We start from the raw sequence: 57,671 nt of genomic DNA, 5'->3' as shown, positions 1-57,671 counted from the left end.
AGGTAGGAGTTCTGTGGGGAGGCCATCAACATGCGCACAAAGAGAGAGTGCGAGTTGATCGGAGCTGAAAATCTTCCCGTGTTTTAGGATGGTTCCCTGCCATTGTTGAAGAGTGTTCCAATGAGGGGCGTGGCGTGAGAGCGCAAAAATCCCACCATTCAATGTAGGACGCACGGCAACATGACGTCGAATGCGTCGTGAAAGGCGCGCTAATGTTGCGTTCTTATAGAGAATGGAGCGTATTTGCGCGAGATTGAACGGAGTCCAGCGAAGGCGGAATGGCTTATGGGCAAAAAGCTCAGGAATCATGGCGAGGGCCGGCGTGGTTCCCTCAGCTGCACTAAAGAGCAATTCTAGTGCAGAACTTTCTTGCACCCAGGCGTCCGCATCAAGCCAGAGCAGCGTGTCATAGTCGGGGAAAAGGCGATTAAGCCAAAGTTTGGAGAGGCCAATCACGAGGCTTGGTCGTTTCTTGAGGGCGCGTGCGGATATGCCTTTGGGAATATGCGGCGCTCGGACCGGGATCCCTTGTGCTTCAAGAGTGTGAATTTGGGTGGGGGTGAGGCCGCCATCAATACAGCCGATAGCGATTTGGTGCGCTTCGGGGAAACAGCGAATAGAGGCGATGAGCTCTTCCATGACAGGGAAGTAGCGGGCATCGCTTCCTGTAATGATGAGACGACGTGTGGGAGGAGATGGATTAAGTTGTTGGGGAGGGTGAGACATAAACATAGTCGTTGCACTGTATATGAAGTGCGAGGATGGCAAAAGATAAAGTGGATTGATGCTGAAGAGAGCCTCTCGTTTTCTCTCTCTATTGACGCACACGCAAAGACACCCCACATTTTGGAGATAGGGAGATTATAATGCCGGGAGCAGAACCATATTCCGCCAGAGATTTTCTGGAGCCAAGGCTGCAGACGCTTTTACAGCAGGGGGTTGAGACTGGGTTTTCACGTGGTGAGCTGCTTGCCGTGCTGATTGACCTGCTTGATGATGGTAATCTGAAGGATATGGATAAGAAATGAGCGATCCTTATAAGACCCTTGGTGTAAGCAAGACGGCATCCGAGAAAGATATTCGCAGCGCTTATCGGAAGCTGGTGAAACAGTACCACCCAGACCGTAACCCAGATAACCCGAAGGCAGAGGAACGCTTCAAGGCTGTTAGTAAGGCCTACGAGATTGTTGGGGATAAGGAAAAGCGTGCTCGTTTTGACCGGGGTGAGATTGACGCTGATGGCAATGAGCGTGCTCCCTTTGGTCATGCTGGTGGTGGGTTTGGTGGTGGCCCTGGCGCTGGTTTTGGTGGGCAAGGAGGCTTTAACCAAGAAGATCTCGGCGATATTTTTTCAAGCATGTTCGGTGGTGGCTTTGGAGGCGGCGGGGGCCCGCAACGCGGTGGAGACCTGCAAGGCGAGTTGCGCATTTCCTTTACCGATGCAGCGTTAGGAACGCAGCGTGAGTTGAGTATCGGCGAGGGACGACAGGTGACCGTGAGGATCCCTGCTGGGATTGAAGACGGTCAGACATTGCGTCTGCGTGGCAAAGGCGCTCCCGGCCGTCCAGGCCGTGATGGCCAGCCAGGTCCTGCCGGTGATGTGCTCTTGAAAGTGTTTGTGGCCCCTGATTCTTATTATACGCGGGAAGGGCGCAATCTTCGTGTTACGGTTGATGTGGATCTGAAAACGGCCGTCCTGGGCGGGAAAGTGCATGTAAGAACACCAAAAGGCACGGTGGCAATTACAGTTAAGCCGCATTCAGACAGTGGCACAGTCTTGCGTTTGCGCGGGCGCGGAATCGCTGAAACGAGTCGTCAGGCCGCTGGTGATTTGTTTGCGACGCTGCGTGTTGTTATTGGTGAGCCAAGCCCCGAGCTTGAAGCGCTTTTGCGACAGGATAGTCATGGAGATGATGCAGCGTAAGAAAGGGGCGCAGACGTGGTGAAGCTGTCTGTTCGGTGGGGGGCGTGGGTGAGATGGCTGCGCCGCCAAGATCTTATCGGGGCCTTTCTTGCTACCCTCTTTGTCGTCGTTTTTGTTGTGGTTGGCTTCCACGCTATCGTGACCTTGCACGGATTACGTCTCGCCGGCGGATAAAATTTACGCTAGGAAGGGATTTTCGTTTCTAACCTGTTACAAAATGGCCTTCTTTATGTCTGAGCCTTATCCCCTTCCTTTGCGACCTGCTCGGCGGCGTGCCTTCTCTGTCGTATTAGCCATCGAGCTTTGGGAGCGCTTTGGTTATTATGGCATGCAGGCGGTGCTGACCATTTTTATGGTTCAGCATCTGCGCATGAGCGATACGCACGTAAACCTCATGCAGGGGGCCTTAGGGCTTCTTATGTACTCCCTGCCTGTGCTTGGTGGTGTGGTTGGGGATCAATGGTTGGGAACACGGCCCACTCTTGTGGGTGGGGCGATTGGCCTCACATTGGGCTATGGTCTACTGGCTATTTCTCTACACCACCCGGTTCTTTTCCTCCCAGCGTTGACGCTTATTGCGCTGGCGAGTGGCCTGTTTAAGCCTAATGCTGGAGCGTTGGTGAAGCAGATCTATGCAGGGGATGGAACGGCGCTTGATGCAGCATTCACGCTGTACTACATGGCGGTCAATGTCGGCTCAACCATCTCTATGTTGTTGGTTCCTTGGCTGCAGCAATTTTATGGTTCTGCCGTTGCGTTTGGTCTGTGTTCTTTGGGGCTGTTGATTGGGCTGACCTATTATGCCTTGTGCTCGCGGTGGATTGGACGATTTTTCACGTTGAGAAAGCAAAGCCTGCCGAGTTTGGCTGCGGAGATATCGCGTCCTGCGCCTACGAAGCGTGCTTTAGCAGCCGGTGCCCTAGGGTTTTTAGCGCTTTGGGCCGGTTCTGTGTGGTTGATGGCGAGTCCGTCGGTCATCCGTTTTTGCGTCATCATCCTGAGTGTAGCGCTTATCTTGCTGTGGGGATGGCTTTATAAGCAGGTGCAACCTCACGAGAAAGCCGGGTTATTTTTGAGCTATGTGTTGAGCGTGGAAACCATGGCGTATTTGGTCTTTTACCAACAACAGCAAAGCTCTCTGACGTTGTTTGCGCTTCGTGCCGTGTCTGGCACCTATACGCTGGGGGCATGGCCGATCTTCACAATGTCGGCAGGTCAGTTCCAAGCATTGAACCCGCTTTGGGTCATGGCGTTGAGCCCGATCTTGGCATGGCTGTACCAGCGAAGCGCTCGAACAGGACGTGATGTCTCGTTCCCTGCTAAGATTATTTTAGGGTATGTCTGTGTCGGGATAGCATGCTGTGTTTTGTGGTGGGAAGCTTCTACAGCACAGGGGCAGGTTTCACCGTGGGTGATGGTGTTCGCTTATGGAGCAATGTCCCTTGGGGAACTGCTGACGATGGGGCTAGGCCTTGCGATTATCGCGCGCTATGCACCGGCTCGTATCAGTGCTTTGCTTATGGGAGCGCTCTACCTGCTTTGGGGAGTAGGGATGTATGGAGGTGGTTTGGTGGCCAATCTTGCTGCTCTTCCTGAGGGTGCCGAGCAGCATGTGATTAGTGCGACGTTCTACGCACCGCTATTTGCAAAATTAAGTGTCGGTGCCGGGATTATGTGTCTTGTGTTGTTAGGAATTTTCCCATTTGTGAAACGTCTAGAAGGCTACCATGAAAAGAATTTTAAATGTTGTAAATAAAAGATTTCAGATGGTACTGAATTATAGAAATTTCAAGACTTTTTTATGAGGGGCTGGTGTTTGTGGCTGTAAATGAAGTATCTGGGTGGGGAAGTTAGAACGAGAAGTAAGAACGGCGTGTTTATGAACGGTGATTGCTGGAAGATGATTGGGCGAGCGCTGCTCGTCTCCCTAGCGTTCTGTACGACGGCGAATGCTCAAAACGCTTCTTCGCCCGATAGCGCGCACCAGGATGCTGCCTCGTCAGGGCGTACGTATAAGGCGAGACCGACACAGCTGCGCCGTTCTACTTTGCTTCAGCCTTATCATCCAGCAGATGAAGCCGATTTTAATAGTGGTTTTTTGCCGGAAAGCAGCTATCCGATGCCAAGCATTCTGATGGCTCCCTATTTTGGGAAGGGGGGGCGCCCTGCGTCAAAGCGTCAAACCACCTTGCTTCCACCAAGTTTTGATAATTGGCTTGAGCAAGATGGTGTCTTTGGGGATCCCATGGGATGGCGTTCTTACCTTCAAGATCATGGGGTCTCAATGGGTGGGCGCTATTTTGAGGATACATCAGCCAATGCCACAGGGGGGCGTGCACGTGCTGGACGTTATGCCGATGAATTTGCGTTTAATGTTGATATTGATTTTAAGAAAATGACGGGTCTTTCCCTTGGGATGATCCATTTTATGATGACTGATCGACGAGGGGCGGGGTTAGGTAATGCTCTTCCTGTGGTGAATAGTCCTCAGGAAATTTACGGAGCGGGTGAGTATAGCCATTTAACACAGCTTTCATGGGAAATGGTTTGGAATAAGTACGTTGATACCGAAGTTGGTGAGATCAATACAGAAAATGACTTTGAGCAGTCATCTACTTATTGGGGCGGGAATTTATACTGCCAATTCCAAAATAATGGTCTTTGCGGTATGCCGCAATCGATTGCGATGAACTCGGGGTATGGATTTTATCCAAGTGCTTATCCTGGTGCTTGGGTAAAATTTTATCCAGCCGGGAATGATCATTATCTCATACAGTTTGGGGCATATAGTGTTGACCCGAGGATTACAGAGCGCAGACGCGCATGGAATCTTGGCCTTGGTGGTGCGACGGGTATGTTCTTGCCGTTTCAACTTGGTTGGCATCAGGGCGGTAAAGACGATTACAGTGGCCCCCTTCAAACAAATGTGAAGATTGGTGGCTATTGGGACACAACCGAAGTTCATGATGTCTATTCTCAGTTGAAGTCGTATGGAGTGCCAGCACAGCTCGCGCAGAATGTGCAGTCTCCTAAAGTGAGAGGGCGCTTTGGTGGGTGGTTTCAGTTTGACCGCATGCTGGAGCGTGACGAAAATGACCCTCGGCGTTCAACGGCCTTTTTTGGCTCCTTTACGTGGGGCGATCCACGCACGGCGGTCGCACCCTATCTGATGACGCTTGGTTTAGTGCGGAAAGGGACCTTTCCGGGGCGGCCTGATGATACGATCAGCTTGGGCGGTAAGATTATCTGGATCAACCCTAAGTTGAGTCACTGGGTTAGAGGGATGCAAAATAGTGGCTATAAAGACCTGTACAGGCCTGGCACTGAAAGTGCTCTTGAGCTGAACTATGGCTATCGTCCAGCACGTTGGCTTTTGATCCGTCCAGGCTTTCAGTATTACTGGCGACCAGGGGCGACAAGCCGCTACAAAGATGTGCTTCTCTTTGACATGGAAGCTGGTATAACTTTCTGATAACGTAACGTTATCGAAAGGTTATATGGCGTGCATGCTCTCTCGACATCGTCCTTTATGTTTTATTGTCGAGGGGGAGCTCTCCTCTTGATTGTTGGCTGTACCTTTTTAGGCGTGCCTGAGGCAAGAGGAGAGGGCGTATCTTCGTCATCGTCTAAAAGTTGGTTGTCAGATATTGATGTGGGGTTGCAAGCTGAAGGTGGTGCCATGGGGAATTCTGGGCACCCCAAGAATGGCCAGAATTTTGGCCAGCTTCTTCCCTCCTATAGCGGTCAGCCTCTTCTTAATCAGATTGCTTTGACAGTGACAAAGCCTGTGGATCCTATCGGAGATGGATATGGGCTGGGCGTGAATCTGCAAATTATTTACGGGGCGGATGCGCGCTCTTATATCATCTCTGGCATTTCTGACCGTTGGATGAATAATAGAAACCAGCTTACGCCAACAGTGGCGAATGTTGCTGTGCATATGCCGTGGCTCACTAAAAATGGGCTAGATGGGCAGATCGGAATTTTATCATCCCCTATGGGGGTGGAGGTCTTAAACCCGGCGAGTCGTGCTTTTTACTCCATGTCTTATACTGCCCAATATTCAAACCCATTTGAACATGTAGGGGGATATTTCCAATGGCATGTGACAGATCAATATGCCGTCTTGTTCGGTATTGATGCGGGCAATCAGATGTCTTTTGGAAAGGGCAATAATAATGGGGAGCCGGCTGGTTATGTAGGGTTTAGCGGCTCTTCTTTGGCGGGTGGTGCGGTGTCGTTTACCTATCTTTTGCGTGTCGGGCCGGAGGATGCGCGACGTCTTTTGGGGACAGAGCGGGCTCATTCAGCGCAGCGTTTCTGGAATGATCTTAATGCGACATGGCAAATCTCCCCCAAATGGAGCCTGACAGGGGAGGTCAATCAGCTTCACGACGAAGGGCTGCATGCGAATACGTGGAGCGGTGTTGTGTGGGGCGCTTACGCGGCAACCTCTACGTTGACGTTCAATGCACGTGGGGAAGTGTATCGCGATAGTACAGGGTTGCTCGTTGCTCAATATCCTGATGACCAAGGATATGCGCATGCTCTTTTAGGCCTTCCTGCACGTGTGTATAATGCACCACCCACCACGTATGGGGATTTTTCTCTCAATGCTGTTTGGCGTCCCCATGTAGGCCATCATGTAAAGTTGCTTCAGATTCGCCCTGAGATTCGCTTTGACCGTTCGTTGAACAATACGCGTCCTTTTGCAGATTTTTCACGCAGGGGACGGATTCTCTTTGGTGGAGATATAACGGTTGGTTTCTAAGAAGGGGGGTGGGGAGGCATAAAGGCTTCCCCACCGGGTGCAGTCTTAGCCGCGTCCACGATAACCGGGTACGTCTTGAGAGGGAATCCACACATCTTCAGGTGGAGCGCCGGTTTGCCAAAAGACATCAATAGGGATGCCACCGCGTGGATACCAATAGGCACCGATTCGCAGCCATTCAGGGTCAAGAAGTTCCACAAGGCGTGAGGCGATCGCGACGGAGCAATCTTCATGGAAAGCGCCGTGATTGCGAAAGCTGGTGAGATAGAGCTTGAGGGATTTGCTCTCTACAATCCATTGGCGCGGAATATAGTCGATGACGATATGAGCGAAGTCTGGTTGCCCCGTGACAGGGCAGAGTGAGGTAAATTCCGGCGCAGTAAAGCGCACGACATAGCGTTTCCCTTGATGGGGAGAGGGGACACGTTCTAGAGTCGCTTCTTCTGGACTGGTCGGGTTCGTTGTTGGTTGGCCAAGCTGGCTTAGTGCGTCTGTGCCGGGGGCTTTAGGGCCCTGAGGCGTGCGTTTAGTCATGATGATGATACCACAAAATATAAGAAAAATGATGAACCGGTTTGCAAAATAAGCAAATTCGGTGCAGAAGACGCTACATTCTGTCTCAATTTGTCGCTCTCTGGAAGATCGCATGGACATTCGTAACATTGCCATTATTGCCCATGTCGATCATGGGAAAACTACGCTGGTTGACCAGCTCCTCCAGCAGTCGGGGTCGTTTCGCGAAAATCAGCACGTTGATGAACGTGCGATGGATAGCAACGACTTAGAACGTGAACGCGGGATTACCATCCTTGCGAAGTGCACGTCCGTTGTGTGGGATAATACCCGCCTAAACATTATTGATACCCCAGGCCACGCTGACTTCGGTGGTGAGGTTGAGCGTATCCTTAGCATGGTGGACGGGGCTGTGATCCTCGTGGACGCTGCTGAAGGGGCTCTGCCACAGACGAAGTTCGTGCTGGGCAAAGCGCTTGCACGTGGGATTCGTCCGATCGTTGTTGTGAACAAGGTGGATCGCGGTGATGCGCGGCCTGACGAAGTTCATAATGAAATCTTCGATCTGTTTGCTTCCCTTGGTGCTGATGATGAGCAGCTGGACTTCCCGATGCTCTACGCGTCTGGTCGTCAAGGTTGGGCTGATGAAGAGCTCGACGGGCCGAAGAAAGATCTTAAGCCTCTGTTCGACTTGGTTCTGCGCCATGTGCCGGGCCCGGGTTTGGATGAGAATAAGCCTTTCGCGATGGTATCTACCATTTTGGAAAGTGATAACTTCCTAGGGCGTATTCTCACCGGTCGTATCGAGCAGGGTAAGCTGAAGGTGAATGACCCAATCCGGGCTATTCGCCGTGATGGAACCATTGTTGAAAGCGGCCGCGTTACTAAGCTTCTTTCCTTCCGTGGCCTAGAACGTGTGGCTGTGGACGAAGCGAAGGCTGGTGACATTGTCGCGATTGCTGGTCTGTCTGAGGCTACCATTCCTGATACGTTGGCTGAGCCATCGGTTAATGAACCGTTGCCATCCACACCGGTTGATCCGCCAACCTTGTCGATGACCTTCCGCATCAATGATGGCCCTCTGGGCGGTCGTGAAGGCAAGAAGGTGACATCACGTCAAATTCGCGATCGTCTCTTTAAAGAGATTGAAGGCAACGTGGCCATTAAGGTGACGGAAAGCCCTGAGAGCGAAGCGTTTGAAGTGGCTGGGCGTGGTGAGCTTCAGCTGGGCGTGTTGATTGAAACGATGCGTCGTGAAGGCTTTGAGCTGACCATTGGTCGCCCACGCGTCCTGTTCCGTGAAAACGAAGAAACAGGCGAGCGTGAGGAGCCTTATGAAGAGGTGATCGTCGATGTGGACGAGCCTTATTCTGGCGTGGTTGTGGAGAAGATGTCTCTGCGTAAGGGTGTGATGCAGGATATGCGTCCATCTGGTGGTGACAAAGTTCGTCTGAGCTTCTTGATCCCATCACGCGGGCTGATTGGTTATCACGGTGAGTTCCTGACCGATACGCGTGGCTCTGGTTTGATGAACCGTTTGTTCCATTCTTACCAAGCTTATGCTGGACATATCGAGGGACGCCGCAATGGGTCGCTGATTTCTGCGGAAGATGGCACAACGACGACCTACGCTCTGTTCTCACTGCAAGATCGTGGTTCGCTCTTCGTTGATGCTGGTGAGAAAGTCTATACCGGCATGATTATCGGGGAACATTCCCGTGAGAATGACCTTGAAGTGAACGGTGTGCGTGAGAAGAAACTCACCAACATGCGTGCTTCTGGTAAAGATGAGTCTCTTCAGCTGGTTCCACCACGTAAGATGAGCTTGGAACAAGCGATTTCTTACATTGAAGATGATGAGCTTGTGGAGGTTACACCTTCTGCTATTCGTCTGCGTAAACGCTATCTTGATCCCCATGAGCGCAAACGCGTCGCTCGCGGGAAGAAAGCGTAAAAGACGTTTGGGGAAAGGCCGGTTTATCCGGCCTTTTTCTTTGCCTTTACGCCAAAGACATGCACCCTATAGTAAACGAGTAAATGCCCTCTGACAGTCGTAGGCTGCGGATAGGTTCGTAGAAGGAATGCTGTGATGTCTAAAAATCTTTATGCCACGATGAGAGCTCTGCCAGAATGTCGTGAAAAAGTGGCAAGCTTGCTCACGGCCTTGGCCGATAATGTGCGGGCTGAGCCGGGCTGTGTGCGCTTTGTGGTCTATAGCCGCGAGGACGACCCGCAGTCTTTCCATGTGGAAGAAAGCTACCGAGACGAAGACGCTTTTAAGGCCCATATGAGCACAGAACACGGGAAGCTGTTTAACAAAGCGATTGAAACGCTTGTTGAAGGTGGGGCGTCACAGGTTGTGTTTTTAGATACCGTCGGGTGAGTGATTGACGCACCAATAAGAAAACGGGCCGCCTTCTTACTAGAAGCAGCCCGTTTTCTTATAAACCTGTTCTCAGAAGAGAGAGGGTTATGGCGTGCCGGGTTTGCCTAAGCTTGTGGAATGTTCAAAACGAAGAGCTGTGTCAGGCCGTGCAATGGGGTGAGCGGCGTGCATAGCCATAGCGGCCTCTGAGAAACCCTGTAAAATGAGCTTCATCTTTCCCGGATAACTGGCCACATCACCAATAGCAAAAATACCGGGAATGCTCGTCTCTAACGTCGCGTGATGAACGGGAATTGTGCTGCGATGGGTCTGAATGCCCCATTGAGCAATGGGGCCGAGGTCGGTTGAAAGACCGTAGAAGGGGAGAAGCGCATCGGCTTCAAGGTGACGATTCTCACCTTTCATTGTGGCAACTTCAACATGATGGAGGGTGCCTTGCTCGCCATGGAGGGCATGGAGCTGATAGGGCACTACTTTCTCAATCTTCCCGTTACGTACTTTTGCCTCGACTTGAGCTAATGTTTCTGGGGCCCCACGAAAGCGGTCGCGCCGGTGGAGCAGATAAATATGGTCTGCCACATCGGAGAGCGATAAGGCCCAATCAAGTGCGGAGTCGCCTCCGCCAGCAATGACGACTTTCTTCCCGCTAAAGTCAGAGCGTTTTTTGACATAATATTGCACAGCTTGGCTCTGCTCGTACGTCTCTAACCCGTCGAGAGGGGGGCGATTAGGCCCGAACGCTCCTGCACCGGCTGCGATAATAACGGCTTTGGCGTGAACCGTATCGCCACGGTCATTTTTTAAGATGAAAGCGCCGCTTTCCCCTTGAAGACTACTGACGCGGCTGCCGAGCAAACGCGGAATATCAAAGGGAGAGATTTGTGCTTCTAATGCCGTAATCAGATCCCCCCCCGTGATGGAAGGATGGGCGGGGATGTCGTAGATGGGTTTCTCGGGGTAGAGCGCGGCACATTGGCCGCCGACACTTTCCAGAACATCCATCAGCACACAATCAAGGCGCAACATACGGGCTTCAAAAGCAGCGAAGAGAGCGGTTGGTCCAGCGCCAATAATGGCGATATCTGTCGTGAGGGAAGAAGCTGTATAGGTCATGATGTTCCCTCATAAGCATTTTTTGGTCATGGGAGTAGTATTTTTACACATCATAAACATACATCATTTGTTTATGAACTCCGTTAGTTGGATTGAGAATTGACAGAAGGGCTTTCCACCCTTCACAGTTTAACACCTCGTAATGAGAATGGAGGAGATGTCTCATGACCAAAAAAATCCCAGCAACACTTATTCCTGGTGATGGCATTGGTCCTGAGATCACCCAAGCGACCATTGAGGTGCTAGACGCGCTTGGCACTCCTTTTGTGTGGGATCCACAGCATGCCGGAGTTGGTGCCTACGAGGCCACCGGTGAGGTTTTGCCCCCAAAAACGCTCGAGAGTTTGCGTCGCACGGGCCTAGCGCTCAAAGGGCCGTTGACGACGCCGATTGGGGAAGGGTTTCGCTCCATTAATGTGACATTGCGTCAGATGTTTGGCTTGTATGCTAATATCCGCCCGACAAAGACCCGCCTTCCCGGGGAGCGCTATGAAGGGGTCGATCTCGTCGTGGTGCGGGAAAATATTGAGGGGCTTTATGCGGCGATGGAGCATTATATGCCTGTCGCAGATGACCCAGAAGCCGTGGCATATGGGGCGGGGTTTAATACGCGCGCGGAGTGTCGCCGTATTGTGCGCCATGCTTTTGAATATGCGTTGCAGCATGGGCGCAAAAAAGTAACCTTAGTACATAAAGCCAATATCCTAAAGAAACTCAGCGGACTTTTCCTTCATGAAGGGCGGCGCGTTGCGGCTGAATACGCAGGGCGTGTGGCGTGTGATGAGCGTATCGTTGATGCGTGCGCGATGGAGCTTGTCATTCGCCCAGAAGCCTATGATGTGATTGTGACGACCAATTTGTTCGGCGATATTCTGTCTGACCTCACGGCGGGCCTAGTCGGTGGTCTTGGTATGGCACCGGGGGCGAATATTGGTGAGAAGATGGCTATTTTTGAAGCCGTTCATGGGTCAGCCCCTGATATTGCTGGTCAGGATAAGGCGAATCCCGTTGCGTTGCTGAGCGCGGCATCGTTGATGTTGGTGCATGTGGGCCGAGCAGACCTCGCGCAAACGTTGGATCGTGCGATAGAAGAGGTGTTGGTTCAACAGGGCGTGCGAACGGTGGATCTTGGCGGCCAAGCGGGCACGAAAGCTTTCACAGAGGCGTTACTGTCTGCACTGAAAAACTAAGGAGATCGCCCATGGTAGCTTCAACGACGCGTCCTTATTGGGGTGAACTTTCGGTCAATGGCGCGCGTTATCGCACGCTCAGTATTCCCGCTCTTCTTCAAAGTTCCAAAGGTTTGGAACGTTTGCCGACATCGCTGAAGATTTTGTTGGAAAACAGCGTTCGCCATGGCGGAGTAGCAGCGCTGCATGGATTTGAAGACTGGGTGAAACGGGGCAAAACAGAGTATGATGTGCCGTTTTGTCCATCACGGATTTTAATGCAAGATTTCACTGGTGTTCCAGCAGTTGTGGATCTTGCGGCGATGCGTGACGGTATGGTGGCGTTAGGGGCAGAACCACAAAAGGTGAATCCGCGTGTGCCGGTTGATCTCGTGATTGATCATTCTGTGCAAGTAGATGTGTCGGGTGAAGAAGACGCTTTAGCGCAGAATATGACGCGTGAATTTGAGCGGAACCGAGAGCGTTACGCTTTTTTGCGATGGGGGCAGGAAGCCTTTGACCGTTTTCGTGTTGTGCCACCGGGAGCGGGCATCTGCCATCAGGTTAATTTGGAATATCTAGCGCCCGTTGTGTGTGAGGCAGCAGACGCCGAGGGACACCATCTTCTTTACCCCGATAGCGTGTTTGGCACGGATTCTCATACCACCATGATTAATGGTCTTGGCGTGCTCGGCTGGGGTGTTGGGGGCATTGAGGCTGAAGCGGCGATGCTGGGTCAAACGGGGACGATGGTGATCCCTGAGGTGATCGGTGTGCGTTTAGAAGGGCATTTGCCTGAGGGCACAACCGCAACGGATCTCGTGCTGACCATCACTCAAAAATTGCGGGCTAAAGGTGTCGTTGGGCGTTTTGTTGAGTTCTTTGGGCCTGCTTTAGCGGCATTACCGGTTGCTGATCGTGCAACGATCGCGAATATGGCACCGGAATATGGTGCCACGGTAGGTTTCTTCCCCGTTGATCGTAAAACGGTGGAGTATTTGTATCAGACGGGTCGTTCCCAAGAGCATGTTGCATTGGTGGAAGCCTATCAGCGCCAACAAGGGTTGTGGCATGAGCCAGAGGCACCAGAACCGACCTTTACCGATACGTTGTCCATTAATTTGTCAGAGATTGTGTCCTCTATCGCTGGGCCACGCCGTCCACAAGACAGGATAGCGCTGACAGAAGCAGGGACGGCCTTTGAACGCTTCTTACAAGAAGGGGGGTCCAAGGAAAAAGAGCGGGCTGATGTGGGGGTTCCTGTTGCGGGCGAATCCTACCGTTTGACAGATGGTGCCATCGTCATTGCCGCGATCACGTCCTGCACAAGTACATCCAACCCCGAGCTTTTGCTTGCAGCGGGGCTGGTCGCAAGGAAAGCACGAGCCTTGGGGCTGACGCCTAAACCATGGGTGAAGACGTCATTGGCGCCGGGCTCTCGTGTTGTGACGGATTATCTGAAACGTGCCGGACTGGATGAAGACTTAGACGCGTTGGGGTTTCAGACGGTCGGTTATGGCTGCACAACCTGTATTGGCAATTCCGGGCCTTTGGCGGAGGAGGTTTGTCAGGCCATTACAGAGCATGACCTTGTGGTCGCCTCTGTTCTGTCAGGCAATCGGAACTTTGAGGGTCGGATTTCCCCTTATGTGAAAGCGAATTATCTCGCGTCTCCTCCATTAGTGGTGGCGTATGCCCTGTTGGGGCGTATGGATGAAGACATTACTCAGGCCGTATTGGGGCATGATGGGGAGGGAAGGCCTGTCACGCTTGCAGATTTATGGCCAAGCCGTGCGGAAATCGCGGAACTTCTCGGTTCTGCTTTGCATCGTGAGGATTTTCGTAAGCGTTACCAGACAGTAACGCGTGGTACGAGAGACTGGCAGAATGTCCCGGTGGCAAAAGGGATGGCGACTTATCCGTGGGATGAGCGCTCAACCTATATCCATAACCCGCCTTATTTTACCGATTTGTCTCCTGAGATTGCGCCGCTGCGTGATATAAAGGATGCGCGTATTTTGGCGTTGTTGGGTGATAATATTACGACAGATCATATTTCCCCAGCGGGGGCGATCGCGCCGACCTCTCCAGCAGGACAGTATCTGCGGGAGCAAGGCGTTGCGGAGGTGGATTTCAACTCCTACGGCGCCCGGCGCGGGAATGACCGCGTGATGGTGCGGGGGACTTTTGCCAATATTCGGCTCAAAAATGAAAGTGCTCCCGGCACAGAAGGCGGGGTGACGCGTCTTTTCCCTGATCGGGAGCAGATGAGTATTTTCGAGGCATCTGAGATTTATCGCCAGCGTGCTGTTCCGCTTGTCGTGATTGGCGGGAAAGAATACGGCATGGGCTCGTCACGCGACTGGGCGGCGAAAGGCCCAGCCTTGTTGGGTGTGAAGGCGGTGATTGCCGAGAGCTTTGAGCGTATTCACCGGGCCAACCTCGTCGGAATGGGTGTTATCCCGCTCACTTTCCCTCAAGGTGTGACACGCCGAACGTTGGGCCTGACAGGGGCGGAGTGCGTGACGCTTCAAGGGTTGGAGCGTGTTGTTCCACGTGGAACAATCACGATGACGATCACCTCCGAGGACGGGACACAACAACAGGTAAGCCTGACTTGTTGTGTTGATACAGATGATGAGCTGGCCTATGTCCGCCATGGCGGTATTTTACCGTATGTTTTGCGCGATATGGCTCATAAGCCATGAGAAGAATGGTTGGTCTCTATGCTCATCACGCTGTCTTCCCCAGCTCACACGGCACGCTTGGCACAACAACTCGCTGAGCGGGTGCGTTTAGGGGACTGTTTTGCGTTGTCGGGTGGGTTAGGAGCTGGAAAAAGCACGTTCGCCCGGGCTTTTCTGCAGGCCCTTGCGCAAGACCCCACTTTGGATGTGCCAAGCCCAAGCTTTGCATTGGTGCAGCCTTATGACACCCCTGCTGGGCCCGTATTCCATTATGATTTGTGGCGTTTATCAGGCCCTGAAGGGCTGTATGAGCTGGACTGGGACGAAGCCTGTGACGGCATTATGCTGGTTGAATGGCCTGAACGTGCGGAAGATCATCTTCCTCCCAATGCTCTTCATCTCACCCTTGCTTATGGTGAGGGCGAGGAGGAGCGTCGTTTAATGCTCACCGGGTGGGACGCAGAACGCCTTGAAGGGGTTGGGGTATGAGTATTGCAACGATCCCTGCTTCCTTGCCCTTTTTAGACCATGTAGCGCTGAACTGGCTGGAGCGTATTGGTCTTCAAGGGGAGAAAGACGGCACAGAAAGCGGCAGCGTTGGCACCATCTTAGTGCCAGGGCGCCGCGCCGCGCGGTCTTTGATGGAAGCGTTTTTGCGTGTGTTGGACGGGCGGGCGGCTTTGCTGCCGTCAATTGTGGCGTTAGGGGATGTGGATGGTGAGGCGCTTTTTTCCATGCGGTTGGAAGAAGGGCTAGCCCCCGCAGTAGAGCCAACGCGCCGGTTGGCTATTCTGGCACAGCTTATTGTTAAGGCCCCGCTCTTTCATATGGGGGCTGGGCAAGAGGATGGCGGCACGATTGAGCGTGTCTGGCCCTTAGCGCAAGCCCTCGCAGAGTTGATGGATGAGGCCGAACGCCGCGGTATCTCGTTGAGCGAGACGCTTCCTCATGCGGTCGTGGAAGATTTTGCGGACCATTGGCAAAAGACCCTGCTGTTTTTGCAAATTGTGACGGACTTCTGGCCTCAATGGTTGGCAGAAGAAGGGCTGAGTAACCTGATCGCTCGTCAGGTGGCTTTGCTGGCCGCACAGGCAAAGGCGTGGCAGGAGAACCCGCCGCAGCATCCTGTATGGGCTGTTGGGTTTGTCGATGGGTCTGCTGGGGTCGCTACGGTGCTGGAGGCCGTTGCGGCGTTGCCGCGCGGTGTGGTGGTTTTGCAAGGGGTGGATTGCGCACTCCCTGAAAACCTATGGGAACGTCTAACAGAGACACATCCCCAAGCTTTGTTTCGTGAGTTTTTGGCTCATGTAGGTGTTCGTCGTGCAGAGATTGAACAATGGGGGGTACCGAAGCGTCCGGGGCGAGAGGCACTGATGCGCACGGTATTGCTGCCTGAGCAAGGTATTTCCCGTTGGGGAGAACGCACGGGGGAGGAAGACTGTGCGGGGCTAAGCTTGCTCACTGCTGATGATTCACAGCAAGAGGCGCAAACCATCGCTTTGATTTTGCGTGATGTGGCGTCCCAACCGGGGAAGAGTGCGGCGCTCGTGACGCCGGATCGCGCTTTAGCCCAGCGTGTACGCAGTGAGCTTGTGCGTTTTGGTATCCACGCTGATGATAGTGCGGGTGAGCCGTTGGTCAGAACGCCGGGAGCGGTGTTTTTACGGCTGATCGCGGCTTGTGTCAGCGATGAGCTTTCTCCTGTTGCCTTATTGTCCGTTTTAAAGCACCCGCTTGCAGCCTTGGGGATGACACCGGGGCAATGCCGTATTCTAGCGCGCCTTCTCGAGCGTGCCGTGCTGCGTGGACCTGCTCCCGCACCGGGTATGGCAGGGCTGCGAGCTGCGGTGCAACATTATGGTGCACTGCAGGATAAGATGTCGTCTGAGGAAGATGCATCGCCAGCTGTTGTGCTGATGGCGTTTTTAGACCGACTGGAGAGCGCTCTTACGCCGCTTTTGTCCCTCAACGGCAAGGTTGCCGTACCGGATTTGCTGGAGGCGCTGATTACGAGTGCCCAAACCCTCGCTTCTGTAGAGGGTGAGGGCAGCTCGGAAGAGGCAGACCCACCCGGGGTACGACTGTGGCAAGGTGATGATGGCGCGATGCTTTCTCAGCATCTTGTGGAGCTGCTGACCTACACGAAAGACCTGCCATCTCAGCCGGTTAGGGCGCTTGAGGGCTTCTTAACCGTTTCGATGGCGGGGAAGTCCCTGACAGGGTTGCGAGGCCATCAAGGAGGGGTGGAGCTGGCCCATCCACGGATTTCTATTTACGGGGTGCTGGAGGCGCGCCTCTTGGCCTTTGATACTGTGATCTTGGGTGGCCTGAACGAGACAGTGTGGCCACCCGCGCCGGATTCTGGGCCGTGGATGAGCCGCCCTATGCGCCAGCGTGTCGGGCTATTCTCACCTGAGCGGCAGATTGGCGCGAGTGCGCACGACTTTGCGATGGCGGCGTTAGCTGCAGATAATGTCATCTTGTCACGGTCGCAGCGGCGAGAGGGCGGCCCAGCTGTGCCGGCACGTTGGTTGGTACGGCTTTTGGCGTTCTTAGCGGGGCGGGGCGACGGTTCTGCTCTGCCGGAGCATCCCGCTCTGTTTTGGCAAGAGCAGCTGGATCAGCCTGCAGGAGATGCTTGTCCGGTTTCTCCGCCAGAACCTTGCCCGCCTTTGGCTCTCCGACCACGGCGTTTGAGTATTACGGCGATTGATACCCTCAAAACAGATCCATATGCGATTTATGCACGCTATGTTCTCCGTCTTAAAGCGCTCTCTCCTTTGGAAGAGGGGGTGGAGCATGCTGATTATGGGATGATCGTTCATAGCGCGTTGGAGCGTATGTTTCGTCGTTATCCTGCGGCATGGCCTCAGAAGGCAGCGCCTATTTTGCGCAGTTTGTGCGATGACGTGTTGGAAGAAGCAGCGATTCGTCCGGCGCTTCAGGCGTGGTGGCGTCCGCGCCTAGCCCGTATTGCGGATTGGGTAGCTCAACAAGAAGAAGGGCGTTGTCAGGGGGAGGTGTCTGTCACGTCTCATACTGAAGTGACGACACAGTATCGTTTCCCTGATCTCCCTGGTGGTGCGTTCACGGTTGCTGGACGCGCAGACCGTATTGATCTGGAGCCAGGCGATGAAGGGGAAGAGATGACAGCACGCGTGTATGATTACAAAACCGGCTCTCCTCCAACGGGCACAGATGTTGTTTTAGGCTGGGCTTCCCAAATGGTGCTTGAGGCCGCTTTGTTAGGACGAGGGGCGTTTGAGTCGCTCCCCCCTGCGCAGGTAACGCAACTTCTCTATTGGAAACTAAGCGGCGGGGCAACGCCGGGAGAAGTGAAGGAAGTCCCCTCTTCGAAAAGTAAGGTGAACTTATCAGAGCTTGTTGAGGGGGCCTTAGAGCAGTTACGGGCGTTGTTGACGGACTATGACACACCGTCACGGCCTTATCGCTCTCAGCCTTGGGCTGGGCATGTGCCACGATACACTGATTATGCACAGCTTGCGCGTGTGGATGAATGGCGCTTGTCAGCAACGGAGGATGACGCATGAGCCAAAGCCTGACAGCAACGCAACGCCGCCAACAGGAGGCCATTGCACAGGCCGATAAGGTACAGCGGGAAGCGTCAGACCCGCGTGCGTCTGTTTTTGTGTCAGCCTCAGCAGGGTCTGGGAAGACGAAGCTGCTTATTGACCGGCTTTTGCGTTTGATGTTGCCGCTGGAGGACATTACTCCAGAGGGAGAGCGCGTGCTGCTGGAAGGCTCTGATCCGGCGCGTATTTTGTGCTTAACATACACGAAAGCCGCGGCGGCGGAGATGGCGAACCGCTTGCAAGACCGGCTCGGGCGCTGGGTATCGTTGGAGCCAGAAAAGCTGGGGCAGGAATTACGGGCGCTGGATGTCCCTGATACGGAGCATACACGAGCGCGGGCTCGGAGCTTGTTTCTTAAGGTATTGGATCTTCCCGGTGGGCTGCGCGTGGAGACGATCCATGCGTTCTGTCAGTCTTTGCTCAGGCGCTTCCCGCTAGAAGCAGCATTAGACCCGCATTTTGCGTTGATGGAAGAAACTGACAGCGCCCTTGCTCTCCGCCAGGCGTTGGAGCAAGAGCTTAGCCTTCACCCGGCACATGCGCAGGGCCTTGCGAGTGTCGCAACCTTTAGTGATGTCGTGGAACGTGTCACCGGGTTTAATGAGAAGATCGCGCGTCTTCAGCCACTTGTGACGCTATGGAACCAGCGTCCGCAGCAGGTGATTGCGGCGTATCGTCGTTTGCTCAAGGCTGGGGATGAAGACGCAGAGACGGTCGAGTGCGAGGCTGTGTGCTTGCCTAATGAGGAGGCGATTCGGGAAGGGCTCAAAGCAGCATGGCCCAAAATGTCAGACGCTGGGCGGAAGAAAGGCCAGCAGTTTCTGGACTGGCTGGCCACTCCTGTAGAAGAGCGGGTGCACGGCGTGTTGTTGGGGCTTTTGCTGACTGACAAGGGAACGCCTCGTAAAATGGGTAGTATTGTTGCAAAAGCGGCTCAGCCTTTGGCCCCGGGGTTGGTGGAAGCGTTGGAGCAAGAAGCACAACGTCAGTTAGAGTTGCGAGAGCTGATCCGAGCTCAACAGCTCTTGCAGGTAAATCAGGCTTTGTTGGGCCTCTCTGCTCCTGTCTTGTCGCGGTTTCAGAAGGAAAAGACCCAGCGTGGTTTAGTCGATTATAATGACCTTATTGCCCACACGCGGGATTTGTTGCGTGACCCCGGTGCTGCGTGGGTGATGTATAAGCTTGATGGCGGGATTGACCATCTTCTTCTTGATGAGGTGCAAGATACATCGGCGTTGCAATGGGAGATTGCAGGGGCTCTGACCAGCGATTTTTTCTCTGGTGAAGGGCGGCATGAGGACACACCACGGCCACGCACGATCTTCGCGGTGGGGGACTTTAAGCAGTCCATCTATAGCTTTCAGGGGGCAGAGCCGGAACAATTTCATAAATGGCGGAAGGAGTTTGCGCGACGCGTGACAAGTGCTGGCCTGTTATGGCGTGAACCGACATTGAAAGTCTCCTTCCGGTCGGTCGCTCCTGTTTTGAGCGTCGTGGATGGGGTGTTTCAGCAGGACATAGCAGCATACGGACTGCGCGAAGCTGGTACAAAGACATTGGAAGAGCATGTTTCTGCCCGCCCTGGTCAAGGAGGGCGGGTGGAGCTTTGGCCATGTGTGCCCGCCAAAGATGAGGGAGGAAACCCTAATACAGATGAGGAGAGCAGCCCTTGGCGGGCACCTTTGCGCAATAGTGATAAGCGTAGTGCGCCGCAGCGTTTAGCCGAGTCTCTGGCAGAATGGATCAGCACGCAGATTGGTCGTTCACCTCAGCCGGGGAAGCCGCCATTACGAGCAGGGGATGTTTTGGTGTTGGTGCCCAAGCGCTCAACCTTCTTGCGGGCTTTTATTCGTGCGTTGAAGACCCGCCAGGTTCCCGTCGCAAGCTTTATTCGATCTGGTTTGACCGAGCAGGTTGCCGTGCGGGATTTGATGACGCTTTGTGCCGCTTTGCTGCTTCCTCAAGATGATCTGAGTGTGGCCAGTGTGCTGACATCCCCATTAGGGGGGCTGAGCGATGATTCCCTGATGGATCTGGCGACGCATGACCGAAAGAAAGCAGCGCTGGGCTCAGGGGGAACATCGTTATGGTCGTTGTTGCGTGAGCGTCATTCTGAACGGGCGGAATGGCGTTCCGCTTGGGAGAATCTGTCTGCTCTTTATCGCCGTGTGGATTATGACACGCCCTATCAGATATTGGTTCAAGCACTTGGCGCCCAAGGAGGGCGGGCCCGGCTTTTAGCCCGTTTAGGGCCGGAAGCAGCAGAGCCTGTTGATGAACTTCTGAACGCTGCGCTGAATTATGAGATGCAGCACGCGCCGTCATTGCAAGGGTTTTTGCAATGGTTGGAGGCGAGTGAGACGACCTCACGTCGTGAGCCAGAAAGTGACGTGGATGCGGTGCGGATTATGACCGTGCATGGCTCTAAGGGACTGCAAGCCCGTTTAGTGGTGCTGCCGGATACGACGTCCACGACTGAGAGAGACCGTGACGTGCTCTGGCCCCATGAGGGGGGGATGGATGTTCCCCTCTGGGTACCACGGAAGAAAGAGATGGGCACACAGCGAACCGCACAAATCACTCAAGAGGCAGCAGAAAAGTCACGCGCGGAGAAGAACCGCCTTCTCTATGTCGCGTTAACGCGTGCGAGTGATATGCTGGTTATCTGCGGTTGGGAGCCTGCTCGTGGTGCCGTTGGGGAGACCAGCTGGTATGAACAATGCCGACAAGGCTTCGCTCAGCTTGAGAATGTGCAAGAAACGGCGTTTGAGGGAGGATGGTCAGGTACTCTTTTGTCCCTTGAAGAGCGTTGCACGGAAACGTCGCCTCCCCAAAAAACCTCAACTCCGCATCAGGCACCGATTATAGTGCCGTCATGGATGGGGCAGGCGCCAGATTGGCGGGCAGAGCCTGCACCACAAGAGGATGCGTTAGCGCGACCTCTAACACCGAGTCGCCCGGATGGTGCTGAGTTTGGGCCTTCTCCTGCGGCACGTTCCCCATTGGATGTCGTGCAAGGGAACGCTAAAGAGCGGCCTTTAAAGTCTGATGGGACGGTAAGCCGCCAAAAGGCGATGCAACGGGGGCGGCTGGTGCATCGGTTATTACAGCTTCTCCCAGAGATGCCCGTGCAGGAACGCGCACAGAAGGCGTATCATTGGCTTTCACGCCCAGCATGGAAGTTGGAAAAAGAGGATGTGAGCCAGCTATGCGAGCACATTCTTGCTGTGCTGAATGAACCGCGTTTAGAGCCGCTTTTTGGCCCTCATAGTCGCTCAGAACAGGCGATTTCTGGTGTGATGAAAGGGGCTGTTGGGCAAGAGGGGCAGGTGGTCTTGGGGAAAGTAGACCGTTTCTGCCTTGAAGATGACGCGGTTTGGTTGTGTGATTATAAGACGGGTCGACGGCCTCCACGTGAGGTGACACAAACACCATCGGCTTATCTGCGTCAGATGGCGGCCTATCGTGCGGTTATGGCGCAGGTCTATCCAGATAAAGAGATTCGCTGTTTTCTCGTATGGACAGAAGGGCCGCAGGTGGATGAACTCCCACGTAGTTTGTTAGAGCCGCCGTCTCTGTGAACAGGATAGTGGACTATAGCGGTTGTCTTTTTTACAACTAGCCCAATATCTTTAAGTCTCACCAGATCGTGAGACGCTGAATTGAAAAGGATGGTTGTAATGAGCGAGAATACCGTTGCGGTGACCGATCAGGGTTTTGAAGCAGATGTTTTAAAAGCTGATGGGTATGTTCTGGTGGATTTCTGGGCAGAATGGTGCGGTCCCTGCAAAATGGTAGCACCAGCGCTTGAGGAAATTGGCGCGGATTATAAGGGGCGTGTGCGGGTTGCTAAGGTAGATATCGATGCGAACCCTGAAACGCCAACTAAGTTTGGCGTGCGCAGCATTCCGACAATGATGCTCTTCAAGGATGGTAATTTGGTTGCTCAACAAACTGGAGCTTTGCCAAAAAGCCAGCTTAAAGCATGGATTGATAAAAACTGCGCATAAAAGAGGGAAGACGCACAGCCTATGAGACTAATGGGCACATGCGTTGGGGCTTTTATTCGGGGAGGTAGGAGACTTTCTTCTGCAGGGGCTGTCTTTTTCTCAAGATTCTGTGAGGATCAAAGAGAGGAGAGCGTGGTCAGATGGGCCATGACAGTGTAGAAGAAGAGCTATGTCAAAACGTCCTGCTTTCCCTGCCCCTGTTATGATCACCACATCAGAGGCCGTTGCGTCTTTATGTGAGAAGCTTCGTCATGAACCTTTTGTGACGATTGATACTGAGTTTGTGCGTGAGAAAACCTACTGGCCTAAGCTGTGTTTGGTGCAGCTCGGGGGTGAAGAGGACGTCGCGATTATTGATGCGTGCGCCCCTGGTATCGATCTAGCGCCTTTGGCAGAGCTTTTGGCTGAACCAACGTGCACAAAGGTGTTTCACGCCGCACGGCAGGATCTGGAGATTTTTCTTCATCTTTTTGGGCGTTTGCCGGTCAATGTTTTTGACACGCAAATTGCGGCAATGGTCGCTGGTTTTGGCGAACAAATTGGTTATGACAGTCTCGTTGGGTCGATCACGGGACAATCTATTGATAAAACCCATCGCTTTAGCGATTGGGCGGCCCGGCCTCTTACCCCTGCACAAATAGCTTATGCCAGTGCTGATGTAACGCATTTGCGTGATGTGTATCGTCAGCTGCGTGACCAGCTCAAAGCGCAGGAACGCGTGCATTGGGTGGAAGCTGAGCAAGCTATTTTGGGCGAGGAAAAGACCTTTCGTCCTGATCCACGCCGTTTGTGGGAGAAGCTGAAGGCTCGTACGCATAACCGTCGTGTTCTTGCGATTTTACGTGAGCTGGCCGCGTGGCGTGAGCTAGCCGCCCAGCGCGTGGATCTCCCACGGCAGCGTTTGGTGCGGGACGAAAGTTTGCTGGAAATCGCAGCCGTTAAACCTCGACATGCGAAGGGCTTGGCGCGTATTCGTGGGATCAGTGCAGAGTTTGCTGCTGGTGCGTTAGGCCACGAACTTCTTGAGGCTATTGAGATTGGCGAGGCTGTTCCTGAGGAAGACCTCCCAGCGGTGCCGTATAAAAAACGCTCAGAACGTCCGCGCCCTGCACCGGGTGTTGTGGCGCTTTTGAAGGTGTTACTGAGTGCCCGTTGTGAAACACATCGTGTGGCAGCTCGTTTGGTGGCGACGAGTGATGACTTAGAGCGTTTAGCGCTAGGAGAGACGGAACTGCCTGTTCTCCATGGTTGGCGTCGCGATGTTTTTGGGCAAGAAGCCCTTTCTCTCCTTGCCGGAGAGGTTTCTCTCTCTATCTGTGAGGGGAAGCTTCATGTAGAGGAAGCATCGTAGCGCGTTTTTAAAAGAGCAGGTATCAAAGTGTTAACAGATATAGGGCCTGCTTTGTGGTATTATAGGACGATGTCTTACGATGTGCGATCATTGTGAGATCAATCATTAAGTGGGAGAGGAGCCGAAGGCTATGGAATGGACAGAGGAACTGATCGCCAGACTTCGGGATTTATGGAGTCAGGGGTTATCGACGGCTGAGATTGGCCGTCAGCTTTCCATTACGAAGAATGCTGTTGTTGGGAAGGCGCATCGTCTGGAGCTTCCTCCCCGTCCGTCGCCTATTCGTAATCGCTCTTCTGAGGATGGGAGCACGCCTCCACGCAAGCGGAGCACAACATCACGTAAAAAGAAAACATCGCAAGAAACTGCAAGCTTGCCTTTAGAAGGCGGCAAGAGTGCTCCGTCTTCTGAGGAGAAAAAGGTCTCTGCTGCTAAGGAAGCGCCTTCCTCTCCAGCGGCTGTTTCCGGTGAGAAAGGGGCTGCCCCTACAAAACCAGCTGCATCACGGGCAACGACAGCGTCGACTGAGCCGACACGTCCGGTTGCACCACCACGGAAGATGGCGCCGCCTCGTCGTGTGCGGGAAGCGATGGATCGTGCAACGCGCCGTGGCCCATCGTGCCAATGGCCGCATGGTGATCCGGGCACGCCAGGGTTTCACTTTTGCGGGGCAACGCCTTTACCAGGAAAGCCTTATTGTGCAGAGCATGCGGCTGTTGCGTATGTAAAGATTCGCGATCGACGTCATTAGACGTAAGCTTAGAACGGTACGATGGAAAAGCCGCCCTTTCAAGGGCGGCTTTTTAATTACTCCTGACTTTCGTGCTCGTTGTCAGTCTCATCTTCTTTGGAGATTTTGGTTTGAGGAATGGTTGAGAGCATTTCAATCTTGCCGCTGATCTCACCACCATCTTCGACCTGCAGACGACGACAAGCTGCATTGCCGTTGAGGCGTCCTGTCGCACAGACTTGTAGACTCGCTTTGGCGGTGAGTTCACCGTCAAGAATTCCAGAAATTTCAGCGACTTCAATATCAGCTGTGCCTTGGAAGCGGCCGCCATGGGCGATGACGAGTTCTTTGGCTGTTAAATGGTCGGTTTCCATCGTGCCTTCCACGACTAGTTTTTCAACGTCTTGGACGACCCCTTGAATATGTATGCCACGATGGATGACGAGCGTGCGGGAGAAATTATGTTTAGGGCGCCCATCATGGTGGAGGTCGGACGGACGTTGACGAGCACGTGCCGCTAAGGACGGAGAGCGGGATGTCGAGAGGGACATATTATCTCTAGCATTTCGTAAGGAGCCTGAGCTCCGTGGAGTCGTAGGGTGTTGCGGGGTGGAGTCCCCAGAACTGTGGGACGTAGAGCTATCGTTCTGAGAAGAAGGTGTAAGCAAGGCTACCTCGCTATATGTCCCCCATGCTTATGGGGTAATGGAAAGAAGATGGACGAGATCCAGAGTGATATCCTGATAAGATGATGAATGGATTCACTTATAGACAGGATAGGTGAAGAAAATCTTATACGCGTCTTGTAGGGTGCGACAAGCGACTCTCGTGATAGAAAAGAGTTTTTCCGAGCTTATGGTGATCTTTTCGGCTCATTCGCTCCTTATCCGTTGATTTGACCGATGGGGGCGGTATGGTGCGGCTTATTCCTTATTCTCTCAGATAAAGTGGAACGCTTATGTCTCATCCTGCTCAACCAGCACGTTATGATCTTTTATGTGTGGGTAATGCCATTGTTGATATGCTGGCCTCTGTTGATGCGAATGTTATCACAGAGCTCGGGGCAACAGCTGGCAGTATGACGCTCATTGACACAGAGACGATGGCAAAAATTCAACAACGCGTGTCTATTGAGCATGTATCTGGTGGGGGGTCTGCTGCCAACACGGCCGTTGTTGCCGCACGGATGGGAACTCAGACAGCTTATTTGGGCAAGGTCGCAGATGATCACGCTGGTGATGATTTCACCCGTGATATGCACGCACAGAGCATTGCCTTCCCGTCTTATCCGCTGAAAAAAACGGATGGGCAAGAGGAGATTCCAACAGCGCGTTGTATCGTGTTGGTGACGCCTGATGGGCAACGCACCATGTTTACCTATCTGGGAGCCTGCGTTGAATTCACACCGAGCGATGTGCAGGAAGACATTGTCGCTCAGTCTGCCGTGACGTATCTGGAAGGATATCTCTTTGATCGGCCACATGCACAAGAGGCGTTTTATCGCGCAGCAGAGCTTGCGCATAAAGCAGGGCGTAAAACAGCCTTAACGTTGTCTGATAGTTTTTGCATTCAGCGTCATCACGCAGCATTCCGTCGTTTGGTAAAAGAGTCGATTGATATTCTTTTTGCGAATGAAGCTGAAATTCTAGCCCTTTATGAAACCGAATCTTTTGATGAGGCGCTTAAGCGGGCGGCTCAGGATGTTGCGCTGGTGGTGGTAACACGTGGTGCAGATGGTGCCGTTGTGCAAACGGGGCAGGAGCGCCATGACGTGCCTACACAGCCGGTGAATGTTGTCGATACAACGGGAGCGGGCGATGCGTTTGCGGCGGGTTTCCTTGCGGGTTATAGCCGTGACAAAACGCTGCCAGAATGTGTGGATCTGGGCAATAAAGCAGCAGGAGCGGTGATTACCCGCCTAGGGGCTCGTCCCGATGAATCTTTTGACCTGAGCGTTTAAAGGTCACTCCAGCCGATGGGCTGAATGCTGTGTTGCTCAAGAAGCTCCCGCGTTTGGGGGGCGAGCAATGCGGCAAGTTCCCCTTCCTGATCATAGCCAGGCATGAGTGCTGCCATTGAGGCATTTTGTGCGGTTGCGGGATGAAAGTAAATTTCACTCACTCCGGCAGGAAGGCGGGGAATGAGGCTTTGAATGCGTTGTGGGGTCATATGGCCAGACCAACGCAAGCCAAAGCATGAGTCGTTCGTTTTCATCTTTGCGTGACGAATCTGAGCACGGAGCAAATGCGTCCAGTACCAGAGGGCGCGGTCTCCTATGGAGGTCTGCATCCCCAAAGGTGCGGCGGGTTCAGCAGGGGTGCGTACTGCTTTAAGGCCATGCACCTGTCCTGTTTCAATTAGCATCCGTCCAATAGTGGGGTGGAGGTGCATATGCTTATGAGCATTCGCGTGATCAAGAGGGATTCCCGTACGTGAAAAGGCGCGGAACTGTGCCTCAATCTCGCGTTTCATGGCAGAACGTGCGCGTGGAGAGAAAAAATACTCTACCCCGAGCTTGAGCTGGTCGCGGCCAAACCACCCATCGTCATCCGTAATAGCAGGCAGCTTTAAGACTGAATCCCCTTCAATCGTGACAAGATGCAGGCCGACCTTGAGAGAGGGAAGGCGGCGTGCCCGCCTAAGCGCATCTTCAGCAGCGGGTGCAGCGACCATGAGACTGGTCGTGGTGAGCACACCGTTACGATGAGCGCATTCAATGGCTTCGTTAACCTCATAACTCATACCGAAATCATCGGCTGAAATGATGGCGCGACGGGGGGAAAGCGGGGAAGAAGCCATTGGAGAACTCGTTCATCAAAGCGCTAAAAAAGGGGGAAGGCTGACAGCCATCCCCCCTTTATCATGGTGAGACGTGAGGTAACGCCGCGCCTTTTAGGATGTGTGACGTTGGCGCAGGAATTGGAAGAACTCCACACCTTCACGCAAGCGACGTTTCATCATTTGTGGGTCACGGATCATCTCATTGAGAATGGAGAAGATCTTGGATGGACGGAAATAGAATTCCCGATAGAAGGTCTCAACACTTTTGAAGATTTCTTCATGAGAGAGGTGAGGATAATGCAGTGGTGCGATCTGCACACCGTCATCATCAATCAGCTCAGCTTCAGATTCATTGAACCAACCATTTTCTGTTGCTTGCTTATGCAGCAACGTGCCCGGATAGGGTGCTGCGAGAGAAACCTGAAGGGTATGTGGGTTGATCTCTTTAGCAAAATTGATCGATTCGCGGATTGTCTCCTGTGTTTCCCCCGGAAGGCCAACAATGAAGGTTCCGTGAATCTTGATCCCGAGTTTGCGACAGTTTTCAGTAAACTCACGGGCAACCTCAATGCGCATCCCCTTCTTAATGTTGTGAAGGATTTGCTGATTGCCGCTTTCATACCCAACAAGAAGAAGGCGCAGCCCGTTATCACGTAGAATTTTCAAGGTCTTGTAAGGCACATTGGCCTTTGCGTTACAAGACCATGTGATGTTCATCTTCCCAAGTTCACGGGCAATAGCTTCTGCACGTGGAAGGTCATCGGTGAAGGTGTCATCATCAAAGAAGAATTCTTTGACCTGCGGGAAATATTGCTTCGCGAGGCGAATTTCTGCTGCGACATGCTCTGGGCTGCGCGTGCGGTAACGGTGCCCACCAACCGTTTGCGGCCACAGGCAGAAAGAGCAGCGTGACTTACAACCACGCCCTGTATAGATGGAGATATAGGGGTGCTTGAGATAGCCGATGAAGTAGTCTTCAATCTTGAGGTCACGCTTATAGACTTCTGTCACGAAGGGCAGGCAGTCCATATCTTCAATGATCTCACGATCCTTATTGGTGATGATCTCGCCATCATCATTGCGCCATGTGATCCCGTCCACTTCAGCAAACGGCTTGCCTTCAGCAATGTCCTTAATGGTGAAGTCGAACTCATTACGCGCGACGAAATCAATCGGTTCACCCTGGGCAAGGCTCTCATTGGGTTGCACGGCGACTTTTGCACCGACCATCCCAATTTTAAGCTTCGGATTAACGTCCTTGAGCATGCGTGCAACGCGTACGTCGGAATTAAACGAGGGTGTGGAGGTATGCATGATCACCAGATCACGATTTTTCACATCCTCAAGAATGGGCCCCATGCCCATCTTGGCCGGTGGAGCGTCAATAAGACGAGAACCCGGAACGAGTGCGGCAGGCTGTGCGAGCCATGTTGGATACCAGAAAGAGCGAATTTCACGTTTAGCTTGATAACGTGACCCCGCCCCGCCATCGAATCCATCAAATGACGGGGGCTGAAGGAAAAGAGTTCTCATCATGATCGGACGCTCCTGTTGATGTCTGACCTGTCGACGCCGGGTCCGTTGACGGTCGGAGAGGAAGGGTCGGGTGGTGTGTGTGTATGACGACGCGACGATGTGTGCGTTGTGTTGCGAGTGATATGGACTGTTCGGCCGCGCCATGCAACGCGTGAGCCACATGCACTGGCAAGCATCACGGCGGCAGAAAGCCAATCACGCAAAACGAGATACGGGAAAATGCCGGGAAGAGAGCATTTCGTCAAACGGGCTGTGTGCTGCGTTGTGAAGCTGCGCAAAAGCCATCCCCCGATGAAGAGGCCCCACGATAGAGGGGAGGTTGGGGCAAAGGCGACACAAAGAGTAGCCCAAAAAAGGGGAAGTTGCAGAGAAGAGCAGGCATAACCAACTGGTTCAATGCTGCGCACTGTACGTCCCCAACGAATTTCGTGGCTAATAAGCTCACGAAAATTATTTTCCGCTACGGTGGTGAGACATAAGGTAGGGGCCAGGGCAATGGTCCCTTGTTGGCGGAGAATACGATTTCCCAGTTCTGAATCATCGGCAATATGGGCCACAAGAGATGTAAAACCGCCGACTTCGTCAAGACGTTGGCGGGTGAGGGCCATGGTGGCTCCCAAACAGTCTTGCCGTCCTAAAAGGCGGGACATCATCACACCGGGGAGAAAATTGGCGTTGATACTATGCGCCCCAAAGAGACGTGCCAGTTGTGTGCTTGCAGGTAGGCCCGCGTACAAAGTGGTCACAAGCTGTGTTTCGGACTGGAGCAAGGTTGACGCGATATGGCGCAGATACTGAGGCTCCACATGAATATCTGAGTCTGAAATAACAAAGACATCATGATGGCAGGCCTGCTGCATATTGATGAGATTACCAACCTTACGGTTAGGGCCATGATCGGTCGAATCGCATACAACAAAAACAGGCTGGGCCGGATAACGTGTGCGGAGGCGTTCGATAACGGCAAGTGCTGGGTCGTCAGTGCGCTGAACACCAAATACAAGCTCATATTCTGGATAATCTTGCTTGAAGAAGCTTTCTAGCGCCTCCTCAAGGAGAGGTTCGTCCCCATGAAGGGGTTTGAGAACACTAATTTTGGGCCAAGAGGCTGCGTGATCGTCTGTTTTAAATGGCGCAGAGTGTTCTTCTCTGTTGCGGAGGTGAACAAAGCGGGAAAGCAAAACAGAGCCTAAAAGGCTCTGACATTGCCCAGCAACAGATAAGGCACCACTGATGAACGATACAGACGAAAGAAATGGCAGCATGGCGCAACGCTATCCTGATTTGGAACTATAAAGGCAACGAGGCGCTATAAAGTGAAGATAAGCAGCACTGCCTTGTTTGAGAAGGCAGTGCTGTGTGGCATGAGCGGTCTTATTCATGTAAGAAATTATCAGCCTTAGTCGTTAGGGACTGAGCGAGACCGCGTGCTCCGCCTTGTCCGAAAATGGTTTTAAAATCAGAGCGTTGAGCCCCTACCTGGCTAATATGTCCGTCAAGGAGAACGTCTGTAATACGCCAACCTTGTGGGGTTTGTGTCATCACATAGTCAATGGGCGTTGCTTCGCTTGCTGGGTCTGATTTCCCGCGGAGAGAGGTATGAAGGATCACACCGCCCGTTGGGTTGGGGTCTGTGCCGGCGGTAACGGAAAAAGCGGCTTCCGAGCCAGGCTTAAAGGTTGCTGCATAGCGCGCGATCGTGAATGTTCGGAAGGCTCCGAGCAGCTGGGCACGCTCCCCATCACTCAAACGGTCATAGCGCAAGCCGATAGAGCGGCGCAGAATTGCGTTGAGGTCAAAGGCTTGATCGACAGCCGGAGCGATAATGGCGCGCCGTTCTGGAATGCCTGCGCGAGATTGGGCGCGTTGCAGAGCGTCATAAAGTGTCTGTACAGCTGCGTTCGGTGCTGCGTTGTTCACAGTGGCCGCAGCTTCTGCTTGAGGTGCGGTCAGGTAAAATGGCACGCTTGCTGCCACCAAAAGGCTACTGGCAAGTAGGGTTGAACGGATAGTGTCAGTCATTAAACAACGAATCATGCACATGCTCTTCCTCCTAAGTAGGATTTTTCGCAAGGGGTTCTCCTCACTAAGCTGCTCCTAAAGGGCAGTAACGTCTAGGGCTGTGTTAGATATGATACAGTTATTGCAAGAATATGGCGATAAGACATTGAAGGACCGATCCTCGAGATTGTATAGCATCTCCATATTACGTGGCGTTTACCGTAGTCGGTGACGCGTGGCTGCACCTGGTCCGGCTTCAGCGAGTGCTGGGGAATGTGACTGGAGGTGCGATTTTCCCGCTCGGTCGTTACGTGAGGTTAAGCATAAAGATCCGGGGTGCGCCGGAGTGCAACCCTAGAGAGTGATCAGAGGATTATAATGGCCGTACCCTTAATGCAGGCTGTCCGAGTTGGACGGTACGTTCTCAAGCAGCATCTGACAGGGCGTAAGCGTTACCCGCTCGTGTTGATGCTTGAGCCGCTGTTCCGCTGCAATCTGGCTTGCGCGGGCTGTGGTAAAATTGATTATCCAGCAAAAATTCTTAACCAGCGTATGAGCTTGCAAGAATGTTTGGATGCTGATGCTGAAGCGGGTGCTCCTATTATCGCCATCGCTGGTGGGGAGCCGCTGCTGCACAAAGAAATGCCTCAAATTGTAGAAGGGCTGGTTGAGCGTAAAAAATACGTTTATCTGTGCACGAATGCGCTGCTTCTTGAGAAAAAGCTGAAGGATTATAAGCCTTCTCCGTTTTTCTCATGGGATGTTCATTTGGACGGCGATCAGCAAATGCATGATTCGTCTGTCTGCCAAGATGGTGTGTATGAGCGCGCTGTTGCTGCGATTCGTTTAGCGAAATCTAAAGGTTTCCGCATTTCCATTAACTGCACGTTCTTTGATGGAGTTGACCCTAAAAAGGCAGCTGATTTCTTTGACTCAGTGATGGAAATGGGCGTTGATGGCGTCATGACGGCTCCGGGTTATGCGTACGAGCGTGCACCTGACCAAGAGCATTTCTTAAACCGTCAGAAAACCAAGACGTTATTCCGTGATATTTTCCGTTACGGGAAAGGGAAGAAATGGCGCTTTACGCAGTCTCCGCTCTTTCTCAACTTCTTAGCGGGGAATGAGAATTACAAATGCACCCCTTGGGGGAAGCCATTGCGGACCGTCTTTGGGTGGCAACGTCCTTGCTATCTGCTCGGTGAAGGCTACGCTAAAACCTTTAAAGAGCTGATGGAAGACACAGCTTGGGATGACTATGGCACAGGCGCGTATGAGAAATGCGCTGACTGCATGGTGCACTCAGGTTACGAGGCAACCGCTGTGATGGATGCGGTGAAACGTCCTTGGCACTTCATTAAGGTTGCTCTCACAGGGCCAGAGACTGAGAAGCCGATGGCTCCTGAAATTTCTTTGGCTCATCAGCGCCCAGCAGAATACGGTTACGATGCCCAAGTTTCTGAGCAGATGGAACGTCTGGAAACAAAGGGCAAGCCAAGCCGTGGGCCACGTGTGCGGGTCAATGGTAAGGATGTTGAATCCCAGAAGTCTTCTGCAGCTGAATAAAAGGAGCATATAAGCGAGCAGATAAGGTGTATGATCACTTTATCTGCTAGGCTTCCCATCCATGGTCATCCCTTTACTTACGGTTATTCTCCTGATTGTTCTCAATGGTGTTTTTGCCACGGGGGAACTGGCTTTAATATCCGCTAAAAAGCCGCGTTTGCTTCATCTGTCGCGTGCGGGTGTTCCTGGTGCTGAGCAGGCTTTAAAACTGGCTGAACGGCCTCATAATTTCCTCCCTACAGTGCAAATTGGGATGACCTTAGTCTCCATCGTGGAGGGGGCGTTTGGGGGAAGCCAAATTGAAGAGCATGTGCGTCGTTGGATTAGCACCATTGGTGTGTTGCGGCCCTTTGCTGATGAGCTTTCCATAGGCCTTGTTGTTGCGCTTATTACCTGTGCCATGCTGGTTTTTGGGGAGCTGGTACCAAAGCAGATCGCTCTGCAACGTCCTGAAATGATCGCGATTCGCTTGTCTCGCTTTTTGGTTGTGTTGGCATGGATTACCAAACCGATCGTTTGGCTTCTTAGCCAAGCGTCTTCATGTGTTTTACGATTGATGGGGATTGGCCCGCTAGCGCGTGAAAGTGTGACGGAAGAGGAGCTACGTGCTGTCTTGGCCGAAGGGATGCGTGCCGGTATTCTGGAGACAGAAGAGCGGGCGATTATTGAGCGTTTGCTTCGTCTAGCAGATCGTCCGGTGCGGGCAATTATGACGCCGCGAAATGATCTTTTTTGGATCGACCGCCGTGCCTCTCAAGAAACCATTGTGCGCAAACTTCGTCAGTCTTCTTATGGGCGGATTGTGGTGTGTGATGGCGATGTGGATCATCCGGTTGGGGTTATTTTAGCCAAAGACATTATGGATCGCCTTCTATTAGGCCTCCCTGTGGCGATTGATGCTGTGTTGAGAACTCCGCCCGTTATTCCAGATAGCTTAACCGCTCAAGGAATGATTGAGCGCCTGAAGGGGATCTCTTTAGGTATTGTCTTTGTGCTGGATGAATATGGGTCTTTTGAAGGGATTGTGACCCCTTCAGACGTGTTTGAGGCCATTATTGGGGATGATAGCGCAGAATCTGCGCCTCTTCAGCCGTTGAGGCGTGAAGAAGGCGTGGAGGAGTATGTATTAGACGGGGTTATGCCCGCTGATGAGGTATCGTCTAAGTTGGACATCCCACCATTGCCTGACTCGGCGACCTATCACACGCTTGGGGGGGCGATTATGGCATTGCTCAGACGTGTACCGGCCAAAGGTGATAAGGTCGTCTTTTCAGGATGGTTGTTTGAGGTGTTGGATATGGAGCGCCGCCGCGTCGTTCGTGTGCGTGCAAGTCGGCGCTTATTAGCACAAAATTAGAGTGCGGTTGGCCAGTCTTTGGCTTTTACCATGATTTTTGCGCCTTAATTGGCGAGCAAGCCCTTGGCGAAAAGGACGTTGGACGATATACATCCAAGCGATCACCTTCTCTTGTATCGTTCAATGGTAGAGCGGTGAGGTGATGGTGATGCGTCCAGGACAGGGAATTGCGCATGATCACGCTCTCGCCAGATTATCGTCCATCCGATAGTGAAGAATTCATGAATGAACGGCAGCTAGAGTATTTCCGCCAGAAGCTTTTGCATTGGCGGGGAGAGTTGCTAAGAGAAGCGGGTGATACGTTAGCAAGCCTTTCAGAGGGTGGTATTCACGAAGCCGATATGACGGATCGTGCTACCGTGGAAACAGATCGCGCTTTTGAACTGCGTACGCGAGATCGTGCCCGCAAACTTATCGTAAAAATTGATATGGCGCTCGCTCGTATAGAAGACGGGAGCTACGGCTATTGCGAAGAAACTGGGGAGCCAATTGGGCTTCAGCGGCTTGAAGCACGCCCGATTGCTACCTTGTCGTTAGAGGCTCAAGAGCGTCATGAAAGACACGAAAAAGTGTATCGTGACGATTAAGGGGCTTGCATGGCGGGCTAGAACAGGCTAGGAAGCCCGCCAAGGAACACATGCTGCTGTAGCTCAGTGGTAGAGCACTCCCTTGGTAAGGGAGAGGTCGCGAGTTCAATCCTCGCCAGCAGCACCATGTCACCACATGTTACGCGTGGTGTATGGTTTAAGGATTAATGTAGGATGATGATCATTCTACACTTTTGTGATAACTGGCCGTTCTTCTTCTTTGGCATATGATACGATCGCGTTGTCATTATTCTAGCTTTGTTGTGCTAGAGCCTTGTAAAGAAGAGGTTCTGTGTTCCAATATGGTCAAAACAAACCTGCGGGTCGTACCGGGAGAGAAAGTACCTTGTCGTACTATGTCTCTTCGAAAGAAAAGGTTTCATGGGCTGTACTGTAACCCTTTACGGGATTCGAAACTGTTCAACCGTTAAAAAATCCATGCAATGGCTTGATGATCATCATGTCATGTATCGTTTCCATGATCTTAGGAAAGATGGTTTCGATCAAGAAACTTTGACAAGATGGATCAGATTAGTAGGATGGGAAAAGCTTCTTAATCGTTCGAGCATGACTTTTCGTCAGTTGCCGGCGGAAGACAAGCAAAGCCTTAACGAAGGAAAGGCTATACATCTAATGCTAGCTAACCCTACGGTGATCCGCCGTCCTGTCGTTACTACGGAACGTGGTGTGTGGGTCGGCTTTAAGCCCGAGACGTATGAGGCAGTTTTTGCCGCATTCAGAGGATATTGATTTCTGATTGATACCGACCTTCAGGCTCTGGCCGGTTATTTTGGGTAGATTTTGGAGGACGGAGCAGATTTGCGCCGTCAACCCACTTATGTGTTGCGCGCATGGCTGCTATATTTTTCCGGAATAGAGGAAAAAGGAAGATGCTATGGCGAATCAAGAAAAGCTGGCGTCATCGCTAAGCGCTCGTCACATTTTGATGATCTCTTTAGGAGGGATGGTAGGGGCAGGCTTCTTTATTGGAGCCGCGGCTGCTATTCTGAAGACGGGTCCTGCCGTTTTCATATCCTATATTATTTCAGGCTTGTTGGTCTATTTGATCAATTTGTCTATTCGTGATCTTGCTCTACAGGGTGGTCGTGAGAGTGGGTCGTTCATGACCCAAATTCGTAATCATCTTGGAGAGCGTATTGGCTTTCTAGCGGGTTGGGCATATTGGCTCACATGGGTTGTCGTTTTGGGTGCAGAGGTGCTGTTTGGCGCTAATATGATCCACGACTTCTTACTGCCCTATGGCATTGCCATCCCTGTTGTGACGCTAGAAATTATTGTTCTGGCGATTATGACAGCCATTAACCTGATGTCTGTTAAGGGGTATGGCGAGTTTGAGTACTGGTTCTCGCTCATTAAATTAATCGCTATTGGCGTTTTCGTTGTTATTACACTTTGGGTCATTATCCGTGGAGCCTTGGGCTTAGGACCTGCTGTGCCGATCCATCACAATATCTTTGACTTCGGTGGATTGGTTCCTAAAGGCTGGCTAGCCGTTTTGGCTGTTGTGCCAACCATCTTCTTCTCTATGAATGGCAGTGAGATTGTCACCGTTGCTGCTCTTGAGTCGGACGATCCAGATGGGAATATTGTGCGTATTACACGTACGATTGCGGTACGTATTGCAGGCTTTTTCCTTGTCTCGATTGCTCTCGTACTGGCCATGCGCCCATGGACAACGCTGAATGCGGGGAATTCTCCATTCCTTGATGTGTTGCACCAAGTTGGTATTCCTTTTGCCGGTGAGTTTGTATGGATTGTGATCCTGACAGCGGTGCTGTCCTCACTCAACTCCGCTCTTTATGTGACGTCACGTATTCTTTTTGAGATGTCAGAGCGTGGTGATGGGCCAAAATTCTTTTTGAAGGTTGATCCAAAAAGCCAGCTTCCTCGCCGTGCTGTGGTCGCTTGCTTCGTTGGTGGTGTGCTCGTCGTCCTTGCATCGACCTTGTCTCACGATGAAGTATATTTTGTTATGCTGAGTCTGACAGGTGTGCTGATGTTGTTTAATAACTTTCTCATTGTTGCAGCCCGGATTAAGAGCAACCCAGAAGGGCGTTTTGCTCCCTATCTTGCTTGCGTGCTTTTCGCATGTATCGTCGTTGCTATGGCGTGGATGCCGGAAACACGCCTTGAAGCTGGGATTGGTCTCGTGGCTCTTAGTATCATTGCTGTTGCTGCTCTGTTCCATCATCGGAATACGCCGATTGGAGGTAGTAGCGAGCGTTAAGTGCTGATGCTATCAAGAGGAGTATGGAAGCTTTTTCAAAACGTACACGACCTGCTTCGATAGAAGCGAGAGACGTTAAGTCTCTCGCGGTCGTGACACCAGCACGATTTCAGACCTTGTTTGATCGACGTTTGAATGACATCTGTGCACGTTTTGATGAGTGGAGTATTCCTCTAACTGTTATTGGTCGTTTAGGAGAGGTGCCGCCTGATACATGGCGCCGTCATGAATCACTTCCTCTTATCGATCAACAAGGTGGAATTGAAATCCGCCTTGAGGTGCCGCTTCCAGTACTTGATGAAAGCGGCCTTCGCCCAGGAGATCTCGTACGCGCAACCGGTTTTATGCGGGCGCGTTTGGTGCGGGATCATCTGGTTGCACGTTTAGAAGTGCTTACCTTATGTGCTCACGAGCACGGTATGCGTCTCAATTCCCCATCTGCTCATACGGTTCAAAGCTTATTGCGCGACCTTCCATCAGGGCGGCATGCCTTCCCATATCGTGGAGATGCGACGCTTTTGGTTATTGGTATTGGGGTTTCAGCTCAATCATTAGAAGGTTTATGCCGTCATTTTGGTGGCTTTTGGCGCCCTGAAGCGGTGCATCGTCTGGCTCTTCCTATCGATGATGCCGCTCGACTCGCGCGGCATATTCATCATGCAGAAGAGGACATCGTGCTGTTGGTTGCCGCTGAGGGGTCTATAACAACGCTTGAGGATGTAACTGTGTTGAAAACACTGGCATTTTCTCAGGCGTGCCGACTTTTGGCTTTTCAGCATGATTCGGATGAAACAGAGCTGCGTATTGAAGAGCAACGTGGCACGATTGCTCAGCATATCGTTGATCACGCCTTTGCATCTCCCCTAGAAGCTGGGCGGTATATTCGCCAAGAAAGTGCTCAATACTGGGAAAGGCGTGAGGAAGAGCGTGCCCGAGAGGAAGAGCTTAGCGCATTACGTACCAGTCTTGCTCGTCTCACCGATCTGCCTGAAAAATCTGCGCGACAGGGCACAACGAAAGCTGTGATGACTGGAATGGTGATCGGAGCATTATTGCTTGTGGGTTTCGACGCTGTTGCGTTTATCGCCTGGCGTTCAGGAGTGCTCTGATTGGACTCATATGGGCGCGTAGATAGGGTGTCTTAACTTCTCTATGTCTTAAAATTTGGTCGCTTGCGTAGGAATGATCGTTCAGTGCTGAGTGAACATATTCTTGCTCGTCGCGGCCGATTAACGCTGTGAGTAGAGTTCTACAAGACTCTTGATATAGCGAGACAATGTCACAATCGGGTCATGGTTCAGACGGTCTGTCTTGCATCCGGCTGGCATAGCTGGCGGATAGAAGGTCGTAAGGAAACAGCTTCATTCTGCTGATGAGATCGTTGTTTCTAGGGCACATATCATTGATACGGCTTATGACCATAGGAAGCCGCACAGCCTTATCGGTGTACAGGCCTTAGGTGCGGTCTTGTCATGTGCACCGACAGATGTCCGATAGGTAGTGTGTTTCGGTCATCCGTCGTGCTGCACCTATGATCTTCTTGTTATGGTAAAAAAGGGATCAACTCGGGGATATTCTGCCCGAGTTGCAGTGCCTCTTCATGAGGAAGGAGGCAGATAGTGCGCTGTATATCTTGAGGGCGTGCCTCAGGATGTGTTTCTAGCCATGTTAGCAAGCCGTTCAGGCTGAGCCCTTGTCGTCGGTCTAGAGGCGGCAGAGGGAGAAAATCTGGTGGGGCCATCTCTGGGAGAGGAACGGCCTCAAAAAGCGTTTCGCCATGTCCTGCTTCTTCTGGGAGAGAGAAGATTTCTGGACGATGTGTACGGCGTGACAGCACTGTCGCTATGCCATAAGGGCAGGGAATATCTCCTAGAGTGAAGTCGCGCTCATCACGGGCGACTAATGAAAGGAGCCGCGGATTTTGCTCTTGTATAAAGGCGACCACAGGCCGATGAGACCCCGCAGGATCAGCTTCTAACAAGGCGCCCCCTGCTGAACGCAGAAGAAAAGCCCGTGTAATCCCATAGGGAGGCGCTGCTTGTGGGACGAGCAGCAGCTGATCTTTGCGTGACGGGCGCATTCTTTCATAGAAGAACCCAGGCCGTTGGGCGCGATCGGGCAAATCAAGATCGGGATCTGGTTGGGGTGGTTTTTGCGTTTCTGCTGCTCGTAACGCCATGGCCCGCAAAGCCTGTGTGCCAGCGTTGAAGAGCGTGCGCGATAATGCATTAAAATGATGACGAGCTGCCGCAATCAATGACGCAGGGGCAGGATCATGCACGTCATTACGGTCGAAATGCAGCCGTAATGATGGAGGAAGCGTTGCAGCGTCGTGCGTGGCTGGGCAGATAAAATGAGAGATTCGTCCACCTTCCCAATGTGGAGAACGGTCTCCTTCCTGCACGACTGTTCCATTAGGTGTGACCAATCGCTCGGCAGGAATGTCTAAAGTCTCAGGGTCTGTCTGGTGATCGGGAGATGTGAGATATGAGCTCCGAACCAACAGACGCGTGAACCCATGGTCTGGTAACGCTTCATGAGCACGGTATGAATACGTGCCAATGAGGGAGCCACGTGGCCTCTGTCGATGCCCTGATGTGCCATAAACACACCAATTGAGGGCGATTCCTGCCGCATTCCCGCTATGTTCTAGTAAAGTGGACAGATCTGTATCAGGGACAAGATATTCATCAGCATCTAAAACGGTGACCCATTCTTCCTCGCCAATCATGCGGCTTAGTGCATGACGGGTGAGTGTTGAACGGCGCTCTTCAGGGGAGAAGTCGGCTGGTAGTTCTGGTGCGTCCCACGTAATGGGCCAGTCTTGGGTTAAGGGTTGGACAAGCCGTTCTGTTGCATCATGGGAGCCAGCGTCGATAACGAAGATGCGCTGAAAACCAAGGGCAAGATGCCAAGACAGCCACTCTAGGATAGTTGTTTGTGCATTACGAACGAGGACGGCGCAGGCAGCAGAAGGACGATTATCGGACATTGACGCGTACCATAGCTTGGTGAGCGGTAGGATCTGTAGTGACTCGCATATCAATTTGGACAGGGCGTGCACCGGCGGCCACGATATGGTTTGTGACGGGTACAGCAAGATTTTGCGTTAGATTGTTTAGAGTCTGAGCCTGTTTGTCCGGCGTGTTTTGCATAGGTGCTATGCCCTGTACGATGAAAAGAACATTCGGTTTACGATTCAGCGCTATTTTTGTGGCCTTCTCGATGGGCCCAGCATAATCGCTTTCCGGTGTACCTTCTACAACCTGCAAGAAAGGGGGCTGTTTTTTAGGTGGCATGGGCTGCGCAACCTGCACATGGGGTGGTTTTCCTGCATTAGGGTCGAACGTGCGCTGGTCAAGCGGGGCGCAGCCCTGAAACCCAAGCCCTACCAACGAAAAAAGGAGGGGAAGAGTGAGGAGAGAGACGCACCGAGGGAAAAATTTTTCAGAACTAGCCATAGTACACGAAATTCTTACAGGAAGTAGAGGGTTAAGCAAGAGGGAAGCGGCTATGCATGAAAAACTTACGTTACCCCCCTGTCGCTTCGTTGCAGTGGTGCTATGGATAGTGCTGTCTTTAGTTCCAAGTTTAATCGGAGGAACCGACCAATGGCCGTTAAAATTGCAATCAACGGGTTCGGGCGTATCGGACGTCTAGCGCTACGTGGTATTATCGAGAGCGGGCGTACTGACGTAGAGCCGGTACTGATCAATGATCTCGGTTCTGTGGAGGCGAATGCGCACCTCCTAAAATATGACACTGTGCATGGCCGTCTGCCAGCTGAGGTCGAAGTTGTCGATGGTAATCTGCTGATCAAAACTCATGCAGGTCGTACAATTGGCCCTATCAAGGTGACATCACACCGTAACCCTGAAGAAGTTCCGCTGCAGGGCGTTGATGTTGCTATGGAGTGCACGGGGCTCTTCACATCACGTGAAAAGGCTTCTGCTCTGCTGAAAGCTGGCGCAAAGCGTGTCGTGATTTCTGCACCAGGTAAAGATGCTGATGCAACCATCGTGTTCGGTGTGAACAACGATGCACTGACGCCAGATATGAAAATCATTTCTAACGCGTCTTGCACCACGAACTGTCTGTCCCCAGTGGCTTCTGTTCTGGATGAGAAGTTCGGTATTGAGCGTGGTTACATGGTGACGATCCACTCTTACACGGGTGATCAGCGCACCATTGATACACTGCACAAAGACCCACGTCGTGCACGTGCTGCAGCGATGAACATCATTCCAACATCAACAGGCGCTGCTCGTGCTGTTGGCTTGGTTCTGCCACAGCTGCAAGGTCGTCTGGATGGCACGGCAATCCGTGTTCCAACACCAAACGTTTCCCTCGTGTCTCTCGACTTCGTGCCGAAGAACCTTCCAGGTTCTGTTGACGAAGTGAATGCGGCTCTGAAGGAAGCTTCTGAAGGTCGCTTGAAGGGTATCCTTGGTTACAACACTGAAGCTCTGGTCAGCCACGACTTCAATCATGTGCCATACTCCTCAACCTTCGATGCTACACAGACAGCTATGGTGGATGGCGGTAAGCTTGTTCGTATCTGCGCTTGGTATGATAACGAATGGGGTTTCTCAAACCGTATGGCTGACACGGCAGCACTGTTCGGGAGCCTCTAATTATGGCTTTTCGCACGCTTAATGATGTGGAGGTACGCGGTAAACGCGTACTTCTTCGTGCCGACCTGAATGTGCCAATGCATGACGGGAAGATCACGGATACAACCCGTATTGAGCGCGTTCTGCCGACAATTCGTGAATTGGTTGAGAAGGGCGCTAAAGTCGTCCTTCTGAGCCATTTTGCTCGCCCTAAAGGCAAAGTCGTTCCAGAGATGTCTTTGGCACCTGTGGGTGAACGTCTTGCTAAGCTTTTGGGACGTCCTGTCGCTTTTGCGAAGGATTGCATCGGTTCAGAAGCGGCAAATGCTGTCGGTAAGCTTCAAGATGGTGATGTTGTTCTTTTAGAGAACACACGTTTCCATGAAGGCGAAGAAAAGAACGACCCAACATTTTCCAAAGAGCTCGCTGCTAATGGCGACCTTTATGTGGATGATGCGTTCTCAGCAGCTCATCGTGCTCATGCTTCTACAGAAGGTGTGGCGCGTCTGCTGCCAGCGTATGCTGGTCGCTTGATGGAAGCTGAACTGAAGGCTCTGTCTGCAGCGCTGGAAAATCCGAAGCGTCCTGTCGGGGCTGTGATCGGTGGTTCCAAGATTTCCACGAAGCTTGATCTGATCGGTAACGTTCTGGATCGCGTGGATGTGCTGTTCATTGGCGGTGCCATGGCCAATACTTTCCTTGCGGCAGAAGGCGTTAAGGTTGGTAAGTCCTTGCAAGAAGGCGATATGCACGAGACAGCTCGTACAATCGCTGCTCGTGCTAAGGAAAAAGGCTGCGACTTGGTTCTGCCAGTTGACGCTGTTGTGTCGCGTGAATTTAAAGCCGGGGCTGAATCCTCTGTCGTTCCTGTGGATCAGGTGCCTGATGACACTATGATTCTTGATGCAGGGCCAAAAACGGCTGAGCTTATTTCAAAACGTTTAGAGACATTGAAGACACTTGTCTGGAATGGTCCTCTAGGTGCTTTCGAAATTGAGCCTTTCGACCGTGCAACGGTAGAAGTTGCTCGTGCAGCGGCTAAATTAACGCAAGAAGGTAAGCTTCTGACGGTTGCTGGCGGTGGGGATACAGTCTCTGCACTACGTCATGCAGGTGTCGATACAAAGATGAGCTATGTTTCCACGGCTGGTGGTGCATTCCTCGAATGGCTGGAAGGTAAAGTGCTTCCAGGTGTTGAGGTGCTGCGCGCTAAGTAAGAAGCACGTTTCTTCTTTTGCGAGAAAAGGGGAGAAGGCTGAAAAGCCTTCTTCCCTTTTTTTATCAGTGAGATGTATGAGAAGAGTGTGATTGAGTGAGGAAATTTATACTATCTGTCTTAGTGATGCGTTGTGTTCAATGTTGAAAGCATAAAAAAGGCCCCAGAATTTTCTGAGGCCTTTTGTTTTTTGTTCAAAAGTGCCTTGTTTCAAGCCGCGAGTCCTTGCTCACGGCGCCGTGCTTCAACAGCAGAGGCCATCGCTTTTTGGATTTTCTCCATAGCGCGTGCTTCAATCTGACGAATCCGCTCACGAGAAACATGATACTGATGTGAGAGCTCTTCCAATGTGGAAGGGTCTTCTTTAAGGCGACGTTCCGTCAAAATATGTCGCTCACGATCATTCAAGTTCTTCATGGCTTCAGCAAGAAGAGCTTTGCGACCATTGAGTTCTTCAGATTTTGCGAGTGTTTCCTCTTGGCTTTCTTGATCGTCAACAAGCCAGTCTTGCCATTCCCGCTCGCCATCAGCACGAAGAGGGGCATTTAGGCTATGATCAGGAGAGGATAGGCGCTGATTCATAGAAACAACGTCATGTTCTGGCACACCAAGTGTTTTCGAGACGTGCTGTACCTGTTCTGGCTTGAGGTCTCCTTCATCAAAGGCCTGCATTTGGCCTTTAAGACGACGCAGATTGAAGAATAATTTTTTCTGTGCAGCGGTCGTCCCCATTTTAACGAGTGACCAGCTGTGCAGAATATATTCCTGCATAGCGGCGCGAATCCACCACATTGCATAGGTTGCCAAGCGGAAGCCGCGTTCTGGGTCAAAACGGCGCACGGCCTGCATAACCCCAATATTGCCTTCGCTAATAAGCTCGCTTACAGGCAATCCATACCCACGATAGCTCATAGCGATCTTCGCCACTAAGCGCAGATGCGATGTCACAAGTCGATGGGCTGCTTTACGATCTTCGCTCTTGCGCCAGCGGCGTGACAAATCCAGTTCTTCCTCAGCTGTGAGCAGAGGGAAACGACGAATTTCCTGTAGATAGCGGGACAGGTTGTTTTCTGGCCCTACGGAAGGAATAGCAATTGGAGACTTCATAAGTTTCGACTCCTTGCGCTTAGATGGCGAAGCGTTCTTAGTGAAATTTGCTGATTCAGTAAGAGGTGGAATGCTTCACTCTCCAAATAATGACGCAAATAGGTGAGGATCTGAGCTCCATCCAGACCCCACCCCATTGGAAGAGAAGGGTATGAAGGAGAAGAACATCCGTTCTAGCGATGCGTCTAATCAACTAGACTTCTTAAATTTCTAATAGGTTTTCCTATATAAGTCAAACACAAATTAAAGCTCAATCTATCATTTTTTTGCCATAATTGATGTAAGCTCCTGTAAATCTTGCGGAAATGGGGTCTCAAAATGGAGAAAATTGCCATGCCGCGGATGATAAAACCCTAGAGTCGCCGCGTGGAGAGCCTGACGAGGGAAGTCTAACCCAGCTTCACGTAATGGTGATGGTAAAGAACGTGCTGCAGCAGGAATGCGGCGTAGATAGGTGGGGTCGCCTAGTAATGGATGTCCCGCTTGGGAAAGATGCACCCGGATCTGGTGAGTGCGTCCTGTTGCGAGACGGCATTCAACCAAAGAAACAGCGTTATGAAAAGTAGTTTTTGTTTTGAAATGTGTCAAAGCATATTTTCCGCCTTGTTTTACGACGGTCATCCGTTTCCGGTCACGTTTATCGCGTCCGATAGCGCCTTCAAACGAGCCCTCTGCTGGGAGCAGCCCCCACGCTAAGGCGTGGTAGACACGTTGAATGTCACGGTTAGCAAAGGCGTTAGAGAGAGCTTCATGGGCCAGAGGTGTTTTAGCAACAACCATAACACCGGACGTATCTTTATCGAGTCGATGCACGATTCCTGGGCGTTTTTCCCCGCCGATTCCTTCAAAATCGGGGCCGCAATGGCCGAGCAAAGCGTTCACGAGTGTTCCTGTTTCGTTGCCAGGGGCAGGGTGAACGACCAGACCTGCGGGTTTATCAAGAACAATCAGGTCACGATCTTCATAAAGAATAGAAAGCGGGATATCTTCTGCGATCGGACGTGCAGGTTTTGCTGCAGGTTGAATTAGTTGGAGGAGCATGCCTTCACGCAGCGTGAGGGAGGGATCTTTGCGTGTTACAGAATCGCACTGGAAGTGCCCGCCTTCAATCAAAGCCTTGACCCGGGAGCGGGAAAGCGTGCCGATAGCGTCGGCAAGGACGCGATCCGCGCGTTGACCGGCCTGCTCTGCCGTTACACGGAAAGAGAAGGACGTTTCTGTTGTATCAGAGAAGGAATCAGAAATGGGAGCATCAGACATAGAACAGGGTTTAGCTGAGAGCGGGCCAAACGGCGAATCGAATCAGCAATTTTCGACACCAAAATGGCTCACAGGGCTCGTGATCTTTATGGGAGTGCTGATTATTATTGGCACAGTTGCTTTGCTATGGGTTATCGTAAGTCGCATGATGCATCCGCACTCAGAGCACGCGGCTGCTCATGCAGAGACAGGGGCTGTAGCTTCTCTTCCGACGATGCCAGCTATGCTGACTTTTCCTCGGCATGGTGAAGAGCAGATCCGCGCTGTTGTTCCTCGCTCTGATGGGACGCTAGCCGTAACATTGATGGCTCCTCAAGGGGGCGGTCGTGTTGTGCTTTGGGTGCCTGAACAAGCGCGAATCGTAGCGGAATTTGACCTAGGGTCAGGAGCCCCTTGAAGAGGCTGCTAAGATGGCGTTCATCAAGCCGGGGAAACGTTCTTCCAGTTCGTTAAGGCGGAGGGTGTTTCGGTGATTAACGCCATCAATGCGTGTATGAAGGATGCCATTTTCGCGTAGCACTTGGAAATGGTGAGACATGCTCGATTTAGGGCGTGAGCCGAGAAGTGTGCTGCAATTAGCCTCTCCGAGTTGATGTAAATGTTGAATCAGTTCTAGGCGCACAGGATCAGCAATGGCGCGCAGAACGCTGATCAGATCAAGCTCTTGAGGGTCGGGATGTGTATACGTATTGGCCATGAAAGGCGTTATCTCTCTCTTGACATCAGAGTGCAATGGTCTAATTGTTCGATATATATCGAACTATAAGCCCGCCTGCACGATTTCTTTTTATCAAAAGGAACGCTGCTGGATAAGTGGTTCAGGAGGTACGAGAGATGCCAACATTATTTGATCCGATTTCATTAGGGGCAGTTGACGCTAAAAATCGTGTGTTCATGGCGCCGCTGACACGTGCACGTGCGGATAAGGACGGTTTACCAACGTCGATCATGGCGGAATATTATGCCCAACGTGCCAATGCAGGGGTAATTATCTCAGAGGCGACGGCTATTTCACGTCAAGCAATGGGGTGGATTTACGCACCAGGCATTTGGACGAAAGAGCAGATCGAGGCATGGAAGCCTATTACAGAGGCCGTGCACGCAAAGGGCGGCAAGATTGTTTGCCAGATTTGGCATATGGGCCGTCTTGTCCATTCGTCTGTTACAGGTGAGCAGCCGGTTGCGCCGTCACCCTCCACGGCACCAGGATATACGCATACCTATGATGGTAAAAAGTCGTATGAAGAGGCGCGTGCTCTGAGCGTTGATGAGATTCATGAAATCGTGAAAGATTTCGGCCAAGCGGCGCGTAATGCCATTGAGGCCGGCTTTGATGGTGTGCAAATTCACGGGGCTAATGGCTATCTTGTTGATGAGTTCCTCCGCGATGGCACAAATCACCGTGAAGATGAGTATGGTGGAACACCGGAGAAGCGGCTGCGCTTCCTACGGGAAGTGACAGAGAGCGCTATCGCAGCGATTGGGGCGGATCGTGTTGGTGTGCGTCTCTCACCTAATGGTGAAATTCAGGGGGCGATGGATAGCAAGCCGGAGACGGTTTTTGTGCCAGCCGCACAGATGCTACAAGACCTTGGTGTTGCTTGGTTGGAACTACGTGAATCAAGCTCCCAGAGCACATTCCAGATGGAAGCGCCGACAGATCAGCCGAAACTCTCTCCAGAGATTCGTAAAGTCTTTAAGCGACCATTGGTGCTGAATCAGGATTACTCACCAGAAGACGCGAAAGCGGCGGTTGCAGAAGGATCTGCTGACGCTATTAGCTTCGGACGTGATTATATTGCTAATCCGGATCTTGTGGAGCGTTTGGAAAAGAATCTTCCACTTAATGAAGGCGATATCAGCACCTGGTATGGCGCTTGGCATGGTGGAAAAGGATATACAGACTATCCAACGGCGCAGTAATCTTTTGCCTTAGGAAAGATGCCTATAAGCGAAGCGGCCCCGGAAAGAAGGGGCCGCTTTTGTTGTTTAAGATGATGTGATCGGACGTGTAAGCTCATACAGCGCGACGGCGGAAGCGTTGGAGACATTAAGGCTCTCCATAGGGCCCGACATATAAATAGAGGCGATTTCATCGCACGTTTCACGCGTAAGGCGTCGTAAACCAGCCCCTTCTGCGCCCAGAACAAGAGCAACGCGGCGATTGCCAAGTGTCTCGCGGCTTAAACGTTGGCCGCCTGCATCCAAACCAACAACCCATAACCCTGCACGTTGCAGTCCTGCTAAAGCGCGAGAGAGATTCGTTTCACGAATGAGAGGCACGATGTCGAGCCCACCTGACGCGGCTTTGGCCATCGTTCCTGTTTCGGGTGGTGTGTTGCGGTCTTGGACAAGAACAGCGGCGGCCCCCAATGCGGCAGCGGAGCGTAAAATAGCACCGATATTGCGTGGGTCTGTCACTTGATCCAGCACTAAAATAGGGCCGGGGCGTTCAAGAGCTTCGGCAATAATGAGTGGGGTGAGGGGTTCAACACGAAGGCAAACGCCTTGATGAACGGCATCGCGGCCGCAAAGGGCGTCAAGCTGCTCGCGTGCGACAAAGGTTGGTTGGTGCTTGCTGTTATATGGAAGGGAGGATGCGGCTTCCCTTGTGGCAAGGAGTTCGTAAATGGTGCGGTTAGGGTTGTTGAGAGCGGCCTCAACAGCGTGAATGCCATAAATCCAATAGCCATTGCCAGCAGAGGGTTTGCCCTTTTTGGGGATGTCGGGCCCTCGTCCAGAACGATTACGGGAAAGGTTCTGAGAGGGAGGAACGGAGAGACGTGTGCGCGATGATTTCTTAGCCATGATTTCTTTATAATCTGATAGAAGATGCATTGACAGAGCGCATAATGCCTACTATCAAGCACTCAACCTTTTGGAGGGATGCCCGAGTGGCTAAAGGGGGCGGACTGTAAATCCGCTGGCGTACGCCTACGTTGGTTCGAATCCAACTCCCTCCACCAGGTTAGACACAACTCCCCACATAATTGAATATCGCTGCGGGTGCTCATTATTCTCGCAGGGAACCACTAATTGACAGAGTGGTTATATTTTCATATATTTGACGTGTATTAGTATTTTATCTTCCGATATTATCGGAAGAAAGTGGGTGTATTGTGACTAATTACAATATCTTTGGAAACACTTATCCCCCTGATGGATCTCCTCCTAAGCATTTTAGTATTGACTTAGACAATCACAGTTCGTCTCAGTCACCAGTTAGAAATGCTCCGTGGTTGAGTGATACGGCGACTTATGGAGGGCAGGGTGGCCCTAGTGCCAGTACTGCAGGGCGCGGTACGTCTAATGACCAAGTGGCAGGCGGCGGCGGTTATGGATATGACCCTTTTTCAGGGTTCCATTGGGCAAGTAATGTGATTGAATCCCCCGTTACAGACCCTAATTACCAAGGAGAGTATTTTTATTACGGTGCTCAGGAAGGTGGCCGGACGTTAATTGAGCCAGCAATGATTGGTGGGCACTGGGCAAGTAAATTGGGAACGTTGACACCTACTCATCTTGACATCTCAATGCAGTCTGATGGGCATACTTATGGTGTGACGTCGACGTATAAAATGAGTAGTATGAAGGGCCTGAACGTTGGTGACAGTACTTTTACGTACGGTCCGAATGGCTTTCAGTGGCAGACGATTAGTCCTCAGCTGAATACACTGATGCAGCAGCACGGGTATGACACTATTACAAATGCCGCTGCAAATAATATAGCATCAAATAATTTGGTGCCTACTCAAGTGTCTCTTGTATCGCAGTATCATACGCCAGACGGGAATAACTATACGGTTGTGAAAGCGTTGAACCCAGGTGTCGCTTCATCTGGTGCAACGGCTACGCCAACCATTAATATGACTACTGCTCAAAAAAAAGCTGTTTACGTCGTTACATCAAGTCCAATCGATTATAAGAAGACGTTCGATCCATTTCAGCTTTATACAGCCGTGATGAATAGTCCTGATGTTTCAGATGATGACAAAGCAACCTTTTCCCAGACAGTGAACATGACGACAGGGGACAGTGGGAGTGGTAATTACCCAGCCTTTGTTGCTGCTTTTCTAAGTTATGGCATAACGCCGACGCTGTCTGGCGACGTCATTAATCCTAATGGTGCAGGAGGGTTTCAATATACCAACCTACCACCGGGTTTTTGGGACGCGATGTCTAGAAATCACGATACGATTGAAGATGTTATTCATTCTGGTGCAGTTGGAGGTGCCCCAAGCTATATGTATTCGTGCTTCCTCTCTGGTACATTAATACGTACAGAAGGGGGTGATAAACTTATTGAGTCTATCCAAGTTGGGGATCGTGTCTGCGTTGGAGATGCAGAAGGAAGTCTTGCAGGAACACGGCCGGTCACGCGTGTATTGAGGCGTCATGTCTGTGTGGAAACAGATCGTTCGTCTTCTTTCGCGGGGTGGCCTATTCTGATTGTTAAGAATGCCTTTTCTGTAGGTGTGCCGTCGCAGGACTTGCGTGTAACAGCAGAACATTGCTTTTATTTTGATGGGCATTTTGTTCCGGCACGGATGTTGGTGAATGGTGAGAGCATTCGCTATGATGAGCGTTGCAAAGAGTATGACTATCATCACATTGAACTCGACTCTCACGATGTCATCTGGGCAAATAATACGCTGACCGAGAGTTGGCTGGATACAGACACGTTTTTTCAGCAAGGCGTTGATGGAGCTTGGCAGCCTGTTCCTGGGGATCATGAGCTTCTCCAAGGGCCGACTGTGGACATGAGTTCGTGTCGGAGGCTTGAATGGGGGCGGGATTCTGCTTTCCCGCTTGCCGTTGAGCGTAGCTTTGTGGAACCTCTTTATCACAAGCTGGAAGCTCGAGCGGTTCTTTTGCAGCAGCATTCTGTGAAACATATTTCAGAAACTATAAGTGAAGCCCAAAAGGATGATGGGAAAGAGAGTGGTGTCTATCTTGAGTTAGAAGATGGTCGCCGCATAGGCCCGGTGAGGAAGCGCGGTCGCTTTTTATATTTTCCTATCCCTGATGAAGCGGGATCGGCATTGTGGTTGTGCTCAAATGTGTCGCAGCCGAGTGAGGTGGAAGGGCCATTTGTTGATGACCGACGTTACCTTGGGCGGTTAATCGGCATGATTTCTCTCTGGGAAGGAGGACGAGAAATTGCTCTGACCGACCATCTAACGTCAGATCATTTGCCCGGTTGGTTTAAACGAGAGGCGGGGCCTTATCGTTGGACGAACGGCCATGCTGTTTTGCGTTTGCCGAAGCGGAAACCCTCTACATTCATGAGAAAATATATTTTGGTTCTCGAGATTGTTGCGGGAGATTGCGCCGAGCAGGAAACTGCAGATGGGCAAATAGTCTTAGCTGAATAAAATCTACGAAGGGGCCGTTGATGAAGCGGATTGATGTACCAAAAGACTTATTTCTTATGGGAGATTTTTACCCTTTTTCGAGTGATGTAAAGCAAGCTTTGCCTTTCTGGTATAGTGGAATATTTTTTGGTGCTGTATTCCAACGCGCTGAGTTCTGTATGATGCCGGCTTTATGGGAGCAAATAAAGAAACGCTCTGATATTAAAGATGGTGAGGGATGCTACTGGCTTGAGTTTACGCGCGTTGATACAGAGCATGGGAGGATAGCTGGCCCCCCTCAATATGACTTTCCAAATATGCAAACAGTGCAGGCCGCAAAAGAGAAAGTCGGGTTGCTGTCATCTACGCTGTTGATTTTCGGTTTAGAAAAAATATTGGAAAAACATACAGCTTCTTATGGGGCGAAGCGGTATTTTTTCGATGTTTTTGGAGCGGAGTTACTATCATTCTATCGGTTTATTATGCGCAAAGAAGCCTCTTATCCTTACAGAAAGTATGATCTTATTTATCATACAAAGGATGAATGGAAGAATGGAGATTTCTCATATTTTGAGTTAGTTCCTAGGAGTTAGGAAGGAGCGCGTGCCATGAAGAGTTATGAGACGATATTTTTCATGCATGTGTAAAAAACGGGTAATTTTATTTTTCATAATAACCCTGAAATCTGCAAATTTTTGTGTCTATGGTTACTCGAGTTTTATTACCAACGTTATTTTTGTGTGGGATGACTAGATCATGAAAATTGCTCTTATCTGTGATTCATTTAAAGAAAGCCTCTCCTCGTTGGAAGTTTCTCGTGAAGTTGAGCGTGGCTTCCGAACGATTTTCCCTGCTGCTGAGTATGTATCATTTCCGATTGCGGATGGTGGTGAAGGAACAATTCAGGCTCTTGTTGAGGCGACACAGGGGCGTTTGGTCAAGCAAAAGGTGAGTGGCGTCTTAGGACAGCCTGTAACAGCCTCTTTTGGTGTGACGGGAGATAATAAAACGGCTGTTATTGATATGGCAGAAACAGCTGGATTAGGCACATTACCTCCTCAGAAACGCAATCCATTGTGCACCACGACATATGGTGTGGGGGAGCTTGTGCGTGCTGCTCTGGATCATGGGTATCGCCATATTGTTCTTGGTCTGGGCGGAAGTGCGACCAATGATGGTGGTGCTGGCTTTGCTCAAGCGTTGGGTGTGAAATTTTACCAGCGTGATGGGCGTATGCTTCCCGTTGGTGGGGCTGCTCTGGCGGATTTGGATCATATCGATATGTCTGGTCTAGATGAGCGCTTGAAAGAAACACAACTTGATTGTGCCTGCGATGTGACTAATCCTCTACTAGGCCCTTCTGGGGCGTCGCATGTTTTTGGCCCGCAAAAAGGTGCGAGTGCTTCGGATATTGAGCGGCTTGAAGCAGGGCTACGTCATTACGCACAATTGATTGAACGTGATACGGGTCGACAAATTGCAGAACGATCAGGGGCTGGGGCTGCTGGTGGTTTTGGGGCGGGGTTAATGTCGTTCACAGACGCACATTTTCAACCGGGGATCGACCTTATTGCGAAACAGATGAAGCTGGATGACGTTTTTAAAACAGTAGATCTTGTGATTACGGGTGAGGGATCGCTTGATCGTCAGACAGCAAGCGGCAAGGTGCCTGTTGGGATTGCACGCTTGGCAAAAGCACACGGAAAGCCGGTGATCGCTTTAGCTGGGGGAGTGAAAGTAGGGGCTGAAGCAGTTTATGATGAGGGGATTGATGCCTTTTTCCCTGCGGTGCAGCGGCCCTGTTCATTGGAGGAGGCTTTAAAAGAGGCACGAGAGAATGTGCGTCGTTCTGCGGAAAATATTGCACGAACTGTGCGTGTTGGGCAGGCGTTGGCGGCGTCTTGTTAAAAGCGCTTAAGAGGGATCAAGGAAAGACAGGCGGAGCTGTGTATCCGCCTTGTCTTGTGGCACTAACCCTGAGACGGTAATGCCGAGCAGTCGGACGGGGCGTGGAAGTGGGAAGAAGCTTTCTAAAATATGTTTTCCTGCGACAAAAAGCATGTGCTGATTATTAATGGGATCGTGCAGTGTTCGAGCGCGCGTGCTGGTTTGGAAGTCGTTTGTTCGTATTTTAACCGTTACTGTACAGCCTGTTAGTTTGCGTTGTAGGCAAGATTCCCAAACTTTAACGGTGAGTTTCTCAAGGATTGTGAGAAGTGTTGGGAGGTCATTACTGTCTTGACTGAATGTCGTTTCATTGCCGATAGATTTGCGTGGGCGATGGGGTTCGACGGGGCGGTGATCAATACCGCGGGCAATATAATAGTAAAAGGAAGCTGCACTCCCAAAATGGGCACGTAAGAGCTCCATAGAGCAACGCTTAAGATCAGCTCCAGTACGAACGCCTAAAGCATGCATCTTTGCCGTTGTTGCAGGGCCGATCCCATGGAAGGCTTCTACAGGAAGGGAGGCGGCAAAAGCGGGCCCTTGCTTTGGGGTGATGACGAAAAGGCCGTTGGGTTTGTTTTGGTCAGAAGCGAGTTTGGCGAGGAAGCGATTATAAGAGACGCCAGCTGAAGCGGTCAGTTGAGTTTGTTGGGCAATATCGCGTCGAATAGCTTCTGCAATGGCAGTGGCTGAGCCAAAGTTCCCGAGGTAATCAGTGACGTCAAGAGCAGCTTCATCAAGGGCTAGTGGTTGAATGAGAGGCGTGTAGCGAGAAAAAATAGCGTGTATTTGTGCTGAAACAGCGCGGTATTTTTCTGGGTGTGGTGGAATAAAAATCAAATCAGGACAGAGGCGCTGCGCTGTGCGTGATGGCATAGCTGAGCGAACCCCATAGCGGCGCGCTTCGTAACTGGCAGCGGCGACGACACCACGTGCTTCAGACCGCCCCACCGCAACGGGGCGCTGGCGTAAAGTGGGGTCATCGCGTTGTTCGATGGAGGCGTAAAAGGCATCCATATCAATATGGAGAATGCGTCTTATCACAGAGGGGTTAGACTCGCGGATCATGATAGAGGGAGTAAATTTCTATTCTTCAACGATTATAGAGATATTTTGTATCATAAGGGGATTAATAATAAGAATCTCATGCAAGAACAAGAGTGTAAAGTTTAATAGTTTATTACATTTCAGTCTTGTTTTTATATTTCCTCTTTCTATGAGAATAAATAATATTGATTTAGTAGCGATATTGGCATAGATATCAATTATAAGATCTATATTGTGTCTAATCCTTGTTGGATAGCTGTTGTTTAATAGTAAAAATAGGAGAGTATAGGATGCCCTCTCAGCGACGCATGTACCGACTGTTAATGTCGACATCGTATCTCTGCTTATATGCTGGGGTGGGTGGTGCTTTCCTAACGTTGAACGAGGCACAAGCTCTTCCATCAGATCCCCCTTATGTCACAAATGATGGTTCGACAGTGACCTATTCACCGGCTGCCGGAACAGTTTTGAAACAGGCTGATCATGGTGGTGTGATTTATGATAGTGGCTCAAATATTAACCTTGTCCAGGATGGGCCTGGTATAACAGAGCTTGTAAGTAATGAATCTCGCTTATGCTCACCATCATATAATTGCGTTAATTATCAAGGTGGTGCGACAATTGTTAAACAAGGTACGTTGCGTATTGTTGGGAATGCGAACACATATGATGATAAAGGGAATGAAACAAATCTAATACAAACAACGAATGGAACATTACCCAATACATCATATGCAGAGGTTGATAGTGGTGGTGTCCTTGACGTCAGTGGCAGTAATGGATGGCGTAATACGGCACTTTCCAGCAGTGGTGTCGCATTAGGGGGCTTGAGAGGCAGCGGTACTGTTATCTTGGGTGATTCTGCGCAGATTGATTTGCGGCCTGCGGGGGGCATTGATGGGAAGCCTTTTGAGAGTACCTTTTCTGGTACGATAACGGCAAACCAAGCTAAGTACCAAAGCTCCGGTCTTATTATTGATAATGGCACTCTTACGCTTGATCATGCGCCAAGTGTTGAAGGAAACTTGGTTTGGATTGGGACCACGTCAGCACAGCCTGCTACGTTAAATATCACAAACGGTACTCAAATGACGGTATTCCGTGATTTGCAAGCTGGCATCACGACAACGGATAAAGCAAGCGGACATCAGCCAACCGATGGCATTATCAATGTATCGGGACCAGGAACAAAGGTAACGGTTAATAGCTTACTTGGTGTGGCTTCTGCTGATTGGTTTGTGCGTGGTGGGGAATACGCCGCAGGTGGTGCCGCAGCTTTAACCGATGCGGCTAAACAAGACTTAGAAGGCGGACTTGGAAAGGTCCAAGGGACGGTTTCTATTACAAATGGCGCGATGCTTTCTGCCCCGCTTGTGACATTAGGGTTTGCGGGTTTTGGTAATAATTTTTGGAATGGCATTGTTGCAGGGAACGGCACGTTAACGGTTGGAGGTGGAGATAGCGCCAATAAGGCCGCTCAGCTTCTTGTTGGCTTGAAAGAGGATAAAACAGCCCAAGATGGGTATTCTCTTTTAAATGCATCAAGTAGCAACTTAGCTTTATGGGTTAACTCTCGTGGTAACGGCACAGTTAATATTGACCGTGGTGGGGTTATCACAACGTCTAAGGTGACTTTGGGGGCGCCGGAGCAAAATGGTGTTCCCAATGCTGGAGCCGTACATGGTGATGTGAATCTTAACGAAGGCGGTATTTTACAAGTTTTGGGTCAAGGAGCGGATGCTTCTCATGATGCTATTGTTAATTTCAACAATACGTCACTTGGCCAACGTGGGACTTTTTCCTTAAATGGAGGCACTCTTCAGGCTATTGGAGGTGATTTATACGCCTCAATGGATTTGAATTTTCAAAAGACGAATGACACTATATTTTCAACAATTGATACAAATAAACATAATATTGTCCTTGCCGGTCAATTAACAGGAACGGGTGGATTAAAGAAGACATCAGAAGGAACGTTGACCGTAGGGGCATTAGCCACAGGAAATGCAGCGAATGAAGGTTATCTTTCTGGCAAAGGCCAAAATACATATTCTGGTGGGACAGATATTGAACAAGGCCAGATTTCTGGAACAGCTGGTAGTTTTGGAACGGGAACGATTAACGTCCAGAAAAATGCTAAGCTGGATGTAGATCAAGAGACGTCTGTGGGTCAGGATGTGCAAACTCCTGCTGACACGCCCAAATCAACAAATAGTTTAAGTAACAATCTTACCGGTCAAGGTGAGTTTGATAAACGTGGTAATGGCACATTGTATTACACGGGAGACGGAAGCGGTTTTTCTGGTAATGCCACTGTGCAAGCTGGGGCTATGGTGGTTTATGGCAATCTAAGTGGCGCGTCAGTCATCTCCATTGCTCCAAAGGCCGGGCTGTACGGAAGCGGAGGGAGCTTTGGCTCTGGAACCGTAGATGTACAACAGGGTGCTAAGTTTACCATTGATCAAACAAAACCAGACAATCATTCGTCATCGCCTGATGGACAGACAGAAGCAAATACCTTGAAATCTGTTCTTAAGGGACAAGGTGATTTTAATAAAACCGGCAGTGGTACACTGTATTATACAGGTGATGGCAGTGGGTTTGCGGGCAATACTACCGTGCAAGCGGGAACGATGGCCGTTAGTGGTAACCTAAATGGTGCGCCGCTAATCTCTGTTTTACAGGGAGCTGTTTTATCCGGTGCTGGAGGTAGTTTTGGTTCTGGTCGAATAGATGTGCAAAAAGGCGCGGTTTTTGAGCTTTCCCAGGCTGCTCCTGCGGCCGCAGCATCAGATAGTCCGAGCGCGTCTAATACCTTTAAAGCTGTTCTAACAGGGCAGGGCGATCTTAATAAAACGGGCGCTGGTACCGCGTATTATAATGGCGATAGCGCTGGTTTCTCAGGAAATGCGAACGTTCAAGCTGGTATGATGGTGGTGCAGAGCACGTTAAAAAATACACCATTAATAACGGTCGCGCAGGGCGCAGGGCTTGCTGGAACGGTGGGAAGTTTTGGTTCCGGTACAATAGATTTAAAGAAAGATGGAAGGCTTGACCTTAACCAGTCTGTTTCTTCAAATAATGGGACATCAGACAGTGCTAATGAAAAAAATAGTTTCAAAACGCATTTAACAGGCGAGGGTCTCTTTAACAAAACCGGAGATGGAGCGTTGCATTATGCTGCTGATGGCAGCGGCTTTACGGGAACAGCGAACGTTCAATCTGGGAGCATGGCTGTTGATGGGAACCTTCGGAATGCAGGGCTCATCACTGTTTCTCAGGGGGCTGGTCTTTCTGGCACAACGAATAGCTTTGGCTCTGGTGTTGTGGATGTTCAAAAGAACGCGAGCTTTGATCTCTCGCCCTCGTCTTCTGATGCTGGGAGTGCAGCGAATACATCGCAAACGGTCTTAAAGGGTGAGGGTCTCTTTAATAAAACCGGCGATGGAGCGTTGCATTACGCTGCTGATGGCAGCGGCTTTACGGGAACAGCGAATGTTCAATCTGGGAGCATGGCCGTTGATGGGAACCTCCGGAATGCAGGGCTCATCACCGTCTCTCAGGGGGCTGGTCTTGCTGGCACAACGAATAGCTTTGGCTCTGGCGTTGTAGATGTTCAAAAGAACGCGACGCTGACAGTTGCTCAGGGAGCACCGACAGAAAGCGCAGCAACAAATCCCGTAAAAAGTAATAACGTTGCGACCAATACACTTGAAGTGTCACGTTTGAGGAAGAGTTCTTCAGCTCTACACAGTGTGTCATTATCGCGTTTAATGACACGGAGTAATATAGCCAACACATCGCTGTTTGCGTCACTTGCACAGAATAATGCGAGTACAGAGGCAGACCATACAACGTCAACCGATACGCTCAAGACAACACTTAAAGGACAGGGAGATTTTAAAAAAACAGGCAGTGGAACTCTGCATTATGCCGGGGATGGCAGTGCTTTCACCGGGAATGCAACGGTCCAAGAGGGGATTATGGCCGTTGATAGTAACTTAAGAAATGCCGAGCTTATAACGGTTGCTCCAACTGCAGGGTTGTCTGGTACGGGGGGAAGCTTCGGGTCTGGTACTATTGATGTTCAACAAAATGGTAAGCTCAATATCGCTCAAGATGGAGCGACGGAGAATGACGCCGCAGAGACATCTGCCAATACATTACAGAGCACCCTAAAGGGGCAGGGAGAGTTTGATAAGACCGGAAGTGGTGCTCTGTATTATACAGGGGATGGTCGCAGCTTTGGCGGGAATACCTCTGTGCAAGCGGGCACGATGGTGGTCAATAACACTCTAGGTGATGAGAAAACCTCATCCATGTCGGTCGCTCAGGGAGCCACACTTTCTGGTAATGGAACTGTGGGAGGCAACACGACGGTCTCTGGGACACTAGCACCAGGGAACAGTGATGGGGCGCATGCGATTGGCACTCTGCGTGTCAATGGGAACCTCACCATGTCGAATGGATCGACGTTCTATGCAGAAGCGAAAGATGGAAATGCGGATAACGTCCTCGTGTCAGGGAAGGCCGATTTAAGCGGAGCAAAGGCATCGTTTAATGTGCTCGATAACCGCCCCATGCAAAGTGGTAACGTTTATAATCTCGTGCAGGCTAGTGGCGGTCTTCTGACCCATTTTGGGGGGTATCAATCTAATGTTCAGGGGGCGTATCCGTATTTAAAGCCTGAACTTACGTATACGGCAACTAATGCTCAGGTGACGGTTGCTGATGTGCGTGGCTCCGGTACGAACCCCAAGCCTGATGATGGCAATCATAATGGTTCATCGAACACTGGTGGCGG

Annotated in this window: 46 protein-coding genes and 2 tRNA genes (1 of these 48 only partly in view); 33 read left to right on the top strand and 15 right to left on the bottom strand. The window is 51.4% G+C overall.

Translation table 11 applies throughout. The features are described 5' to 3' along the window. Nucleotides 1-726, bottom strand: partial view of a glycosyltransferase family protein gene (locus tag F457_RS12240; RefSeq protein ID WP_018980072.1) — the 5' portion only. The gene continues 222 nt to the left of window position 1, outside the view; 726 of the gene's 948 nt are visible here — the first part of the coding sequence; the start codon lies at nucleotides 724-726; its stop codon lies beyond the left edge, outside the window. A 140-nt stretch (nucleotides 727-866) separates the two neighbouring features. Between F457_RS12240 and F457_RS13920 the strand changes: the two genes are divergently transcribed. The 6 genes from F457_RS13920 to F457_RS0105135 all read left to right on the top strand — a co-directional run bounded on the left by F457_RS13920 (nucleotide 867) and on the right by F457_RS0105135 (nucleotide 6,695). Then, a complete protein-coding gene (locus F457_RS13920; protein ID WP_018980071.1) occupies nucleotides 867-1,028 on the top strand; it encodes a hypothetical protein in 162 nt (53 codons plus the stop codon). Then, nucleotides 1,025-1,924, top strand: a complete 900-nt coding sequence (locus F457_RS0105155) for a DnaJ C-terminal domain-containing protein (RefSeq protein WP_018980070.1) — start codon at nucleotides 1,025-1,027, stop codon at nucleotides 1,922-1,924. The genes F457_RS13920 and F457_RS0105155 overlap by 4 nt, the downstream gene beginning before the upstream one ends. An 18-nt stretch (nucleotides 1,925-1,942) precedes the next feature. Continuing rightward, complete coding sequence (locus tag F457_RS13725; protein ID WP_156809353.1) at nucleotides 1,943-2,098, top strand: hypothetical protein; 156 nt, start codon at nucleotides 1,943-1,945, stop codon at nucleotides 2,096-2,098. Nucleotides 2,099-2,153: 55 nt separating this feature from the next. Next, the gene (locus F457_RS0105145) at nucleotides 2,154-3,680 is read left to right on the top strand and encodes a peptide MFS transporter (RefSeq protein ID WP_040920866.1); all 1,527 of its coding nucleotides are present in this window, start codon (nucleotides 2,154-2,156) and stop codon (nucleotides 3,678-3,680) included. 123 nt (nucleotides 3,681-3,803) lie between these two features. Beyond that, nucleotides 3,804-5,396, top strand: a complete 1,593-nt coding sequence (locus tag F457_RS0105140) for a carbohydrate porin (protein WP_018980067.1) — start codon at nucleotides 3,804-3,806, stop codon at nucleotides 5,394-5,396. Between the two features lie 87 nt (nucleotides 5,397-5,483). Continuing rightward, entirely contained in the window at nucleotides 5,484-6,695 is a 1,212-nt protein-coding gene (locus F457_RS0105135; protein ID WP_245539114.1) for an outer membrane beta-barrel protein, read from the top strand. Nucleotides 6,696-6,740: 45 nt separating this feature from the next. Here the strand turns inward: F457_RS0105135 and queF are convergent, their stop codons facing one another. Beyond that, nucleotides 6,741-7,229, bottom strand: a complete 489-nt coding sequence (queF, locus tag F457_RS0105130; protein WP_026294213.1) for a preQ(1) synthase — start codon at nucleotides 7,227-7,229, stop codon at nucleotides 6,741-6,743. Between the two features lie 112 nt (nucleotides 7,230-7,341). On the opposite strand from queF, the gene typA reads away from it, so the two are divergent. Then, nucleotides 7,342-9,162 carry a translational GTPase TypA gene (gene typA, locus F457_RS0105125; RefSeq protein ID WP_018980064.1) on the top strand — a complete coding sequence of 607 codons (1,821 nt, stop codon included), beginning with the start codon at nucleotides 7,342-7,344 and terminating at the stop codon, nucleotides 9,160-9,162. A gap of 135 nt (nucleotides 9,163-9,297) precedes the next feature. Further along, nucleotides 9,298-9,591: a putative quinol monooxygenase gene (locus tag F457_RS0105120; RefSeq protein WP_018980063.1), complete on the top strand. Its 294-nt coding sequence runs from the start codon at nucleotides 9,298-9,300 to the stop codon at nucleotides 9,589-9,591. An 87-nt stretch (nucleotides 9,592-9,678) separates the two neighbouring features. Here F457_RS0105120 and F457_RS0105115 read toward each other — a convergent pair whose 3' ends face one another. Next, nucleotides 9,679-10,707, bottom strand: a complete 1,029-nt coding sequence (locus F457_RS0105115) for an NAD(P)/FAD-dependent oxidoreductase (RefSeq protein ID WP_018980062.1) — start codon at nucleotides 10,705-10,707, stop codon at nucleotides 9,679-9,681. A 164-nt stretch (nucleotides 10,708-10,871) separates the two neighbouring features. Here F457_RS0105115 and F457_RS0105110 point away from each other — a divergent pair, with 164 nt between their 5' ends. The 8 genes from F457_RS0105110 to F457_RS0105075 all read left to right on the top strand — a co-directional run bounded on the left by F457_RS0105110 (nucleotide 10,872) and on the right by F457_RS0105075 (nucleotide 24,268). After that, nucleotides 10,872-11,897 carry an isocitrate/isopropylmalate dehydrogenase family protein gene (locus F457_RS0105110; protein ID WP_018980061.1) on the top strand — a complete coding sequence of 342 codons (1,026 nt, stop codon included), beginning with the start codon at nucleotides 10,872-10,874 and terminating at the stop codon, nucleotides 11,895-11,897. 11 nt (nucleotides 11,898-11,908) lie between these two features. After that, nucleotides 11,909-14,584: an aconitate hydratase AcnA gene (gene acnA, locus F457_RS0105105; protein ID WP_018980060.1), complete on the top strand. Its 2,676-nt coding sequence runs from the start codon at nucleotides 11,909-11,911 to the stop codon at nucleotides 14,582-14,584. Nucleotides 14,585-14,602: 18 nt separating this feature from the next. Next, nucleotides 14,603-15,052, top strand: a complete 450-nt coding sequence (gene tsaE / locus F457_RS0105100; RefSeq protein ID WP_018980059.1) for a tRNA (adenosine(37)-N6)-threonylcarbamoyltransferase complex ATPase subunit type 1 TsaE — start codon at nucleotides 14,603-14,605, stop codon at nucleotides 15,050-15,052. After that, nucleotides 15,049-18,114, top strand: a complete 3,066-nt coding sequence (gene addB, locus F457_RS0105095; protein ID WP_018980058.1) for a double-strand break repair protein AddB — start codon at nucleotides 15,049-15,051, stop codon at nucleotides 18,112-18,114. Before tsaE ends, addB begins: the two co-directional genes overlap by 4 nt. Next, on the top strand, nucleotides 18,111-21,737 hold the full coding sequence (gene addA, locus F457_RS0105090; protein WP_018980057.1) for a double-strand break repair helicase AddA: 3,627 nt from the start codon (nucleotides 18,111-18,113) through the stop codon (nucleotides 21,735-21,737). Before addB ends, addA begins: the two co-directional genes overlap by 4 nt. A 99-nt stretch (nucleotides 21,738-21,836) precedes the next feature. Continuing rightward, nucleotides 21,837-22,166, top strand: a complete 330-nt coding sequence (gene trxA, locus F457_RS0105085; RefSeq protein WP_018980056.1) for a thioredoxin TrxA — start codon at nucleotides 21,837-21,839, stop codon at nucleotides 22,164-22,166. 169 nt (nucleotides 22,167-22,335) lie between these two features. Then, nucleotides 22,336-23,517, top strand: a complete 1,182-nt coding sequence (gene rnd, locus F457_RS0105080) for a ribonuclease D (protein WP_018980055.1) — start codon at nucleotides 22,336-22,338, stop codon at nucleotides 23,515-23,517. 130 nt (nucleotides 23,518-23,647) lie between these two features. Beyond that, nucleotides 23,648-24,268, top strand: coding sequence for a GcrA family cell cycle regulator (locus F457_RS0105075; RefSeq protein ID WP_018980054.1), 621 nt, complete (start codon nucleotides 23,648-23,650; stop codon nucleotides 24,266-24,268). A 56-nt stretch (nucleotides 24,269-24,324) separates the two neighbouring features. Here F457_RS0105075 and F457_RS12235 read toward each other — a convergent pair whose 3' ends face one another. Next, entirely contained in the window at nucleotides 24,325-24,798 is a 474-nt protein-coding gene (locus F457_RS12235) for a bactofilin family protein (protein WP_018980053.1), read from the bottom strand. 407 nt (nucleotides 24,799-25,205) lie between these two features. Between F457_RS12235 and F457_RS0105065 the strand changes: the two genes are divergently transcribed. Next, nucleotides 25,206-26,207 (top strand): adenosine kinase, encoded by a 1,002-nt coding sequence (locus F457_RS0105065; RefSeq protein ID WP_018980052.1) that lies wholly within the window; start codon nucleotides 25,206-25,208, stop codon nucleotides 26,205-26,207. Here F457_RS0105065 and hpnK read toward each other — a convergent pair. From hpnK to F457_RS0105045, 4 genes are all read right to left on the bottom strand, one after another. After that, nucleotides 26,204-27,046, bottom strand: a complete 843-nt coding sequence (gene hpnK / locus F457_RS0105060) for a hopanoid biosynthesis-associated protein HpnK (RefSeq protein ID WP_018980051.1) — start codon at nucleotides 27,044-27,046, stop codon at nucleotides 26,204-26,206. The two genes, F457_RS0105065 and hpnK, sit on opposite strands and share 4 nt — an antisense overlap. Nucleotides 27,047-27,139: 93 nt before the next feature. Beyond that, a complete protein-coding gene (gene hpnJ / locus F457_RS0105055; protein ID WP_018980050.1) occupies nucleotides 27,140-28,564 on the bottom strand; it encodes a hopanoid biosynthesis associated radical SAM protein HpnJ in 1,425 nt (474 codons plus the stop codon). Continuing rightward, a complete protein-coding gene (gene hpnI / locus F457_RS12230) occupies nucleotides 28,561-29,829 on the bottom strand; it encodes a bacteriohopanetetrol glucosamine biosynthesis glycosyltransferase HpnI (RefSeq protein ID WP_018980049.1) in 1,269 nt (422 codons plus the stop codon). Before hpnI ends, hpnJ begins: the two co-directional genes overlap by 4 nt. 109 nt (nucleotides 29,830-29,938) lie before the next feature. Next, nucleotides 29,939-30,601 carry an ABC transporter substrate-binding protein gene (locus F457_RS0105045; protein WP_018980048.1) on the bottom strand — a complete coding sequence of 221 codons (663 nt, stop codon included), beginning with the start codon at nucleotides 30,599-30,601 and terminating at the stop codon, nucleotides 29,939-29,941. Nucleotides 30,602-30,943: 342 nt separating this feature from the next. Between F457_RS0105045 and hpnH the strand changes: the two genes are divergently transcribed. The 7 genes from hpnH (at nucleotide 30,944) to F457_RS0105010 (ending at nucleotide 37,432) form a co-directional block, all read left to right on the top strand. Beyond that, nucleotides 30,944-32,131 (top strand): adenosyl-hopene transferase HpnH, encoded by a 1,188-nt coding sequence (hpnH, locus tag F457_RS0105040; RefSeq protein WP_018980047.1) that lies wholly within the window; start codon nucleotides 30,944-30,946, stop codon nucleotides 32,129-32,131. Nucleotides 32,132-32,192: 61 nt separating this feature from the next. Beyond that, nucleotides 32,193-33,488, top strand: coding sequence for a hemolysin family protein (locus F457_RS0105035; RefSeq protein ID WP_018980046.1), 1,296 nt, complete (start codon nucleotides 32,193-32,195; stop codon nucleotides 33,486-33,488). A gap of 173 nt (nucleotides 33,489-33,661) precedes the next feature. Then, nucleotides 33,662-34,075: an RNA polymerase-binding protein DksA gene (dksA, locus tag F457_RS0105030; protein WP_018980045.1), complete on the top strand. Its 414-nt coding sequence runs from the start codon at nucleotides 33,662-33,664 to the stop codon at nucleotides 34,073-34,075. A 52-nt stretch (nucleotides 34,076-34,127) separates the two neighbouring features. Next, a tRNA-Thr gene (locus F457_RS0105025) sits at nucleotides 34,128-34,202 on the top strand. A 254-nt stretch (nucleotides 34,203-34,456) separates the two neighbouring features. Further along, complete coding sequence (locus F457_RS0105020) at nucleotides 34,457-34,825, top strand: arsenate reductase (protein ID WP_018980044.1); 369 nt, start codon at nucleotides 34,457-34,459, stop codon at nucleotides 34,823-34,825. Nucleotides 34,826-34,970: 145 nt separating this feature from the next. Beyond that, a complete protein-coding gene (locus tag F457_RS0105015) occupies nucleotides 34,971-36,323 on the top strand; it encodes an amino acid permease (RefSeq protein ID WP_018980043.1) in 1,353 nt (450 codons plus the stop codon). 23 nt (nucleotides 36,324-36,346) lie between these two features. After that, complete coding sequence (locus F457_RS0105010) at nucleotides 36,347-37,432, top strand: hypothetical protein (protein ID WP_018980042.1); 1,086 nt, start codon at nucleotides 36,347-36,349, stop codon at nucleotides 37,430-37,432. Nucleotides 37,433-37,866: 434 nt separating this feature from the next. On the opposite strand, the gene F457_RS0105005 is transcribed toward F457_RS0105010, so the two are convergent. Both F457_RS0105005 and F457_RS0105000 read right to left on the bottom strand, forming a co-directional pair. Then, nucleotides 37,867-39,315, bottom strand: coding sequence for a glycosyltransferase family 2 protein (locus F457_RS0105005; protein WP_018980041.1), 1,449 nt, complete (start codon nucleotides 39,313-39,315; stop codon nucleotides 37,867-37,869). After that, the gene (locus F457_RS0105000) at nucleotides 39,305-39,784 is read right to left on the bottom strand and encodes a hypothetical protein (protein ID WP_018980040.1); all 480 of its coding nucleotides are present in this window, start codon (nucleotides 39,782-39,784) and stop codon (nucleotides 39,305-39,307) included. The genes F457_RS0105005 and F457_RS0105000 overlap by 11 nt, the downstream gene beginning before the upstream one ends. 150 nt (nucleotides 39,785-39,934) lie before the next feature. Between F457_RS0105000 and gap the strand changes: the two genes are divergently transcribed. Both gap and F457_RS0104990 read left to right on the top strand, forming a co-directional pair. Further along, nucleotides 39,935-40,957 carry a type I glyceraldehyde-3-phosphate dehydrogenase gene (gene gap / locus F457_RS0104995; protein ID WP_018980039.1) on the top strand — a complete coding sequence of 341 codons (1,023 nt, stop codon included), beginning with the start codon at nucleotides 39,935-39,937 and terminating at the stop codon, nucleotides 40,955-40,957. 2 nt (nucleotides 40,958-40,959) lie between these two features. Then, the gene (locus F457_RS0104990) at nucleotides 40,960-42,153 is read left to right on the top strand and encodes a phosphoglycerate kinase (protein ID WP_018980038.1); all 1,194 of its coding nucleotides are present in this window, start codon (nucleotides 40,960-40,962) and stop codon (nucleotides 42,151-42,153) included. Between the two features lie 209 nt (nucleotides 42,154-42,362). On the opposite strand, the gene rpoH is transcribed toward F457_RS0104990, so the two are convergent. Both rpoH and F457_RS0104980 read right to left on the bottom strand, forming a co-directional pair. Next, nucleotides 42,363-43,259 carry an RNA polymerase sigma factor RpoH gene (rpoH, locus tag F457_RS0104985; RefSeq protein ID WP_018980037.1) on the bottom strand — a complete coding sequence of 299 codons (897 nt, stop codon included), beginning with the start codon at nucleotides 43,257-43,259 and terminating at the stop codon, nucleotides 42,363-42,365. Nucleotides 43,260-43,517: 258 nt separating this feature from the next. Further along, a complete protein-coding gene (locus F457_RS0104980; protein WP_018980036.1) occupies nucleotides 43,518-44,519 on the bottom strand; it encodes an RluA family pseudouridine synthase in 1,002 nt (333 codons plus the stop codon). Here F457_RS0104980 and F457_RS12225 point away from each other — a divergent pair. Beyond that, nucleotides 44,503-44,916, top strand: a complete 414-nt coding sequence (locus F457_RS12225; protein ID WP_156809351.1) for a hypothetical protein — start codon at nucleotides 44,503-44,505, stop codon at nucleotides 44,914-44,916. The genes F457_RS0104980 and F457_RS12225 overlap by 17 nt on opposite strands. Here F457_RS12225 and F457_RS0104965 read toward each other — a convergent pair. After that, nucleotides 44,902-45,216 (bottom strand): ArsR/SmtB family transcription factor, encoded by a 315-nt coding sequence (locus F457_RS0104965; RefSeq protein ID WP_018980034.1) that lies wholly within the window; start codon nucleotides 45,214-45,216, stop codon nucleotides 44,902-44,904. The genes F457_RS12225 and F457_RS0104965 overlap by 15 nt on opposite strands. A gap of 137 nt (nucleotides 45,217-45,353) precedes the next feature. On the opposite strand from F457_RS0104965, the gene F457_RS0104960 reads away from it, so the two are divergent. Continuing rightward, nucleotides 45,354-46,442, top strand: coding sequence for an alkene reductase (locus F457_RS0104960; protein ID WP_018980033.1), 1,089 nt, complete (start codon nucleotides 45,354-45,356; stop codon nucleotides 46,440-46,442). 66 nt (nucleotides 46,443-46,508) lie between these two features. On the opposite strand, the gene rlmB is transcribed toward F457_RS0104960, so the two are convergent. Further along, complete coding sequence (gene rlmB / locus F457_RS0104955) at nucleotides 46,509-47,327, bottom strand: 23S rRNA (guanosine(2251)-2'-O)-methyltransferase RlmB (RefSeq protein ID WP_018980032.1); 819 nt, start codon at nucleotides 47,325-47,327, stop codon at nucleotides 46,509-46,511. A gap of 72 nt (nucleotides 47,328-47,399) precedes the next feature. Between rlmB and F457_RS0104950 the strand changes: the two genes are divergently transcribed. From F457_RS0104950 to F457_RS0104935, 4 genes are all read left to right on the top strand, one after another. Then, a tRNA-Tyr gene (locus F457_RS0104950) sits at nucleotides 47,400-47,485 on the top strand. Nucleotides 47,486-47,758: 273 nt separating this feature from the next. Then, entirely contained in the window at nucleotides 47,759-49,894 is a 2,136-nt protein-coding gene (locus F457_RS13245; RefSeq protein WP_018980031.1) for a Hint domain-containing protein, read from the top strand. A 20-nt stretch (nucleotides 49,895-49,914) separates the two neighbouring features. Then, nucleotides 49,915-50,466 (top strand): hypothetical protein, encoded by a 552-nt coding sequence (locus F457_RS0104940; protein WP_018980030.1) that lies wholly within the window; start codon nucleotides 49,915-49,917, stop codon nucleotides 50,464-50,466. A gap of 163 nt (nucleotides 50,467-50,629) precedes the next feature. Continuing rightward, nucleotides 50,630-51,781 (top strand): glycerate kinase, encoded by a 1,152-nt coding sequence (locus tag F457_RS0104935; RefSeq protein WP_018980029.1) that lies wholly within the window; start codon nucleotides 50,630-50,632, stop codon nucleotides 51,779-51,781. Between the two features lie 6 nt (nucleotides 51,782-51,787). Here the strand turns inward: F457_RS0104935 and dinB are convergent, their stop codons facing one another. Continuing rightward, nucleotides 51,788-52,888 (bottom strand): DNA polymerase IV, encoded by a 1,101-nt coding sequence (dinB, locus tag F457_RS0104930; protein ID WP_018980028.1) that lies wholly within the window; start codon nucleotides 52,886-52,888, stop codon nucleotides 51,788-51,790. 269 nt (nucleotides 52,889-53,157) lie between these two features. Between dinB and F457_RS12215 the strand changes: the two genes are divergently transcribed. Next, on the top strand, nucleotides 53,158-57,671 hold a 4,514-nt coding region (locus F457_RS12215; protein ID WP_169584108.1), incomplete at its 3' end, for a beta strand repeat-containing protein.

The organism is Saccharibacter floricola DSM 15669, from assembly GCF_000378165.1.
Taxonomy (GTDB): domain Bacteria; phylum Pseudomonadota; class Alphaproteobacteria; order Acetobacterales; family Acetobacteraceae; genus Saccharibacter; species Saccharibacter floricola.
This window is presented reverse-complemented; position numbering and strand designations above follow the sequence as displayed.

Coding starts and splice junctions, on each gene's coding strand:
- F457_RS0105140 (WP_018980067.1), top strand. CDS start 3,804: ATGAACGGTGATTGCTGGAAGATGATTGGGCGAGCGCTGCTCGTCTCC.
- F457_RS0105015 (WP_018980043.1), top strand. CDS start 34,971: ATGGCGAATCAAGAAAAGCTGGCGTCATCGCTAAGCGCTCGTCACATT.
- hpnJ (WP_018980050.1), bottom strand. CDS start 28,564: ATGATGAGAACTCTTTTCCTTCAGCCCCCGTCATTTGATGGATTCGAT.
- rnd (WP_018980055.1), top strand. CDS start 22,336: ATGTCAAAACGTCCTGCTTTCCCTGCCCCTGTTATGATCACCACATCA.
- F457_RS13920 (WP_018980071.1), top strand. CDS start 867: ATGCCGGGAGCAGAACCATATTCCGCCAGAGATTTTCTGGAGCCAAGG.
- F457_RS0105020 (WP_018980044.1), top strand. CDS start 34,457: ATGGGCTGTACTGTAACCCTTTACGGGATTCGAAACTGTTCAACCGTT.
- addB (WP_018980058.1), top strand. CDS start 15,049: ATGAGTATTGCAACGATCCCTGCTTCCTTGCCCTTTTTAGACCATGTA.
- F457_RS0105075 (WP_018980054.1), top strand. CDS start 23,648: ATGGAATGGACAGAGGAACTGATCGCCAGACTTCGGGATTTATGGAGT.
- F457_RS0105115 (WP_018980062.1), bottom strand. CDS start 10,707: ATGACCTATACAGCTTCTTCCCTCACGACAGATATCGCCATTATTGGC.
- F457_RS0105065 (WP_018980052.1), top strand. CDS start 25,206: ATGTCTCATCCTGCTCAACCAGCACGTTATGATCTTTTATGTGTGGGT.
- typA (WP_018980064.1), top strand. CDS start 7,342: ATGGACATTCGTAACATTGCCATTATTGCCCATGTCGATCATGGGAAA.
- F457_RS0105155 (WP_018980070.1), top strand. CDS start 1,025: ATGAGCGATCCTTATAAGACCCTTGGTGTAAGCAAGACGGCATCCGAG.
- F457_RS0105005 (WP_018980041.1), bottom strand. CDS start 39,315: ATGTCCGATAATCGTCCTTCTGCTGCCTGCGCCGTCCTCGTTCGTAAT.
- queF (WP_026294213.1), bottom strand. CDS start 7,229: ATGACTAAACGCACGCCTCAGGGCCCTAAAGCCCCCGGCACAGACGCA.
- acnA (WP_018980060.1), top strand. CDS start 11,909: ATGGTAGCTTCAACGACGCGTCCTTATTGGGGTGAACTTTCGGTCAAT.
- F457_RS12225 (WP_156809351.1), top strand. CDS start 44,503: ATGGGAGCATCAGACATAGAACAGGGTTTAGCTGAGAGCGGGCCAAAC.
- F457_RS0105110 (WP_018980061.1), top strand. CDS start 10,872: ATGACCAAAAAAATCCCAGCAACACTTATTCCTGGTGATGGCATTGGT.
- hpnK (WP_018980051.1), bottom strand. CDS start 27,046: ATGGCTTCTTCCCCGCTTTCCCCCCGTCGCGCCATCATTTCAGCCGAT.
- tsaE (WP_018980059.1), top strand. CDS start 14,603: ATGCTCATCACGCTGTCTTCCCCAGCTCACACGGCACGCTTGGCACAA.
- gap (WP_018980039.1), top strand. CDS start 39,935: ATGGCCGTTAAAATTGCAATCAACGGGTTCGGGCGTATCGGACGTCTA.
- F457_RS0104960 (WP_018980033.1), top strand. CDS start 45,354: ATGCCAACATTATTTGATCCGATTTCATTAGGGGCAGTTGACGCTAAA.
- F457_RS0105045 (WP_018980048.1), bottom strand. CDS start 30,601: ATGATTCGTTGTTTAATGACTGACACTATCCGTTCAACCCTACTTGCC.
- F457_RS0105000 (WP_018980040.1), bottom strand. CDS start 39,784: ATGGCTAGTTCTGAAAAATTTTTCCCTCGGTGCGTCTCTCTCCTCACT.
- addA (WP_018980057.1), top strand. CDS start 18,111: ATGAGCCAAAGCCTGACAGCAACGCAACGCCGCCAACAGGAGGCCATT.
- F457_RS0105120 (WP_018980063.1), top strand. CDS start 9,298: ATGTCTAAAAATCTTTATGCCACGATGAGAGCTCTGCCAGAATGTCGT.
- F457_RS0105035 (WP_018980046.1), top strand. CDS start 32,193: ATGGTCATCCCTTTACTTACGGTTATTCTCCTGATTGTTCTCAATGGT.
- F457_RS0104965 (WP_018980034.1), bottom strand. CDS start 45,216: ATGGCCAATACGTATACACATCCCGACCCTCAAGAGCTTGATCTGATC.
- dksA (WP_018980045.1), top strand. CDS start 33,662: ATGATCACGCTCTCGCCAGATTATCGTCCATCCGATAGTGAAGAATTC.
- hpnH (WP_018980047.1), top strand. CDS start 30,944: ATGGCCGTACCCTTAATGCAGGCTGTCCGAGTTGGACGGTACGTTCTC.
- rlmB (WP_018980032.1), bottom strand. CDS start 47,327: ATGGCTAAGAAATCATCGCGCACACGTCTCTCCGTTCCTCCCTCTCAG.
- F457_RS0105010 (WP_018980042.1), top strand. CDS start 36,347: ATGGAAGCTTTTTCAAAACGTACACGACCTGCTTCGATAGAAGCGAGA.
- F457_RS0104990 (WP_018980038.1), top strand. CDS start 40,960: ATGGCTTTTCGCACGCTTAATGATGTGGAGGTACGCGGTAAACGCGTA.
- hpnI (WP_018980049.1), bottom strand. CDS start 29,829: ATGCTGCCATTTCTTTCGTCTGTATCGTTCATCAGTGGTGCCTTATCT.
- F457_RS12235 (WP_018980053.1), bottom strand. CDS start 24,798: ATGTCCCTCTCGACATCCCGCTCTCCGTCCTTAGCGGCACGTGCTCGT.
- F457_RS0104940 (WP_018980030.1), top strand. CDS start 49,915: ATGAAGCGGATTGATGTACCAAAAGACTTATTTCTTATGGGAGATTTT.
- rpoH (WP_018980037.1), bottom strand. CDS start 43,259: ATGAAGTCTCCAATTGCTATTCCTTCCGTAGGGCCAGAAAACAACCTG.
- F457_RS0105145 (WP_040920866.1), top strand. CDS start 2,154: ATGTCTGAGCCTTATCCCCTTCCTTTGCGACCTGCTCGGCGGCGTGCC.
- trxA (WP_018980056.1), top strand. CDS start 21,837: ATGAGCGAGAATACCGTTGCGGTGACCGATCAGGGTTTTGAAGCAGAT.
- dinB (WP_018980028.1), bottom strand. CDS start 52,888: ATGATCCGCGAGTCTAACCCCTCTGTGATAAGACGCATTCTCCATATT.
- F457_RS0104935 (WP_018980029.1), top strand. CDS start 50,630: ATGAAAATTGCTCTTATCTGTGATTCATTTAAAGAAAGCCTCTCCTCG.
- F457_RS0104980 (WP_018980036.1), bottom strand. CDS start 44,519: ATGTCTGATGCTCCCATTTCTGATTCCTTCTCTGATACAACAGAAACG.